We start from the raw sequence: 57327 nt of genomic DNA on the forward strand, positions 1-57327 counted from the left end.
TGGCAGCGCCATCGCCGAAATAGGTGACCGACAGATTGTCATTGCCACGATACTTGTTCGCAAAGGCAAGACCGGTGCCCAGCGGAACCTGAGCGCCGACGATACCGTGACCGCCGAAGAAGCCCTTTTCCTTGGAGAACATATGCATGGAGCCGCCCTTGCCCTTGGAGTAGCCTCCACGGCGTCCGGTCAGCTCGGCCATGACGCCGCGCGCTTCCATGCCCGTTGCCAGCATATGACCGTGATCGCGATAGGAAGTGATGATCTGGTCACCTTCCTTCAGCGCGGTCTGCATACCAACGACGACAGCTTCCTGTCCGATATAAAGATGGCAGAAGCCACCAATGAAGCCCATGCCATAAAGCTGGCCGGCTTTTTCTTCGAAACGCCGGATCATCAGCATCTCGCGATAGGCGTGCAGCTCCTGCTCCTTGGTGAAATTTATAGGCGCAGGTGCCTTGGGGGTAGTAACAGAAGACGTCTGCGTTTTGCCAGCAGGCGTCTTTTTAGCCCTCGGTGCCATATCTCGCTCCCTTAGATTGTCGTTATATTGTGACGTTATACGCGCATATTACAAGATACAATATGCACCCAGAGCATAGCTGCTATGCTGCCAAGCCCTTAAAAACATATCACAAAAAGACAATTAACCGGAATTCAGTTAATTCGACCTATCTTCCCGAGAGGTAATAATTGTCACTTCATCGGGATGGGAGAGATTAAGCGCCCTGCGCGCCTGCTCGTCAAGCATATCCTTTTCGATGGAACCATCACGCAAAAGCGCGACGCGCTTTTCGAGCGCGGAACGCTCGCCGCTGATTTTTTCGAGCTGCTTGGTGAGGTTCGCTTTTTGCTCTTCGAGCTGGATACGGGCGTATAGACCAAATTCGCCATGATAGGCGTGGAAGCCGAAATAGCTGAGAAACGCAGCCGTCAGAATAGGCAGAATAAAGCGCCCACGGATCGATTTACGTTTCTGCTTGGTCCACATTGCGGCTTCCTTCCCGGATGTTTTTGACGGCAGCGAATCTCAAGCTGTAGCCGCCAATCCGAATTCCACCATCAAGCATTATTTTGCTTAACAGAGCTTTACCGCAGCCATATGTCAGGGAAGGATTAACCCTATTTTTGTGAAACAGTTCAGATAATCAAAAGACGGTGACCTCTTGTGAGTAATTCACTCGCAGAGGGGGAAATCGGCAACCAGGATCAATTCTTGATTGCCGATCTGTTCATTATCGACCGTTCAGACGATCACACATCGAGAATCGTTGAGAACCCGCCCATGATCATCCGCTTGCCGTCAAAGGGCATCTCGCTGCCCATCGCCGCCATGCGCGGATCGCTCATCATTTTCTGATTGGCCGCATCGCGGGTGGCCTTGTCGGGATATTCGAACCAGGAGAAAACCACCTCCTCATCGTCGGTTGCCTGCACGGCTCGGCGGAAGTCGGTCACCTTGCCATCGGGCACATCGTCACCCCATGCCTCAACCATGCGCGTAACGCCAAACTCCTTGAACAGTTCGGCAGCAGTCGCGGCATGTTTGCGATAGATTTCCTTGTTCGCTTTTGGAACCGCAACGACGAAGCCTTCAATATAAGCCATTTTCTCTCTCCCTTTCGATTCCCCCCTTACGGCTCGGGTCAATACGGGATTGAGCCGCTCCATGTCCGCCATATTGCTCCCCATTCAGGGCCAGCGCATGGCAGAACAATAACATTGATATCAATATATATGGGCGGAGTCAAAAGCGGGGCTGGCCAAGATGGCGGTATGGTTCTCAAAGACAACGAAAAAGGCGGGCACAGAGCCCGCCTTTCATCAAAAGCCTTTGCGTTCCGATTATAGGAACTTCAGCGCGCTGCGGCCTGCATAGCGGGCCTGCTTGCCGAGTTCTTCTTCAATGCGGATAAGCTGGTTGTACTTCGCCGTACGGTCCGAACGGGCCAGCGAGCCGGTCTTGATCTGACCGCAATTCGTGGCAACTGCCAGATCGGCAATGGTCGAATCTTCGGTTTCGCCCGAACGGTGCGACATGACGGCGGTGTAACCGGCCTTGTGTGCGGTTTCGACGGCATCGAGCGTTTCCGACAGGGAACCGATCTGGTTGACCTTCACGAGGATCGAATTGGCGACGCCCATGCGGATGCCATCGCGCAGACGGGCCGAATTGGTGACGAACAGATCGTCGCCAACCAGCTGGCACTTGTTGCCAACGAGGTCGGTCAGGTACTTCCAGCCTTCCCAGTCGTCTTCGGCCATGCCGTCTTCAATGCTGACGATTGGATAATCAGCGACGAGCTTGGCCAGATACTTGGCCTGCGCCTTTGGATCACGGGTCTTGCGCTCGCCTTCATAGACGTAATTGCCGTCCTTGAAGAATTCGGTCGATGCGCAATCGAGGCCGATAGCGATATCTTCACCCGGCTTGAATCCGGCCTTTTCGATCGATTCCATCACGAAATCGAGGGCGGCCTGCGCGCTCTTGAGATTAGGAGCAAAACCGCCTTCATCACCGACATTGGTGTTGTGGCCAGCGTCCTTGAGGCGCTTCTTCAGCGTGTGGAAAACTTCCGAGCCATAACGCACGGCTTCACGGATTGACGATGCGCCAACCGGCAGAATCATGAATTCCTGAAAGTCGATTGGATTGTCGGCATGTGCGCCGCCATTGATGATGTTCATCATCGGCACGGGCAGAACATGCGCATTCGCGCCGCCGACATAGCGATAAAGCGGCAGGCCAGTTGCCTGAGCGGCAGCCTTGGCAACGGCCAGCGACACGCCGAGAATAGCATTGGCGCCAAGATTGCCCTTGTTGGCAGAGCCGTCGAGGTCAATCAGAGTCTGGTCGATGAGCAGCTGGCTTTCGGCATCGAGGCCTGCAATGGCGTCGAAAATCTTGCCATTCACCGCTTCAACGGCCTTTTCCACGCCCTTGCCGAGATAGCGGCTGCCGCCATCGCGAAGCTCAACGGCTTCATGGGCGCCGGTCGATGCGCCGGATGGAACAGCGGCACGGCCAAAAGAGCCATCTTCAAGCACTACGTCCACTTCGACGGTCGGGTTGCCGCGGCTGTCAAGAATTTCGCGGCCGACGATGTCGATAATTGCAGTCATAGGAGCCAGTCCTTCCCTATAGATCGCTCCGCTTATATGCAGAGCTGCTGAACAAATCCGATGTGGGCACATCCTTAGCGAAACAAAAGGCGGAGGAAAATCCCCCGCCTTTCACAATTCGCTCTGTGTTTTATAGACCCTTGGAAATCCTGTCGAACGCCACAAGCTTTTCCAGCAGTGCAGGCATCTTGTCGATCGGCACCATATTGGGTCCGTCCGACGGCGCATTGTCGGGGTCCTGATGGGTTTCAATGAAAAGACCGGCCACGCCGACAGCCACCGCTGCGCGCGCCAGTGTTTCCACAAATTCGCGCTGTCCGCCCGACGAACCGCCCTGCCCGCCCGGTTGCTGCACCGAATGGGTCGCGTCGAAAACCACCGGCGCGCCAAGGCCGGCCATGATCGGCAGCGCGCGCATATCCGAAACCAGCGTATTATAGCCGAAGGACACGCCGCGCTCGGTTGCAAGCACATTCGGGTTGCCGCTTTCGGTGATCTTGGCCAGAACATTCTTCATGTCCCAGGGTGCCAGAAACTGGCCCTTCTTGACATTGACCACCCGGCCAGTCTTCGCGGCGGCGATCAGCAGATCGGTCTGGCGGCAGAGGAAGGCCGGAATCTGAAGCACATCGACGACGGGTGCGACTGCGGCGCATTGTTCTTCGGTGTGGATATCGGTCAGAACCGGAAAGCCGAATTCCTTTTTCAGATCGGTAAAGACTTCCAGCGCCTTTTCGAGACCGATACCGCGCTCTGCCTTCAGCGACGTGCGATTGGCCTTGTCGAAACTCGACTTGTAGACCAGACCGATACCCAGCTTGTCGGTGATTTCCTTCAGGCGTCCCGCCATGTCGAAGGCATGGTCCCGCGTTTCCATCTGGCATGGGCCAGCGATCAGCGCGAAGCGCGCGCTGTTGGAGAAGGTAACATTACCGACTTTGACGGAGGAATTGGCGGTCGTCATTTACTCAACACCTTCAAATACGAACAACGTACCCTGGCCTTTAGCCGGAGAAACGATGATACGGCCATCTCTTTTCAGAAACGTGACACCGTTGCGGTCAAGAAGCTGCTCGATTGTCAAAAGCGAAGCAACCGTGAAAACCAGCCCTGCAAGCCGCAAGCCACGGCCATGAAGCTCTGGCAACCATCCAAAGCTTTGTTCAAACTGTTTGGAAGGAAGGATATCTATATCGGCATTGCCTGCGGTGATTTCCAGAGAACCACCGTTCTGCTTGCGCGCTGGCGCATGAAACACGCCTTGCAGCAATTCCGAAAATGCCGCCGGATTATCCTCGCAGATCAGGATTTTGCGCAATCCGCTGACGCCATTTTCATGCGCAATCAGATGCGAACGATCCGTCTTGGGATAAGCCAGACGCTGGCAGGTGAAGAAAAACGCATCGGGCGCGCGCAGATCCGCCGCAAAAGCAAGGCGGAAACTCGCAATTTCGCGCTTGCCTTCCTTGCTCACGAACGCACGTGAAAACTCGACCATGCGGCCACCGGCAACACCGCGCCGTTTGAACGCGGCGTGATCGGCGCGTGCATCGTCCGTTTTGAAGGCTATGCCTGAAAAGCCATCCTGCCCGTTACGGAAGCGGTAGGCCTGATCGCGGAGAATGAAACTGTTCGAGCGACGGGCGGCAGCCACATAAAGCGGCTCGCGGTCGACTGCCAGCATTTCCAAATAGGTGTCGTCAGCAAAAAAGCTGCACACATTGGCGGTGCCGAATGGATGCTGGGCATCGGGGGCTACGGTGAAGCCCAGAAGGGAAAGCCTCTTGCGCGCCTCATTCAGTTGAGCAACCGGCAGAACCAGATGGTCGACCGAACGAGCATTGCGCGCAAGATCATTATTCATTCATCAAACCAGACGGCTTTGTTCGATTGCCGCTTCGATGAACGAAGCGAAAAGCGGATGCGGTTCGAACGGACGCGACTTCAGTTCCGGATGGTACTGTACGCCGATGAACCATGGATGGTCAGGATATTCGACCGTTTCCGGCAGAACGCCATCCGGCGACATGCCTGCGAAATTCAGACCGGCTTCTTCGAGACGGTTCTTATAGTCGATATTGACTTCGTAACGATGGCGGTGACGCTCGGAAATATCGGTCGAACCGTAGATTTCCGCAATCTTCGAGCCCGGCGCAAGCGCCGCCTCGTAAGCACCGAGACGCATCGTGCCACCGAGATCGCCCGCTGCCGCGCGCTTCTCGAGCATGTTGCCCTTGAGCCATTCAGTCATCAGACCGACAACCGGTTCCTTGGTCGGGCCGAACTCGGTCGAAGACGCGTTTTCGATGCCAACCAGATTACGCGCTGCCTCGATGCAGGCCATCTGCATGCCAAAGCAAATGCCGAAATACGGAACCTTCCGCTCACGAGCGAACTTCGCCGCAAGAATCTTGCCCTCTGCGCCGCGCTCGCCAAAGCCGCCCGGCACCAGAATGCCGTGCACCTTTTCCAGATGCGGAGCCGGATCTTCGCTTTCGAAGACTTCCGCTTCAATCCAGTCGAGATTGACCTTAACCTTGTTGGCGAGACCACCGTGATAGAGCGCTTCGATCAGCGACTTATACGCGTCCTTCAGACCCGTATATTTGCCGACGATTGCGATGGTGACTTCGCCTTCCGGATTGTGCAGACGATGGGAAACTTCTTCCCAGCGATCCATGCGCGGTTTCGGAGCCGGGTCGATACCGAAAGCCGAAAGAACTTCCGAATCCAGGCCTTCCTTGTGATAGGCAATCGGCACATCGTAGATCGTTGCCACGTCGAGCGCCTGAATAACGGCGCTTTCACGCACGTTACAGAACAGCGACAGCTTGCGGCGTTCGGATTCCGGAATTTCGCGATCCGCACGCACCAGAAGAATATCCGGCGCAATACCGATGGAACGTAGTTCCTTGACCGAATGCTGCGTCGGCTTGGTCTTGAGCTCGCCCGCCGCGGGAATATACGGCATCAGCGTCAGATGGATGTAAACGGCTGCGCCGCGCGGCAATTCATTGCCAAGCTGACGGATCGCCTCAAGGAACGGCATGGCTTCAATGTCGCCAACAGTGCCGCCAATTTCGCACAGAACAAAATCGTAATCCTCGTTGCCTTCGAGAACAAAATTCTTGATCTCGTCGGTGACGTGCGGAATGACCTGAACCGTCGCGCCGAGATAGTCGCCGCGGCGTTCCTTTTCGATGATGTTACGGTAGATGCGACCGGTGGTGATATTGTCCTGCTTATTGGCAGGACGACCGGTGAACCGCTCGTAATGACCGAGATCGAGGTCAGTTTCGGCACCATCGTCAGTGACGAACACCTCACCATGCTGGTAAGGCGACATCGTGCCGGGATCGACGTTCAGATAAGGGTCGAGTTTACGGATACGCACGCGGTAACCGCGTGCCTGAAGGAGTGCAGCCAGTGCTGCAGCAGCTATGCCTTTTCCAAGGGAAGAAACCACGCCGCCAGTGATGAAAACATATCGCGCCATGGGCTTATCTCGTTAGACTTTCTTAATTGATTCCGCCACAAAAAAATGCGCTTCGGAGTGATTTTTCACCGAAGCGATGCGGTAATCGTTGTTGAACACAGACACGTCACCCCAAAACGGACCGTTTGGTGAGTGACACGCACCCCTGAAACCCTATTGCACGAATGCGAACGCTATACGTCTGAAGATGACGGAAGCATGATCTCCGGACGAATACATGGAACCGTCTTAACGGCCCCTGCCCGACTTTTCCATGCCGAAGCCCGCAATCCACAGCTTAGCTTCACGCATTCGTAAAATCGGCCAAAAGAAAAGCCGGGCCCGAAAGCCCGGCCATTTTCAGATCGTCATTTGTGATCAAAGAACGATGACTTCGGTGCCGAGACCGACGCGCTCGTAGAGATCCATCACATCTTCATTGATCATGCGGAAGCAGCCGTTCGAAGCGGAACTGCCGATGGTCCATGGCTGAACCGTACCGTGAATACGGATATAGGTGTCCTTGTTGCCCTGGAACAGATACATGGCGCGCGAACCGAGCGGGTTGCCCGGACCGCCATCCATGCCGTTCTTGAAGCGACCATAATGGCCGGGATCACGCTCGACCATTTCTTTGGTCGGGATCCAGCGTGGCCATTCGCGCTTGGCATTGACGGTCGCAGACCCCTTGAATTCCAGACCCTGCTTGCCCACTGCGATGCCATAGCGGCGCGCCGTGGTCGAGGTTTCAACCAGATAGAGGAAGCGCTGCTTCGGATCGATCACGATCGTGCCCGGCTTGTAGCCCGTAAAGGCAACTTCCTGCGCGCGGAACTTGGGATCGATATTGTACTTGTTGGCCTTCACACCGGCATTGCCGTTGGAAGCGCTCTTTTTCTTCTTCTTCGGCTTGTCCGGATTGGCCTTGGCGTCGCTCGAAAGCGCAACCTTTTGCACGTTAGCGGCAGCGGCTTCGTTCAGCTGCGCTTCAGCACTGACCGGCGATGCGGCAAAAGCCGGCGCGGAAACTCCAACGCAAAGGCTCGCAATGCCAGCCATAAGAATACGACGTGAAAACATGATCAGTTCCCGAAATCCAAGCACAAGCGGAAAATAGCTGCCGCAACTTTACGGCCAAGCTTTCGCTTTCCTTACTGTAAACGCAGGAACGACTCAATTCGTTGCAACAGTTGTGCAATGCGATTCGTGAAAGCCTATTGCCTGCTTGCAACACTTTGCAATTCGGTGGTTAACAAAAAGAAAACCGGCCCATTGGGCCGGTTTCACAATCACTTGAATGGAAAGCTCTTTTTACTGTGAGCTTGGAACCGGATTGGCCGGAGCTTCCGGCGTCGCCGGCGCCTGCGGTGCAGTCGTTCCGGTCGGAGCGGCGCCCGGTGCAGCAGGTGCGGTCCCATTCGTGTCGGTGCGCGAAGACTCGCCGCCGAGCTGATTGAGGATGCCACCACCAGCGCCGTTGCCGCCTGCCGGAGCCGTCTGACTGCCGGATGCTGCCGGGATACGGTTCAGAATATCGGTCGGGCGTTCGCCATAACGCGCCATGATGCCGAGAACCAGCGACGTCGCGAAAAAGCCGATAGCCAGAATGGCAGTCGTACGGGTGAGCGCATTGGCGGCACCCCGCGCCGTCATGAAGCCAGAACCGCCGCCAATGCCAAGGCCGCCGCCTTCAGAGCGCTGGATAAGCACAACGCCGACAAGCGCCAGCACGATCAACAAATGAATGACAATGAGTACGGTTTGCATGGGTAACGGTCTTTACGTCCCTGAACTAAAGCAGTTCCAGGACACATCACATGACCATGTCCAGACTGCACGATAGAATAGATGCGGCTCTTTACACGCTATTGCGTGATAATCCAAGCCCTGCCGCCCAAGTTAGAGCATGGCGAGGCAAGGCGCCGCTCAAAGGTTGCGATAGGTCTCGCATATGGCGAGGAAGTCTGTCGCCTTCAAGCTCGCACCACCAACAAGCGCACCATCGACATCGGCGATGCCGAGCAGTTCGGTGGAGTTGGACGGCTTGACCGAACCGCCATAGAGAAGACGCAGATGCGCGCCCTTGGCTCCAAAGCGCTCGGTCAGCTGCTCACGCATGAAGGCGTGCGCCGCGCGAACGTCCTGCACCGTCGGTGTCAGACCCGTTCCAATGGCCCAGACAGGCTCATAGGCGATGATGGTGTTTTCTGCATTCACACCATCCGGCAGGGAGCCCGCAAGCTGCGAGCCGATGACGTCCAGCGTGCGTTCTGCCTGACGCTCATCAGCCGTTTCACCCACGCAAACGATGGCAACAAGACCAGCGGCCCAGGCGGCTTCGGTCTTTGCCTTCACCGTATCGTTGGTTTCGTGGTGATCGGTGCGGCGCTCGGAATGGCCGATGATGACGTGGCTTGCGCCTGCTTCTTTCAGCATTTCAGCCGAAATATCGCCGGTATGCGCGCCGGAAGTCTTGAAATGGCTGTCCTGCCCGCCAAGGCCGACCGTCGTTTCGCCAGAGAGCGTTTCGGCAGCGCGTGAAAGCAGCGTGGCCGGTACGCAGATCACTGCATCCAATTTTCTACCGAAATCGGAGCTCAGACCGGCTGCAATCGCGCGCAGTTCGGTGAGAGATTCTCCCGTACCATTCATCTTCCAGTTGCCAGCGACCAACGGACGGATACCCGGAGTCATTGTGTTCTCCTCGCCTTTCAAGAGCATAATCCGACCGGAGTGAAACGAGGATCGATAAGATTATGCGTCGAACTGAACATTCAGAGCGTCGATCCGATTCATTCGGATCGACGCTCTAAACGGCAGGCGCCTCCTGCGAATAACGCATGACCGCGCCGAATTTTGCCACTGACTAAGCATATTCGTGTCGCAATGCAAATGTTCTTGGTTGCAGAGCCTCAATGAGACCTTGCATATGGGGCTTGCTTGGGGTTATCCCCTGAACGGATCAATTCAATGACTGGCTCAAATCAACCAAAGCCGAGCTTATTTCATAATCGAAGGGTTTCCCATGCTCGACAGCCTGCGCTCTGCCTCTCGCTCCTGGATCTCCAAGCTTCTACTTGGTGTGCTCGTCCTGAGCTTCGGCGTCTGGGGTATTGCGGATGTTTTCCGCGGTGGCATGACCGGCAATGCCGCGCTGACCGCGGGAGACTCCGAAGTCAGCGCGACTGACTACCGCTTCGCTTATGAACAGCAGGTGATGCGCCTGTCGCAGCAGTTCCGCCAGCGTCTGACGCGCGAACAGGCAAAATCGATCGGCGTTGAAAATCAGGTTCTGGCGCAGCTTGCAGCCGGTGTGGTTCTCGACGAAGGCGCGCGCAACATGCAGCTTGGTCTTTCGAAGGACGGCATTGCCCGCCTGACGGCGGAAGATCCGGCGTTCCAGGACGCCAGCGGTAACTTCAACCGCGCGCAGTTCGATGCGGTTTTGCGCCAGTCCGGCATTCGCGCGCAGGATTATCTTGATAATCGCGCCAAGGTTGCCCGTCGCCAGCAGATGGTCGAAGCGGCGACCGACGGCATCAAGATGCCCGACGTCATGCTGAAAGCTCTGGCGCTTTATCAGGGCGAAAGCCGCAGCGCGGACTACATCACCATTCCTGTGGAAAAAGCAGACGCGATCCCTGCCCCGTCGGATGAGGTCCTCAAGACCTATTTCGATGCGCAGAAGGATGAGTACAAGGCGCCCGAATACCGCAAGGTCACCTATGTCAAGCTGGAGCCAGCAGACATTGCAGACCCTTCTGCGGTGACGCAGGACGAAATCAACGAATATTACGAAAAGAACAAGTCGCGCTACGGCACTGTCGAACAGCGTACCATCGAACAGCTGAGCTTTGCCGACGAAGCTGCGGCCAACGCCGCGCAGGAAAAGATTGCCGCTGGCGCCAGCTTCCTCGACATAGGCAAGGAACAGGGCAAGACCGAAGACGATCTCAAACTCGGCACCTTCGAGAAAAGCGCTATTCCTGACCAGACCATCGCCGATGCAGCCTTTGCACTCGCTGAAAACGGCGTAAGCCCTGTCGTCAAGGGCGGTTTCGGCCCGGTCATTCTGCGCGTTACCAAGATCGACCCGGCGCATGTCAAGCCACTCTCGGAAGTCGAAGCCGAAATCCGCACGACGCTCGCCAACAACATTGCGGCGAGCAGCATCAGCGGCATTCATGATTCCTATGAGCAGCAGCGCTCCGATGGCGCATCGATGGCCGATGTCGCCAAGAGCCTGAGCCTCAAGACCGTCACCGTCGATGCGGTCGACGCCGAAGGCAACGACCCGTCCGGCAAGCCGGTTGAGCTTCCGAACGGACAGGCGCTTCTGGCCGCAGCTTTCCAGGCCGAACAGGGCTTTGACAATGACGCGCTGACCATGGGCAATGTCGGCTATCTCTGGTATCAGATCGATGGCGTCACCCCTGCCCGCGACCGCACCCTTGATGAAGTCAAGGACAAGGTTGTGGCGGCATGGAAGGGTGAGGAAGCCGTCAAGCGTCTCAATCAGCGTCTGGAAGACCTGAAGAAGCGCCTCGATGGCGGCGCGACGCTCGATGCGATTGCTTCGGAACTTGGCCTTGAAAAGCAGACCAAGCGCGGCATCACCCGCTCCACGAACGATGCCGATATCGGCTCGGCTGCGGCAGCGCAGATTTTCCGCGGCCCGGACGGCTTCACCGGCACGGCGGCAGCGCCTTCCGACGACGCGCAGATTCTCTTCAAGGTGACGGAAGTGACCGAGCCTGCAAGTGCTGGTCCGGACACCATTCCTGAACAGCAGCGCAACTATCTCGCAACCGCCCTTTCCGACGATGTGCTGGAACAGATGGTTGGCGAATTGCAGAAGCAGTATCCGGTGAAGATCAACCAGACTGTCATCAATAATGCTCTCGCATTCTAGGTTCTTCTGAGCAGCCGAACGCGAGAATTCACAGAAACAAACGGCAGAAAGACAATGGCTGATCTGAAACCATACATCGCGAAAGCGGCCTCCGGCGAACCACTGTCTCAGGAGGATTCCAAGGCCGCGTTCGATATCATGATGTCCGGTCAGGCAACGCCTTCGCAGATCGGCGGTTTTCTGATGGCTTTGCGCGTGCGTGGCGAAACCGTGCCGGAAATCGTCGGCGCGGTCGCTTCCATGCGGTCACGCATGCTGCCGGTCGTCGCCCCTTCAAACGCCATCGACATTGTCGGCACCGGCGGCGATCAGTCCGGTTCCTATAATGTTTCGTCCTGCTCGGCCTTTGTCGTGGCGGGCGCTGGCGTTCCCGTCGCCAAGCACGGCAACCGTGCCCTGTCGTCCCGCTCAGGCGCGGCAGACACGCTTGCAGCACTGGGCGTCAATATTGAAGCCGACGCGGAAACCATTGGCCGCAGTGCCCGGGAAGCCGGTCTCGGCTTCATGTTCGCGCCGATGCACCATTCCGCCATGCGCCATGTCGGCCCTTCCAGGGTCGAGCTTGGAACCCGCACGATCTTCAACATACTGGGTCCGCTCGCTAATCCGGCCAGCGTGAAGCGTCAGCTCCTGGGCGTTTTCGCGGCACAATGGGTTGAGCCTCTGGCGCATGTGCTGAATGAACTCGGCATGGAAGCCGTTTGGGTCGTCTATGGCGACGGTCTGGATGAGATGACCACCGCTGGCACGACCCAGGTCGCGGCGCTGGAAAACGGCACCGTCCGCACATTCGAGATTACGCCTGAAGACGTCGGTTTGCGCCGTTGCAAGCCGGAAGAACTGAAAGGCGGCGACGCTGCCGAGAATGCCAAGGCTCTGCTCGCCGTTCTGGAAGGCGCGAAGAACGCTTATCGCGACATTGTTCTGCTCAACTCGGCTGCCGCCCTCGTGATCGCGGGTACGGCCACGGATTTGAAGGATGGCATAGCACAGGCTGCCCATTCCATCGACAGCGGCGCGGCTTTGGCCGTTCTGCAAAAGGTAATCGCTGTCTCCAACGACAAGACAGTCTGACGAGAGGAAGCGCACCATGTCCACCGACATTCTCCGTAAGATCGAGTTCTACAAGCGCGAGGAAATCGCGGCTGCCAAGGCGCGTCATACGGTTGAAGACCTGAAGGCCCGCGCACAGGATCAGGCCGCACCACGCGGCTTTCTCAAGGCGCTCGAAGCCAAGCGCGCAGCCGATAAATTCGCCCTGATCGCGGAAATCAAGAAGGCTAGCCCTTCCAAAGGTTTGATCCGTCCGGATTTCGATCCGCCAGCATTGGCAAAGGCCTATGAAGATGGCGGCGCTGCCTGCCTTTCGGTTCTGACCGATACGCCGTCCTTTCAGGGCGCGCCGGAATTCCTGATGGCAGCGCGCGCCGCGTGCAACCTGCCTGCCCTGCGCAAGGATTTCCTGTTCGACACCTATCAGGTCTATGAGGCGCGCAGCTGGGGTGCGGATTGCATCCTGATCATTCTCGCGAGCGTCGATGACGATCTGGCCAGGGCGCTGGAAGAAACCGCCTTCGAACTCGGCATGGATGCGCTCATCGAAGTGCACGACGAAGCCGAAATGGAACGCGCGCTCAAGCTTTCCTCGCGCCTTCTGGGCGTCAACAATCGCAACCTGCGTACATTCGAAGTCAGCCTGACCGTTTCGGAACGGCTGTCGACAATGGCTCCTGCCGACCGCCTGCTGGTTGGCGAAAGCGGCATCTTCACCCATGACGATTGCCTGCGACTGGAAAAATCCGGCATCGGCACGTTCCTCATCGGCGAAAGCCTGATGCGCAAGGACGATGTGGCCGCCGCCACGCGCGAGCTTCTGACCGGCAAGGCGTAATGTCATGACCTCGGACGCGGCCAGGCTCACCCATCTCGACCAGACCGGCGCCGCCAATATGGTGGATGTCGGCTCCAAGGACGAGACCGAGCGTCAGGCCGTCGCCGAAGGCAGCGTGACCATGAAACCGGAAACGCTGGCGCTCATATTGGCGGGCGACGCAGCCAAGGGCGATGTGATCGGAACCGCGCGTCTTGCGGGCATCATGGCCGCGAAAAAGACCGCCGACCTCATTCCGCTTTGCCACCCGCTGATGTTGACCAAGGTGGCGGTGGATATTGTACCGGACCATGCACTGCCCGGCTTGCGCGTTCGCGCATTCGCAAAGCTCAAGGGCCGCACCGGCGTGGAAATGGAAGCTCTGACAGCCGTATCCGTAACGTGCCTGACGATCTATGACATGGCCAAGGCTGTCGATCGCCATATGGAAATCGGCAATATTCGTGTCGTTGAAAAAAGCGGTGGCAAGTCCGGCGACTGGAAAGCCTGAAACGTTCCGGCAAGTTTGAGTTCGAGAGGAAATACGATGTCCCTTCTCCCGGTCGAAGATGCTCTGGCGCGTATACTCTCCTCCGCAGAACCGCAGGGCCTCGAAACCGTTGCGTTGAACGAAGCGGGCGGGCGCGTTGTTGCCCGCGCCGTTGAGGCGCATTTCCTGCAACCGCCTTTCGACTGCTCAGCCATGGACGGCTATGCTTTGATTGCGCCAGCAGATACCACCTATCCGCTTCAACTGAAGGTTATCGGCGAATCCGCTGCTGGCAAGCGCTTCGACGGTTCACTCCTCCCCGGACAGGCTGTGCGTATTTTTACTGGCGCACCGATGCCGGAAGTTGCCGATACGATTGTCATCCAGGAACATACCGAGCGATCCGGCGATCAGCTAACCATACTCGAAGGCATAGCCACGGGGCGTCATATCCGCCGGGCTGGTCTCGATTTTGCGCCGGGCAAGACCGTTCTGTCCGTTGGTCGCGAACTGGACGCACCCGCTTTGTCACTGGCTGCGGCCAGCGGTAATCCAACGCTTGATGTGTTTCGCAAACCTCGCATTTCTATTTTGGCCACCGGCGACGAACTTGTGCCGCCGGGAGCCACGCCCGGCCCGGACCAGATTGTCGCTTCGAACAGTGTCGGCATTTCCGAAATCGTGCGCCGCGCCGGCGGCAAGCCTGAAGATATGGGAATCATTCCGGACGATCCGGCTCAGATCGAAGCGGCAATCACCTCCGCTCTCGACAGCGGCATTGATGTGCTGGTGACTATCGGCGGCGCCTCGGTCGGTGACCGCGATTACGTCCATGGCGCATTACGCAATTGCGGCGTGGAGCTGGATTTCTGGAAAATCGCCATGCGCCCCGGAAAGCCGCTGATGTATGGGCGCAAGACCGTCAATGGCAAAACCGTTCACGTGATCGGCCTGCCAGGCAATCCGGTTTCAAGCCTTGTTTGCAGCCTCGTCTTTCTCCGCCCGCTTATCGTGAAACTTGCAGGCACCGATTTGACGGCGGATATCCGCCCCGCGAAACTCGGTCAGGCGATGCCTGCCAATGACCATCGCCGCGATTTTGTGCGCGCAACGGTCGAATCACAAAGCGATGGAACACTGCTGGCGACACCGTTTCCAGTACAGGACTCGTCCATGCTGACAGCACTCGTCGGCTCCAACGCACTCCTTATTCGTGATGAAAATGCCCCGGCGGCCGATGCGGGCACACCGTGTCGTGTTCTGATGTTGCGCTGACAGGCGAGAAAAGCCACGCTTTCACAACCTCGAATGAACACGAAGTAACAAACGTAATTGTTTGAAAACAAACCGCTTCATCAAACCCCGAGCCCCGCCTCACACCCTTCCGTGAACAGAACCGCAACAAGGCGCGCGCCCGTTAATCATTTTAAAACCATTGCAGAACAAGACTGGAACATATAGTGTTCGTTCTGGTTTTGTTTTTCTCGATTCTTATCTGGCCGGAGGGTGTCGCGCATGTTGACCCGTAAGCAGCACGAGCTTCTGCTGTTCATTCATGACCGTCTGAAAGAAACGGGCATTCCGCCATCTTTTGACGAAATGAAGGAGGCGCTCGATCTTGCTTCCAAGTCGGGCATCCATCGGCTGATCACCGCTCTGGAGGAACGCGGTTTTATTCGCAGACTGCCGAACCGAGCGCGTGCCCTTGAGGTGCTGCGGCTACCGGATTCGATTGCACCGGGGCTGAACGCGCAGAAGAAATTCGCACCAAGCGTCATTGAAGGCAGTCTGGGCAAGGCGCCGTCGGTGCCCGCGCAGCCATTGCGCCCCGCCCCTGTGGCGATCAATGACGATGTTTCCACGACGGTGTCGGTGCCTGTCATGGGGCGCATTGCTGCCGGTGTGCCGATCTCCGCCATTCAGAACCAGACGCATTCGCTCAGCCTTCCGCCGGAAATGATCGGCGCAGGCGAACATTATGCGCTCGAGGTCAAAGGTGACTCGATGATCGATGCCGGAATTTTCGACGGCGACACGGTGATTATCAAGCGCGGTGACATGGCCAATCCGGGCGAGATTGTCGTGGCTCTGGTCGATGATGAAGAAGCGACCTTGAAGCGCTTCCGCCGTAAGGGTGCGTCGATTGCGCTTGAAGCGGCAAATCCCGCTTACGAAACGCGCATCTTCGGTCCCGACCGCGTGCGCGTACAGGGCAAGCTGGTAGGTCTGATCCGCCGGTATTGATCAGAGGTTGTCCGTTTTGGGCGATTTGGGTCGCAATGGTAGCTTTACCGGACTGCCGGATTAGCTGACCTCATAGCCGCCATGCGGTCATTCACATTTGCCCGGCTCCTGATTGTCATCAGCCGGGCAATTTGACACCAACACTGGCGCAGTCGGTTTCTTCCTATATTCCCAGTCTGGCAGTCCCCGCGCCGCACGAGAATAAAGCCGAAATAGATGCCACGGACGCCGTGGCTCATCAATGGCGAAGGCCAGCGTGTCGTCGTAACGCGGATCAGCAAATCTGTGCCGTTGAGGTGTTGTGCCACTCTCATCGGTCGCAGGATTGGAAAGTTCCACCAGGGAAGCACTGGCCGCAGTGCTCTTTTCGCCTAGTCTGATTTCAACCGTCCCGCGCAAGGCCAGATCACGCCGGTTGAGAACGAGCTTATTCGCGCGCGTGCATCCTGGCATTTCGCCAGCTACAGCCAGAATAATCACATCGCCAATGTCACAGGCGACATCCTGAACCATCGGATCAGCCGTATAGACAAGCACGCGCCCGTCGCGCAGCGTGATCGTGCACAATCCATCCTCGCAGATAAAGCCGTCCGTCGGGATTCCTCTGAGCCGGTCCTTTGCGTGTTGCGGTATCAGAAATTGCGGTGCGAGATAGGCAGTTTGCCAATTATCGACCGTAAACTTGGAGGGTCTGTCGCGGTTCACGGCAAAACGCCCGTCGGACAGTCGAACCCCGACCAGCTTTGCATCTTCCGAGATCACGACATCTGGAAACGGCTCGCGTACAAAGGCGATAAATCCTAATAAAACAAATGGTAAAGCGAGAATCTTGAATCTGGTTGTGAACAGGACCGCAATCACAAGCGCTGTGGTCCAGAAAGCAAGAGCCGCGAGCGGTATCGCGCCCGGATTGCCTTCCGGGGACCAGGACGCCACGAAACTGGCAATCTGGCGCACGATCCACACACCGGAACCGGCAATGGACAATGGTATCCAGTCGAGACCGAGCGGCATCAACACCAAACCGAAAACGGCAAAGGGCATGACCAGAACGGCAATCACCGGATCGGCCAGCACATTGCCAATCAGCCCCAACGGTGCGGTATTGTTGAAGTGGTAGGCAGCGAAAATACCGCTTGCAAGCCCAGCCAATAACGACGTTCCTGCAGCGGCAAAGACAAAATTCAACGCCTTGGCTGCCAATCCGCCGACTGGCGCTGCAACGCGCCTTTCCATATCCTGCAGCTTCTTGGCCTTGCGCGCGCTCCACCAGGCATAACCGGCGATCAGGGCAGCTGTCGCCGAATAGGACATTTGAAAACTAGGCCCCAATATTTCATGCGGTGAAATCGCGATGGTCACCATTCCGGCGATTGCCAGATTGCGCATGCTGATCGCAGCCCGGTCGAACAATAACGCGCTGAGCATCACGGCGATCATCACATAGCTGCGCTGTGCGGCCACATCCGCGCCAGACATGGCGAGATAGAACGTACAACTTAGCAGGGACAGGAATGCCGCGTATTTTTTGACCGGATGGCGCACACTGAACGCGGGAAAGAGCGCAAAACCAGACCGGAGGACAAACATGACGACCCCCGCCGCCAGTGCCATGTGCAGCCCCGATATGGAAAGAATATGCGCGAGACCCGCCTTGCGCAGATTTTCGTTGGTTTCCTCACTGATGCCGCCGCGCGTTCCAGCGATCAATGCGGCTGTGACATTGCCGTCCTCGCCGCCAATCACCTCCTCCACCCGCTCCGAAACGCGCACGCGCAGCAAGGCGACCCACTCACTGATCGCAGCGATCAGGTTTGTTTGCGGCGGGACATGCGCCGTCTTTGGGTTCCCCAGAAAGAAGCCGTTTGCACCAATACCGTTGAAATAGGCGTGAAAAGAAAAATCATAATTGCCGGGGCGGACCGGGCCTGACGGCACCCGCAGCCGCGCAAAACCGGTCAAGCCGCCGCCAATCGTTGTTTCAGCAGGTATATCGCGCGCATTGATACGGATACGTTCCGGTGCAAAGCGCAGTTTCGGGCGTTCTGTTGCCAGCAAATCAAGGGTAATACGCCAGCGGCCATTATCCTGCGCTTCCAGCGCAACGACACGGCCTGTTATGCGTGTTGAAACATCGGAACCGAGCATCGGCGTCGCCCTGCGTTCGGTTTCCCATTTTCCGCTGACAAGACCCATTTGGAAAGCCAGCGCCAGCGTCAGTATCTGCGCAACAAGGAAATGCTTCCGCGCGAGGAGCCGAATGACAGCCAGCCCGGTGAGAAGCGCCAGCACCGGCGTCCAATCCGGTTCAAATGACACGGTGAAATAGGCAATCGCGCCAAGGCCGCTGAAAATCGGAATCAGCAGAAAGAAAATCCCGCGCGCCGCTTCCAGACTGACAGCTTCTGCAAAGGCGGCGGGAGCCCTGCGCGCAAGACCTTTGACGGCGCTGCGGCCATCATCCGGCGTCGGGATTTGCGACGGATCGCGGTCGCGGCGTTCGGCAGGCGCAATTGCAGGGTCAGGCCACGGCTCGGGAAGATATGAACGCGTCAAGCCGTCGGGCAGGCTTTTGACAAGCGCCCGCTCATTTGCTTCCGCCATATCACCTATGCGCGTCATGCCCCCGCCTGACTGCAAAAAAGGTCTTTTTGTCGAAATACCCCAAAAGAACAATGTCGCAAGGAGCCGAAACAAACGCGAAGCCCTTGCGCACAATGCTGCCTATGCTACATGAACGCCAGTCGAAATCGAGAGGGTTTCGTTATAGAAATCCTCGTCCTCGCCCTTTGGCGGAGAGCATCAGAATTCAGTTTGCGCCCCCTACCCCGGCAATTGCCGCTGTCTTGACGGGCGCGCGATAAAGTGGAGCTACCATGTCGAAACCGGTCGTCACCCGTTTTGCCCCTTCGCCCACGGGTTATCTTCATATCGGCGGTGCCCGCACGGCCCTGTTCAACTGGCTCTATGCCAAGCATACCGGCGGCAAGATGCTGCTGCGTATCGAAGACACCGACCGTGAACGTTCCACCGATGCCGCCACCGCCGCCATTCTCGACGGCCTGACCTGGCTCGGCCTCGACTGGGAAGGTGACGCGATCTCGCAGTTCGAGCGCGCGCCGCGCCACCGCGAAGTCGCCGAGGAACTGGTTGCTCTCGGCAAAGCCTATTACTGCTACACGACGCCGGAAGAGCTGGAAGAAATGCGCGAAAAAGCGCGTGCCGAAGGCCGCCCGCCGCGTTATGATGGCCGCTGGCGTGACCGCGACCCGTCCGAAGCGCCTGCAGGTGTAAAGCCTGTCATTCGCATTAAGGCGCCGCAGGAAGGCGAAACGCTCGTGCGCGACGCCGTGCAGGGCGATATTCGCTTCCCCAACAAGGATCTCGATGATTTCATCATTCTGCGTTCCGATGGCACACCGACCTATATGCACGCGGTTGTCGTTGACGACCACGACATGGGCGTCACCCATATCATTCGCGGCGACGATCATTTGACCAACGCAGCCCGCCAGACTGTCATCTATGACGCCATGGGCTGGGACGTGCCGCAAATGTCGCATATTCCGCTGATCCACGGTGCGGACGGTGCAAAGCTTTCCAAGCGTCATGGCGCTCTTGGCGTCGATGCTTATCGCGCCATGGGCTATCTGCCCGCAGCATTGCGCAATTATCTCGTCCGTCTCGGCTGGAGCCACGGCGATGACGAAATCATGTCGACCGAACAGATGATCGAATGGTTCGACGTGAAGGACATCAACAAGGGCGCTGCCCGTTTCGACTTCCAGAAGCTCGAAGCGATCAACGGTCTTTATATGCGCGGCAGCGACGACAAGGCGCTGTTTGATGCCCTCGTTGCCGTTCTGCCGGAAATCGAAGGTGGTAAAGAGCTGGCCGCAGCGCTCGATGACAAGCGCAGCGCGCAGCTGCTCACGGCCATGTCCGGCCTGAAGGACCGCGCCAAGACGCTCGTTGAACTTGCCGACGGTGCAAAATTCATTTTCGCAGCGCGCCCGCTCGATCTCGATGAAAAGGCCGCCTCACTTCTCAATGAAGAAGGTCGCGCCGTTCTGAAATCGGTGCTGCCGGATCTGGAAGCTGCCGGCGAGTGGACCATTGAATCACTGGACGCTGTGGTTCGCGCCCATGCAGAAAAAACCGGACTGAAACTCGGCAAGATTGCGCAACCGTTGCGTGCCGCCCTTACCGGGCGCGCTACTTCACCGGGTGTGTTCGATGTGCTTTTCGTGCTGGGTCGCGACGAGTCCTTGGGCCGTATTCGCGATCAAATCGGTTAAGGTGCTATCATTCACGCTGACGTGACGAACGGCATATAAATAGTTCAAATTTCGCATTGCATCGCGGACGGTTTGGGATAGTTTGGCGGTCAAAATCGTAGCCGTAATGCGTTAAAAATCGGGCATCCCGCAGTCTTTCGGGGCCCGCCAAGAGATACGAGACAAGTTATAGCAGCGAATGCAATACTGCCGCCTGCGGCGGCAAAGTGGACATGAAAGGAAACATGATGTCAGCTAAGACAGCCAGCTTTACTCTCGACGGCAATACGTTCGATCTGCCTGTGCGACAAGGCACTGTCGGGCCGGACGTCGTCGACATCGGTCCACTTTACAAGAATTCGCATGCCTTTACCTACGATCCGGGTTTCACCTCCACCGCTTCCTGCGAATCCAAGATCACCTATATCGATGGCGACGAAGGCACCCTGCTCTATCGCGGCTATCCGATCGACCAGCTCGCCGAACATGGCGACTTCCTCGAAACCTGCTACCTGCTGCTTTACGGTGAACTGCCGACGGCAACCCAGAAGGCCGATTTCGATTATCGCGTGACCCGTCACACGATGATCCATGAACAGATGACGCGCTTCTTCACCGGCTTCCGCCGCGATGCGCATCCGATGGCCGTGATGGTCGGTTGTGTGGGCGCCATGTCCGCCTTCTACCACGACTCGACCGACATCACCGATCCGCATCAGCGCATGGTCGCTTCCATCCGCCTGATCGCTAAGGTGCCGACGCTCGCTGCAATGGCCTATAAGTACCATATCGGCCAGCCGTTCATGTATCCGAAGAACGACCTCGATTTCGCTTCGAACTTCCTGCACATGTGCTTTGGCGTTCCTTGCGAGGATTACAAGGTCAATCCGGTTCTGGCCCGCGCCATGGACCGCATCTTCATCCTGCATGCCGATCACGAACAGAATGCTTCGACCTCGACCGTGCGCCTTGCCGGTTCGTCGGGCGCCAACCCGTTCGCCTGCATCGCAGCTGGCGTTGCATGCCTCTGGGGCCCTGCCCATGGCGGCGCAAACGAAGCAGCGCTCAACATGCTGGCCGAAATCGGCTCGGTGGATCGCATTCCGGAATTCGTCGCCCGCGCCAAGGACAAGAACGATCCGTTCCGTCTGATGGGCTTCGGTCACCGCGTCTACAAGAACTACGATCCGCGCGCCAAGATCATGCAGAAGACCTGCCATGAAGTTCTGGGCGAACTGGGCATCAAGGACGATCCGTTGCTCGACGTTGCAATGGAACTGGAAAAGATCGCTCTGACGGATGAATACTTCATCGAGAAGAAGCTCTATCCGAATATCGACTTCTATTCCGGCATTACGCTGAAGGCTCTCGGCTTCCCGACCGAAATGTTCACGGTTCTCTTTGCACTCGCCCGCACCGTCGGCTGGGTCGCTCAGTGGAAGGAAATGATCGAAGACCCGCAGCAGAAGATCGGTCGCCCTCGTCAGCTCTACACGGGCGCAACGGAACGCGACTACGTGCCGGTTGCAAAGCGCAAATAAGCGCGGCAAACGCTGAAAACAAAACCCCGGCTGCCAATGGCAACCGGGGTTTCTTTTTGATCCAAATTTGAGTTGTTCAGCCCTTGGGGCCTTTTTCGATCGCGTCCAGCAGAACCCGCGCGCCGATTTCCCCAGAAGGCCGCTCCGTCGCCATGACCGAAGCGACCGCGTCGAAGCCATCCAGCTGCGCCTGACGCGCTGAACCGGGCCGCATGAGGCGCTCCAGATTGCGCGCCAGCATGCCCGGACGCACAAATTCATTGAAAAACTCCGGCACCACCGGTTCATCCGCAATGATATTCGGCAAAGCCGCACTCCAGATGGTGATCTTCGGCATCAGGAATTTGCGCGCGAACCAGTCTGCCTTGTAGGAAAGCACGCTCGGAATGCGCGACAGCGCCAGTTCCAGCGATACGGTGCCTGACGCGGCAAGTGCTGCATCGGCCCGCGCAAAGGCCTTCCACTTTTCCTCATCACCGACGACGATCAGCGGCTTCACCGCCCAGTCCCGCGAAAGATCGCGCACCATCGCTTCGATGCGCGGCAAAGTGGGCAGAATGACTTCGAGTTTCTCCACGCGCTGCGAAAGCTCTTCGACCGCTCTGCCGAAAGGCTCCATCAACATCTGGATTTCTGTGCGGCGAGAACCGGGCAGAAGCAACAGCGTATGTTTGCCGGCTTCCGATCGTTGCGGCTCCAGCGCAAGCTGCGCCGCGCGCGTCTCAATGATCGGCGCATAACTCGACAGGCGATGCCCGACATAGGTTGCCTGCGGTCCATTCAGCCGCTCAATCACATCGACCTCGAACGGCAAAACCGTCAGCACATGATCGATATAGGCGCGCATCGCACGTGCGCGCTGCGGACGCCACGCCCAGACACTGGGCGCGATATACTTGACGATTGGAATGGAGGGATCGGCGGCTCTGATCTTTTTTGCGACGCGATGCGTAAAATCCGGACTATCGATCAGCAGAACACAATCCGGCTTTTCCGCCACGATCTGCCGTGCAGTCTGCCGAATGCGCAACACCAGTCCCGGCAAGTTTTTGATGATGGCACCAAGCCCCATCAAAGCGATTTCATGCGGGTCGAAAAAGGTTTTCAGACCCCGCGCGGCCAGATGATCGCCACCGACACCGACCAGATCCACTAGCCTGTCGGTCTGAAGACGCAAGGCGTCAATTAGGTCAGCACCAAGAAGGTCGCCGGATTCTTCACCGGCCACGATTGCTATTTTCAATGGCCGGCTGGTGTTGCTCACCCTTAACTGTCCTTCTCGTGTCGACTGATCGTCTCTATGAAGAGGCCGCTATCATTTGCCGCCGCAATGGTGTCGCCGAAGCCTAGAATAAATGTGCGCCCGGCCTCAACTGCAATCCCGCCGAGCCCGGCGCGTTTGGCGTTCAGCACAGTGGAAATACCAATGGCAGGCAAATCCGCACGCTCATCCTGACGGGGTTTGGCCATTTTCACAAGGACCCCGCCGCGCTTGGGAATACGCCCCGTTTCCCGCAGTTCACGGACGCGCTCAATCATTAGATCGGTGCCCTCCGCGCCTTCCAGCGCCACCACCCGTCCGCCGACAGCAACAGCGCCTTGCCCAACATCGAGATCACCGAGCCGCAAAGCCGATTCCATAGCCAGCTTAATATTTCCCGCTTCACGCGCGTCCGGCGCAACCTTGGTAAGAATGCGAGCGGGCGACGGAGACAGAAGATCGGGCACGACTTCATGGGCACCAACCACCTTGAAGCCGAATGATTCCAGCAGGCCGATAAAGGCCCGCAGCAAAGCGTCGTCGCCTTGCCCAAGCGCGCGAAACACATGCGGCACAGCCCGCAACGTCGGCCAGTCGAGCTTGAGGTCACTGAGATGCGGCCTGCTGCGCACGCCTCCTGCCAGGACAACTCGCGAAACGCCAGCCGCTTTCATGGAGCGAACAAGCTTTGCAAATTCGACAACCGATACTTCCTGATGCTCATAATTATAGAGCACCCGGTCGGCTTCTTCACGCAAGGGAACGAGAAAGGGCGGTGTGCCAGCGTTTTGAAGCGCCTCAGCCACGGCAATGGGCAACAGGCCGTTGCCCGCAATAATACCGACACGCCCGCCATCGACGGACGGACGTGCCAAGTTTTCAGCTTTCGTCGCTGTCATGCCCGAGTCCACCATGAGCCGCATCGAGCGGTGGCGTGGTATAGGCGCGTTTCGTATCGGCACTGATAAAGGCGATCATATCGGCGACCGCCTGAGAATCCGGGAAAGCTGCGAGTACGTCGATGGTACGGTCGCGCACTGGCTTGGTACGGTCGAACAGCATACGCACGGCATGGCGCAGATTGTGGATTTCCTTGCGCTCCATGCCGGAACGCTTCATGCCGACGATGTTGAGCCCGCCCAGATGCGCGTGATTGCCGATGGCCATACCATAAGGGATGACATCGCCTACCACGGCGGCCATGCCGCCAATGAACGCGTGGTGGCCGACGCGCACGAACTGGTGCACAGCCGCACCGCCGCCCAAAATGGCGTGGTGTTCGATGGTCGTGTGACCGCCGATCATCACATTGTTCGAGAAAGTCACATGATCACCGATATCGCAATCATGCGCCACATGGGCATAAGCGAGGAAGGAGCAGTCGTCGCCGACCGAAGTATAGCCGCGCGCACTGTCGGAGCCACGGTGCATGGTGACGCCTTCGCGGATCATGCAATTCGCGCCGATCTTCAGCGTGGTCGGGCCGCCTTTATGCTTGTTGTTCTGCGGATCGCAGCCGAGAACGGCATGCGGATAGACCTTCGCGCCCGCGCCAAGCGTGGTCGCGTCTGTGATCACCACATGGCTCATCAGGACGGAATTGTCGCCGATGACAGCGCCCGATTGAATATGACAGAAGGGGCCTACAGACACACCCTGGCCCAGTTCCACACCCGGCTCGACAAGAGCGGTGGGGTGAATGATTGTTTCGTTCATTATAATGCTCACTGGCTTTCTTCACCGGCGTTGATCATCGCCGCGACTTCCGCTTCAGCAACTTTCACACCATCAACCTCAGCCACGCACTCATATTTGGAAATATTGGCGCGCTGTTTGGTTTTCTTGACATGCAGAAGCAGGCGATCGCCCGGAACAACCGGACGGCGGAACTTCGCATTGTCGATCGTCATAAAATAGACCACGCCCGGGCGACCGGTCTTGCGCTGCAGCAGCGAGATGGCACCAGCGGTCTGCGCCATGGCTTCGATAATCAGAACACCCGGCATGATCGGTTTTTCCGGGAAATGCCCGGTAAAATGCGGCTCATTGATCGTGACATTCTTTATGCCGGTTGCCGAACGATCGCCATCAATATCCACGATCCGGTCAATCAGCAGAAAGGGATATCGGTGCGGCAGCACTGCCAGAAGATCCTGAATATCCGCCGCTTCGAGTTTCGTCTGTTCCGTATCACTCATCTGAGGATTGCTCCTTTCTTGATTGCCCGATGCTGCGAATGTTCGCGATATCGCGGAACCATTGCTTGATAGGACGTGCGGGAAGACCTCCCCAACGTTCTCCATCGGGTATATCGTTCATAACACCGCTCGCAGCGGCAATCTGCACGCCCGAGCCGATAATCAGGTGATCCGCAAGACCGACGCGACCGCCAAGCATGGTCCCGTCGCCGATCACGCAACTTCCGGAAATACCGCAATGCGCGGCAATGAGACAAAAACGACCGATGCGCACATTATGCGCAATCTGGACGAGATTATCGATCTTGGAGCCCTCACCGATCACCGTGTCGCTCAGCGACCCGCGATCAACCGTCGTATTGGCCCCGATCTCCACATTGTCCTGAATAACGACCCGCCCGATCTGCGGAACTTTATCAAGTCCTGCAGCGCCGGGGACATAGCCGAAACCGTCCTGACCGATACGCACGCCGGGATGCAACAAAACACGATTGCCGATAAATGCGCACTGGATCGTCACACCGGGCCCGACATAGCTGTCGCGTCCAATCTGGCAATTCTCGCCGATCACCGCCGTTGCAGCAATCAACGTGCCCGAACCGATGGTGACGCCCTTGCCGATCACCGCGCCCGCTTCAACGGTCGCGCCATCTTCGACATGCGCTGAAGGGTGAATGAAGGCCTGCGGGGAAATGCCGGTTTCGCCAAGCCAGCTTTCCAGCTTGGCCGAGGTCGGAAACAGCATGCGCCCAACGGCGGAAAAATCGCGATGCGGATTGCGGGTAATCAGGGCTGCCATATGCGAAGGAACACTTGGAGCGATGTCCTCCTTGCAAAAAACGCCAGCGGCCTTGATACCGGCCAGCGCTTCGGCATTTTTCTTACCTTCTACGAAGATAAGCGAACCCTCTCCGGCATCCTTCATGGAAGCCAGACGCTCAACAGAACGCGGTGCAAGCTTCGGGTCACGAAGTCTTGCACCGGTGAAATCAGCAACATCGCCAATCGTGAGTTCACGAGAAGGCGAGAAAAAGACGGGATCTGCCATCAGTACACTTTCTCTCCCGGGGCGTAGCCGCCCCGGGGAAAGGCAAATCGGTTAGAACTTGGTCGAAACACCGAAGTTGAAGTTCTGAACCTTATCAGTATCAGCCTTCGCGACCGGGAATGCGTAGTCGAAGCGCAACGGACCGAACGGCGAAGCCCACATCAGGCTGAGACCGACCGAAGCGCGAAGCTTCTTGTCGTCGCCGAGAACCGGCTGATTACCCAACACGTCGTCACCGCCATAGAGCATGGCCGCATCAGCGAAGAATGCCCCACGGATACCGAGGCTTTCTGGTACGACAGGCATCGGGAACTGCACTTCAGCCGTACCGTTGATGTAGGTCGTGCCGCCCATCCAGTAACGCTGGCCGCTGGCAGAATCCTGGTAACGACCGATGCCGTTGAACTTGAAGCCGCGAATGATATCCGAATTGTTCTTGAACAAGTCGAAGATACGAACGCCGTCGTCGCCGAATTCGTGGATGTAACCACCACCGACACCCAGCATACCGACAATGTCGGCTTCCTGCGCCAGCGTCTTATAGTAGTTACCCTTGAAGGTCGTCTTCAGGAACTTCGCATCGCCACCGAGACCTGCAAATTCTTGCGTGAACTTGCCAAAGAGGCCTTCATGCGGATTCTTCATGTCATCGATGGTGTTATACGTCAGCGAATAACTGACCGACGAGCGAAGCCATGGGCTGTTTTCTGCAGCTTCCTGCAGAGCAGGCGCATAGTAATCAGCAATATTGTCGCGGAACAGGTCATACTTTTCCTGAACCAGGTTGTAAGCGAGACCGACCGAGAAGTTTTCCGTGACCGGAAGACCGAAGCGAATCGTACCGCCAGTCTGCTCGACGTCGTAGTCATCGTTCACGCGATAGCTGCGACGGAACACGTCGAAGCCAGCCGAAATGCGATAGCCAAGGAAATACGGTTCCGTGAAGGACAGGCCGTAATTGCGCATATCGTCCTGACCGGCACCGGCGCTGAGACGGATATACTGGCCGCGACCGAGGAAGTTACGCTCAGTGATTGCACCTTCGACAGACGCACCCGGCGTTTCGCCGCCGGTGGTGTAACCGCCACCGATGGAGAATTCACCCGTCGACTTTTCGACAACATCCACAACAAGAATCACCTGGTCCGGCTCGGAACCTGGAGCGGTCGAGATGTTGACGGTCTGGAAGAAGTCCAGAGCCTCAAGGCGACGCTTGGCGCGCTGCACCATGACCTGATTGAAGGCATCGCCTTCGTTCATGTCGAACTCACGGCGAATCACGTAATCGCGCGTCTTGTCGTTGCCGCGGATTTCGATGCGCTGAATGTAAGCGCGTGGACCCTGATCAACGCTATAGACAACCGAGATCGTGCGATTCTCGAAGTTGCGATCACCGCGTGGCTCAACCTTGGCGAAGGCATAACCGCTACCGGCAACACTTTCAGTCACAGCCAGAACGGAATCTTCAACTTCCTTGGCGCTATAGGCACGACCCGAACGGGTCTTTACGAGACCGGACAAAGCCTCGGTATTGACGCCATCAACGGTGCTTTCAACGCTCACATCGCCGAAGGTGTAACGCTGACCTTCATCGACAGTGATTGTGATCGTGTATTCATTGGTAGCCGGATCGAGAACCGCATTCGACGAAACAACGCGGAAATCGGCATAACCACGATTGTAATAGAAGCGACGCAGCGTTTCTTCATCAGCCTGCAAACGGCCTTCGTCATAAACGTCATTACGGGTCAACCACGACAGCGGGTTCGAACGCTTGGTGGAGATGACGTCGCGCAGACGGCGACCGCTATAGGCCTGATTGCCGACAAATTCGATATTTTCGATCTTGGTGCGCGAGCCTTCGTTGACTTCGTAGACAACGTTGACGCGACCCTGGCCGAGATCGACAGTGCGTGCATTCACGGTCGCATCGCTGCGCCCGATATGTGCATAGGCAGCCTTGATCGCCTCCTTGTCCGATTCCATCGTCGCCGCATCGTAAGGCGAACGCGGCTTCAGCTGCACGGCGCGCGTCAGGTCAGGATCCTTGATCTTCTTATTGCCCTGGAACAGGACGTTGTTGACCACGGAACGCTCACTGACGGTCACGACAAGCGTGCTGCCAGACTGGTTGATGCGAACATCGGAAAACAGGCCCATGCCGAAAAGACGCTTCACAGCGGCATCGATATCGGCGCTGGTGAAGGCTTTACCCGGACGAATATCGATGTTGTCGCGAATGGTCTGAGCATCAACGCGCGTATTACCGCGAACATCGATACGGCTCACAACGGCAGCTTCCGCGACATTCACGGATGCGAGCGAGAGCGCAGCAGTACCCGAAGCCACTAGAGCCACCGACATGGCGAGCGCGGACGCGGCGCCAAAGAATTTAGAACTTGCCGTCATAGGCTTTCCGAACCTTCGTTTCTGTCCCCGGGACGATTAACCCAGAAAAATGCGTACAGATACAACCGTATTAGCCGGTTTTTCCATACAAGCAAGCGTTGCGGTTAAATTCTGTTTACTTAGGCAACAAGCGTGGCATCCATGCCACGCGAATTGTGAGTTATGGTAAACAGATTGCTTAGCTTTTCTGGTCGTCGCTCCCAATGTTCACTTCTGTTTAACACCTTGCCCGGCCTCCGTCGGTCAAAGCGTCGCCTCACTGCAGTCAGCTTAACCGGACAAGCCGGTCTGGCCAATAATCCCCAAGATCGTCATCCCCCAAGATTTCAATTCCTAGGACCGCTGCCTGAGACAGTCGGCATTTGATCTAGCAGGCAAAGAGGTCGTTGAAAAGTACGAACCCCATAAATCCCATCACAAGAAGGAATCCGATGCGGTAGAAAATTTCCTGCGCCGCCGGTGAAACCGGGCTGCCCTTGACCGCTTCGACCGCGTAGAAAACCAGATGCCCGCCATCCAGCGGCGGCAGGGGAAACAGGTTCAAAAGCCCGATCCCGATGGAGAGCATAGCCGTCAATTGTATCAACCAGTCAAAGCCGGCGCTCGCCGCCTTGCTCGCCATATTGGCGATCTTGACCGGCCCGCCCAGCTGGCACTTGTCCTCACGGCCAAAAGCAAAACGTGTGAAAAACTCACCCGTCCGGCTGATGATGAAGCCGGTTTCCATCACCGCCTGCCCGACTGATTCGAGCGGACCATATTCAATACGGCGGAAATTGCCGACCGCTTCCGTGGTCTCGACACCGATGGCGCCAAGCTTCACCTTGTTGCCGAGCGGATCGGTTCTCTCGACGGTCGCGGGCGTCGCCTTGAGATCAACCATCTTGCCGCCGCGATCCACCGTGAAGTCGAGCGTATCGCCTGCACGGCCCGAAACGATGCGCTGTACATCGGCAAAAGTGGTGATCTTCTCGCCCTCAACGCTGATAAAGCGATCACCGGGTTCAAAACCGGCAGCCGCAGCCGGGCTGTTCGGCTGAACGCCCGCAATCAGGGGATCGGCGATCTGCCGCCCATAAAGCGCAAAGAAGACACTGAAAATCGCGATGGTCAGGATGATATTGAAAGCAGGACCGGCAAAAACCGTTGCCGCACGTTTCCAGACCGGCTGAGTGTGGAACGCGCGCTTGCGATCCTCCTCGCTCAGTGCATTGTTATCCACACCGACGGGCGAACTGGTTTCGCTTTCATCGCCAATGAACTTCACATAGCCGCCAAGCGGGATTGCAGAGAGCTTCCAGCGGGTTCCACGACGGTCGGTGAAGCCGAGAAGTTCGGGGCCGAAGCCAATTGAAAAGGCCTGCGCACCGATGCCGCACCATCGCGCCACCAGATAATGCCCCATCTCATGCACGAATACGACGATTGTGAGAACGAAAAGGAACGGTACGATTGTCCCGACAAGCAGGCTTTCACCGCCGAAGAAAAAGGCCAGAGCCTCCTGCAAATGACTACTCCTTACAAATCACCCAGTGATCGACAGCGGCCACAGCACGGCATCGACCCTCGTACTCTACGAATCGTCTGCCGCTTAGAAACTGAAAAAGATAGCAGATGGCACATCCGGCTCCGCAATCACGGCACCAAAGAGGTATAGAAGTGCAGCGGCGGCGACAAGCCCATCCACACGGTCCAGCACGCCACCATGCCCCGGCAGAAGACGGCCAGAATCCTTGGCGCCGAACTGGCGCTTTACCCAGGATTCCGCCAGATCGCCGATCTGCGAAACGATAGAGAGCAGAAGCGCCAGCAACGGCACGATCAGGCTACCCGGTGTCGCCACCAGCGAAGCGACCAGAATGCCGCCAGCGACCGCCGCCGCAGCACCGCCAATAGCGCCAGACCATGTCTTGTTGGGCGAAAAACGCGGCGCAAGCTTTGGCCCGCCCAAGGCGCGACCATTGAAATAGGCTGCGATGTCAGTGGACCAGACGACGGCGAACAGGAAAACGATGGCCGTAAAGCCGAAGGGCTCGTCACCGCGCAGGAGCGAAAGCGATATCGCCGAGAACCCGGCATAGAAAAGTCCGGCGGCAGGCCAGCCACGCCCGGTTTTCCACTGCGTGGCGAGAAGAATCAGCGTTCCCAGCAAAAGCGTGCCGATGGTCAGCAACGCGCTGCGGTCCAGAATAAGAAGGATGGCTGTCAGGACCAGCCAGAGCCAGCCGAAAACCCGCGAAAACGATGTTTGACGTGGAGCGCTCAGCGCCGTCCATTCGTAGAACATCGCCAGACCGATAGCGATAGCGAAAAGCGTGAAACCCAACCCGCCTACCCAGGTCAGCCACAAGGCCAATGCGCCGAGCACGATGGCGGTGAGAATACGGGTTTGCAGATTGGACATTGACACCTTTCGGCTTGCACTGCGTCAGAGCATGCGATGCGATGGAACAGAGCAATGGCGAGGCACGGCTGTGAAACGATCTGTCATGACGCGCCTATTGCCCAATTGCCCGGCTGCCCTCTTCGCATTCGACGAGACCGTCTTCAAGGCTGCTCCGCGCCTCCACACCACCAAAGCGGCGCTCACGCTGACGGAACACTTCATAGGCAGCATCGAGATCGGCCGGACGGAAATCAGGCCAGTGACCGGGCAGAAACAGAAATTCCGCATAGGCGGCCTGCCAAAGCAGAAAATTCGACAGACGCATCTCGCCACTGGTGCGGATGATGAGGTCCGGGTCGGGCATAGAAGCTGTATCGAGATTTGCCGAGAGCAGGTCGGCAGAAATCGACGATGGGTCGAGACGCCCGGCGGCGACATCGCGCGCCAGGCTCTTGACTGCACGGACGATCTCGTCGCGTGAACCGTAATTGAAGGCAATCACCAGATTGAGGCCGGTATTGCGGCGGGTCAGCACTTCTGCTTCGGTGAGCAACCCACGAATATCGTCGATCAGCCCTTCCCGCTCGCCGATGATGCTGACTTTCACATTGTTACGATGAAGATCGGCAAGATCGCGACGGATAAACAGTTTGAGCAGACCGAGCAGGTCATTGACCTCACCGCTCGGTCGCGACCAGTTTTCGGAAGAAAACGCAAAAAGCGTGAGAAAGCCAAGACCGCGATCACCCGCCGCCCGCACCGTTTCGCGCAGCGCTTCCACGCCAGCACGATGCCCGGCGCTACGCGGCAAGCCGCGCGCCTTCGCCCAACGGCCATTGCCATCCATAATAATGGCGATGTGGCGCGGATCGGACATTCCTGGCTCTCCTTTTACGAACGTCATACAGGTCCTAGACCTGCATGATTTCGCCTTCCTTGACAGCAACGACCTTGTCCATCTCGGCGATGGTGTCGTCGGTCAGCTTCTGCACCTTTTCGGACAGAACGCGACTGTCATCCTGACTGATGTCGCCGTCCTTCTCCAGCTTTTTCAGCGTATCCATACCGTCGCGACGCACATGGCGGGCGGCAATACGGCCCTGCTCCGCATATTGATGCGCAATCTTGACCAGTTCCTTGCGGCGCTGTTCGTTCAGTTCCGGCAGCGGAATACGCAGTGTCATGCCGTCGGTGATCGGGTTGAGGCCCAGACCGGAATCACGGATAGCGCGCTCGACGGCGCCAACCATGCTCTTGTCCCAAACGGAAACCGAAAGCATGCGCGATTCCGGAACCGTGATATTGGCGACCTGATTGATCGGCATCGTCGCGCCATAGGCTTCGATGGTGATCGGCTCAAGCAGGCTGGCGGAAGCGCGACCGGTACGAAGACCGTTCAGATCGTGCTTCAAAGAATTGACTGCGCCTTCCATGCGGCGTTTCAGGTCGTTGATGTCAAAAGCATCACTCATGCATATTCTCCTTCGATACGCAGCAAGACATGTGAACGATCAGTGTCGATCAATTATCGGAAACGATCGTGCAACGTCCCTTGCCTTGCAGAATTTCGGCCAAGCCGCCGTTTTCATGGATGGAATAGACTATTATCGGAATGTTGTTCTCGCGCGCAAGGGCAACAGCTGCCGTATCCATGACAGCCAGTCCGCGATCGAGAACTTCCTTGTGGGTGAGCGTGTCGAACCGGGTCGCGGTCGGGTCTTTCTTCGGATCAGCCGAATAGATGCCGTCCACCTGCGTGCCCTTCAACAGCGCATCCGCGCCGATTTCTGCGGCGCGCAACGCTGCCGCTGAATCGGTCGTGAAGAACGGATTGCCCGTACCGCCTGCAAAAATCACCACTTTGCCCTCGTCCATATAGGCCGTCGCCTGACGCTGCGAGAAACTCTCGCAGATTTCCGGCATTGCTATGGCGGAGAGAACAACGGCGTCGACGCCGATCTTGTGCAGCGAGGTGCGCAGCGCCAGCGAATTGATCACCGTCGCCAGCATACCCATATGGTCACCGGTCACGCGGTCGCCGCCCTTGGACGCCACCGCGACACCTCGGAAAATATTGCCGCCGCCGATCACCACGCCGACTTCGACGCCGAGCAGCCGGGCCTGTTTGATATCGTTGGCGATACGATCTGCAACGGAGACATCGATGCCGAAACCCTGACTGCCCATCAATGCCTCGCCCGAGGCTTTCAAAAGGACGCGCTTGTAGGCGGGCTTGCCGGACATGGAATGCTCTCCACTGATCGTAATAAAGTGATTGTGTTGCGTTCCGATACACGAAGGGCACCGCGTTGTCACGCGATGCCCTTCATAATCAAAAGCCTTTTCAGGCTAAAGCATGTTCTGAAAGCGCAAATACGCTGTCAGAGGAAGACCAGAGCCAATTAGCCCTTGGCTGCGGCAGCGACTTCAGCAGCGAAATCGCTTTCTTCCTTTTCGATGCCTTCACCAAGTGCGATACGGGCAAAGCCGGTGATTTTGGCCGGAGCGCCGATGGCCTTTTCAGCTTCCTTGAGGGCAGCTGCAACCGTCAGGTCAGGATTGATGACGAAAGCCTGCGAAAGAAGAACAACTTCTTCGTAGAACTTGCGCATACGGCCTTCGATCATCTTTTCGATGATGTTGTCCGGCTTGCCGGATTCGCGAGCCTGCTCAATGAAGATCGCCTTTTCGCGCTCGGCAGCAGCCGGGTCGAGTTCTTCAGCGGTCAGAGCGAGCGGGTTGATAGCGGCAACGTGCATGGCGACCTGACGGCCGAATGCGTTTGCAGCTTCTGCGTCACCTGCGGTTTCGATAGCAACCAGAACGCCGAGCTTGCCGAGACCGTCAGCAACGCCGTTGTGGATGTAGGTTGCAACTGCACCCTGCGGAACGGACAGAGCAGCCGAACGACGGAAACCAATGTTTTCGCCAATGGTTGCAACTGCGTCCTTCGCAGTTTCGGTAACGGTCTTGCCGTCGATGTTGGCGTTGGCCACAGCTTCAGCCGAACCGTCGGTGGTCAGGGCAGCCTGAGCGATCTTGCGGACCAGATCCTGGAAAGCGTCGTTGCGGGCAACGAAGTCGGTTTCGGAGTTGACTTCAACGACAACAGCCTTGTTGCCGGAAGATGCAACGCCAACCAGACCTTCAGCAGCCGTGCGGCCAGCCTTCTTGTCAGCCTTTGCAATGCCCTTGGCGCGCAGCCAATCGACAGCAGCTTCGATGTCGCCGTTGGTTTCTGCAAGAGCAGCCTTGCAGTCCATCATGCCAGCGCCGGTCAGTTCGCGGAGTTCTTTAACCTGAGATGCGGAAATGCTCATTGTGTCGCCTTTCACGAAAGCGAAGGCACACCGAATGGGTGTGCCAACTTTGAACCGGCGCCATTTTGACGAAGCGTGAATTTGCCCGAAAACCGTCAAACGTGCTTCGGAATCACGCGTCCGCGCCGGAATGAAACGAGATTATCCATCCGCCTCTATCAGAGATATGACGGATGGATGAAATCAAACGCTGATTAAGCGCCTTCAGCCGGAGCTTCGAGAGCTGGCTCAACCGGAGCTTCAGCCTGCGCACCGATGTCGATGCCCATTGCGCCCTGCTGGCGAGCAATACCGTCGAGAGCAGCGCGTGCAACCAGATCGCAATAGAGCGAGATAGCGCGTGCAGCGTCGTCGTTGCCCGGGATCGGGTAGTCGATCTGGTCCGGATCGCAGTTCGAATCGATCACGGCAACAACCGGAATGCCAAGACGCTTGGCTTCCTGGATAGCAATTGCTTCCTTGTTGGTGTCGATGATGAAGATCAGGTCAGGAACTGAACCCATGTCCTTGATACCGCCGAGTGCGCGGTCAAGCTTTTCACGCTCACGCTGAAGGTTCAGAAGTTCCTTCTTGGTGAAGCCCTGGCCTTCGCCAGCCAGAAGTTCGTCGAGCTTGCGCAGACGCTGGATCGAGTTGGAGATCGTCTTCCAGTTGGTCATCATGCCGCCGAGCCAGCGGGCGTTGACGTAGTACTGAGCCGAACGGTTTGCTGCATCGGCAATGATGTCCGAAGCCTGACGCTTCGTGCCGACGAACAGAACGCGACCGCCGCGAGCAACGGTGTCCGAAACGATCTTCAGCGCGTTGTGCAGCAGAGGAACGGTCTGAGACAGGTCCATGATGTGGATGTTGTTACGAGCGCCGTAGATGAAAGGCGCCATCTTCGGGTTCCAGCGGTGGGTCTGGTGGCCGAAGTGAACACCAGCTTCCAGAAGCTGGCGCATGCTGAAATCAGGCAATGCCATCTTTATTTTCCTTTTCCGGTTTAACCTCCACGGGCTGAGGCGATTGCTCGCCACCGGAGGTTCTTGCCGGATTTCTCCCGGCAAAAGCCCAATCCCGTGTGTGGAATAGGCGCGCTGTTAACCGATCGCACCATGAATTGCAAGTCTTGTGTTAAAACCATTCGCGTTAGAAATTCGCGAGCGCACTGATAGTGCGCTCGTCTAAAAGCTCGGTAAAGGCACTTCCGTGCATTCTACATGGTTTCTGGAAGAGCCGAAGAATGATGGGATGTTATCAGCCATTCCTTGCCGTTCCATGCATAAGTGAACGTATAACGCGCAGCCGTGTGAGTTCCGTCTTTGTAAGTAAATGTATAGGTGCCTGTATCTATCGCCTTGTTGCATCCGAGACGAATGGTGCGCGTATCGATATGCCCTACCGGCCCCTTCTTCAAGAAGCCTTCAAAATAATCGATACGCTCCCTATCGGTAAGGCGAGCCTGATTGGAAAGGGTAGGCAACAATACTGCGTCATGTGCATAATTTGCAGCCACCCGCTTGGCATCGCCTGTTTTGAGAGTTTCGTTCCAGCGATCGAATAACGCCTCCACTTGCTCTCGATCAATGGCTTCACAAGTTCGCGTTGCGTAACTGATGACGCGCCCACCCTTCGAAGCAAAAGCAAGCTCGGGAGAAAGGGCGAGCACCAACGACAATAAAACTAATAGTAATTTTTTCATAATAACACCAATATATTTGAATTCTGAAATGCTAAACAACTACCACAAAGGATATAGCACCCAAAAAACAAATTTGCGTTACCAATAAAATACTATTTGCAAGAAGATTTCATATTTTTATTATCAAATACATCCAGTTTTACCAATTTACCACGCATGGCGAAGTCACCATAGTCCATGGTGAGATCACGCGTGATGCCATTGCGGTAAAGTTTGAAGTTGATGCGATAGATCGGCAGACCGTCCTGCTTTTCCTTGTCATCGAAATAGGCAATCGTCACCGGCCAGACCGGGTCTTTGGAAAAAGGCCCCATGAATTTGGTTTCATCATCCGACGGGGTCTGCCCCTTGCCGACGACGACCGTGGTGGCGACCACGCGGTCAGCATCTTCCGAAGCATCGAAAAGCGACGTCTGATAGAACTTCTGCCCCTCTTCGGCCTTGCCGATCAGTTCTTCCATGTGCTGGGTTGGAAATTGCGTCCCGCGCAGATCAATCTTGTTTTCCTTCGGCTTCGACAGTTCCACCACCGTCTTGCCGCCTTCAAGTTTGGCATCGCCGCGCACTTCCTTGACAAGTTCCTTATCGACAAAGGTCTTGTTGACGAAGCGGAAGCTTTTGCCGTCGCTGCCTTCGAAGGTCGTCGTCTGCTGATCGGTGACGCGCTGCGGCTGCTCTTCCATGTCGATTCGGGTCACGAACCGGAAGTTCGTCGTATAGCCTTCGCAGGCCGAACCGTTGAACTCATAGACCATGCGCCCGGTCAGACCGCTGATGCCTGACTTTTCATCGGCGCGGTCCAGCGTCAAATCGTAAACGGCGCGATGCGGCACCAGCGTTACCGTCGAAGCCGCTTGGGCCACGCTCGCAAGTCCTGCCCACACACAGGCGGCGGTTCCACTTGCAGCAACAACCACTTTAAAACCCGGCTTCAAAAAACGCATACATGAATCTCCCGATGAGTTGACAAGCATGATAAAAAAACTCGTGGCGGAAGCGAGGCAAAAAACGCACCCTTCCCAAAAGCTTCACCGATTCTGCCTATAGGGTGACGGAGAAGTCCCTTTGCAAGCAAGGATTAATGCAATGACCGACACGATCGAAAGCCGCTTGAAAAACCTGGGTATATCCCTGCCCGTAGCCGCGGCACCGGCTGCAAACTATGTCCCCTTTGCTGAAACAGGCTCGCTTTTGCTCACTTCGGGCCAGCTGCCGCTGGAAAATGGCAAACTTGTGCACACTGGCCAGGTTGGCGACAAATTGACGGTTGCCCATGGCCAGGTTGCGGCGCGCGCCTGCGCCGTGAACATTCTGGCACAGGCCAAGGCTGCGCTCGGCGATCTGGAAAAAATCAAGCGCATCGTGAAGATCACCGTTTTTGTGTCCTCGACCGCTGATTTCGTTGAACAGCATCTCGTTGCCAATGGCGCGTCCGATCTGCTCGTCGCCGTTTTGGGCGATGCTGGCAAACATGCGCGTTCCGCCGTCGGCGTCGCCAGCCTGCCGCTCAACGCGCCGGTTGAAGTCGAAGCGATTATCGAGGTTGCATAATGTCCTCCATCGACTGGCTCGCAAAGCGCCCGGTGGCGCATCGCGGATTGCACGATCTGAACAAAACCCGCTGGGAAAACACGCTCGCTGCGTTTGAGGCAGCCGCCAAGGCGGGCTTTGCTATCGAGTGCGACGTGCATCTGACGAAAGACGGCGGCGTGGTCGTTTTCCATGATGACGACCTGCAACGTCTTGCCGGTCGCGAGGGTCGCATCAGCGACCTCACGCTCTCCGAAGCAACCGCGCTTAACGTCGGCGGCACTGCCGAGCGCGTCCCGACGCTTCGCCAGATGCTTGATCTGGTCGATGGACGAGTTCCGCTGGTGATCGAACTCAAGGGCATCGAAGGTCGCGATGACGGGCTGGTCGCAGCCGTTGCCCGCGAGCTTGGCGAATATAAGGGCGAAGCGGCCATCATGTCGTTCGATCATCACCTGATCCGCCGCTTTGCAAGCGACGCGCCTGGCATTCCGGGCGGGCTGACGGCGGAAGGCACCCGCACGCAGGATTTCGAAGCGCATTTCTCCATGCTCGCGCATGGCATTTCCTTCGTATCCTATAATGTGCATCATCTGCCGAACCCGTTCGTCACCTTCGTGCGGGAAAAGCTGCATATGCCGGTCATCAGCTGGACAGTGCGCGACCGGGAAATGCAGAAGCACAGCGAACTCAATGTCGAACAGATCACGTTCGAAGGGTTCGACCCTCGCTCACTGGTCGCCTGAGAGCAAAGGATTTGCGGTGAACGACGAAGATCCGCACAGTGAAGAAAGCTTCGTTCTTCGCATCGTTGAAAATATCAGCGAGTTTACGGAAGACGAATGGGGCAGTCTTGCCGGGGCCTCCCGGCAGGACGCGAACTATAATCCTTTCACGACCCGCGCTTTCCTGTCCGCGCTGGAGGAATCGGGTTCCGTTTCCCGAAAAGCAGGTTGGCTGCCGCGCCATCTGCGTCTTGAAAACAATCGTGGCGAATTGCTCGGCGTTGTACCGAACTATCTGAAAGGACACAGCCAGGGCGAATATGTGTTCGACCACGGTTGGGCCGATGCTTTCGAGCGGGCTGGCGGGCGTTACTACCCGAAATTTCAGGCGGCTATTCCCTTCACGCCCGCAACCGGGCCGCGCCTTCTCAACCATATTGCCTATGATGGCGAAGCCGTGCGGCTGGCACTGGCAGGCGGTTTGCGCGAGCTAACCGATCAGGCAGGCGTATCCTCGGCGCATGTGACATTTGCCCTGCCCGACGAAATAAATGCGCTGGAACGCGCGGGCTTTCTGCACCGGACGGACCAGCAGTTTCATTTTATAAACAACGGCTTTTCCAATTATGATGAATTTCTGAGTGAACTTGTTTCGCGCAAACGCAAGGCGCTCAAAAAGGAACGCCGCGAAGCGCTGTCCGATGGCATTGAAATCGTCTGGCTGACCGGCAGCGACCTGACGGAAGCGGTCTGGGACGATTTCTTTGCTTTCTATATGGATACGGGCAGCCGCAAATGGGGACGCCCCTATCTCAACCGCAAGTTCTATTCGCTGATCGGCCAGACCATGGCCCAGGATATTCTGCTGGTCATGGCAAAACGCGCCGGGCGCTATATTGCCGGCGCCATCAATTTCATCGGTGGGGACAGGCTGTTCGGCAGACACTGGGGCTGCATCGAGGATCACCCCTATCTGCATTTCGAGGTCTGTTACCATCAGGCTATCGACTTCGCCATCGAGCGCAAGCTGCGCGTGGTGGAGGCAGGCGCGCAGGGCGAACACAAACTTGCACGCGGTTATGTGCCGGTGACGACCCATTCCGCGCATTACATCGTCAATGAAAGTTTCCGAAATGCGGTGAGCGACTATCTCGTTCAGGAACGGCGCGAGGTCGAGCAAATTCACGAGGCGCTGGAGGAACACACACCCTACCGCCACGAAGCTGACCCCACGAAGCTTGCCTAACGCCTCTCTATGCGGTCAAATTTGGCAAAGTCCAGCATTGGAGAGAATCGCATGTCTGCCACCTATGACGACAACAACATCTTCGCGAAAATCCTGCGGGGTGAAATTCCGTCCACCCGCGTCTACGAAACCGACGATGTCGTCGCTTTCATGGATGTCATGCCGCAGGGCACCGGCCACACGCTGGTTGTGCCGAAGGCGCCGTCGCGCAATCTGCTCGACGCCAAGCCGGAAAAGCTGGCCGTCGTCATCGCCGCCGTGCAGAAAATCGCGCAGGCCGTGAAGAAGGCTTTCAATGCCGATGGCGTCACCGTGATGCAGTTCAACGAACCGGCTTCCGGCCAGACCGTCTATCATCTGCATTTCCACGTCATTCCGCGTTTTGAAGGCGTCGCTCTCAAGCCGCATACCGGCCAGATGGAAGACGCAGCCGTTCTTTCAGCAAATGCTGAAAAAATCCGCGCAGCGCTCTGATAAAACTCACTCTTAGAGCGTCAACAGACCGGCAATCAGCAGGAGTTCCGCAACCGCGATACCGACAAGCAAACGCTTGCCAGCCATCAGATAAGCGGCAAATCCTGCACCGGCAGCTCCCACCCGCAGCCAATTCGGCGAATCGGCAAGTGCGCCGTTCGGATAAAGAATAAGCTGGGCAATCACGCCTGCGACCAGCGCGGTTGCCACACAGCGCACCAGCACGAGAAACTCGGAATCCTCGCGCACTCGCCCGCCGACGATCACGCCCATGACGCGAAAAATATAGGTCGGCAGCGATCCCGCCAGAATGATGAAGACGAACGGCCACCACTGGCTGTCAAAACAGTCCCAGTTCATAGCGCCTTCTCCTTCGTCATGCTGCGCTTTCTGTGGAATCCAAAGGCGATCAGGCCACCCACAATGCCCGTGCAGAGCAGGTCATATCCCGGCATAAACTGGTGAAAGAGCGGAAACAGCAGCAAGCCGGACGCCATCGCGACCTGCCCTGCCCGTTCGCGGGCCGAGCGCCAGAGCGAGGTCAGAAAATACATTGGCGTCAGCAGGAAAAGGGCTGCGAACACAACCGGCGGAAAGGACGACGACAACGTATAGACAACGGCCACCACCAGCGCATTGGTTCCAACCAGAACCGAGCCGATCCCGGCAAAATAGCTGGTGCGCATGTCACGCGGAATATTGCGCAACTCCTCCATCGCCATGACCCAGGCCGTCACCGCCACGAAATGGCATAGCACCGCCAGCGTTAGATTGCGCGTTTTTGGCCCTTTGAGCTCGGGCAGAAGCGCCACCACCATCGGCATGAGGCGCACCGAGGACAGACCGACAGCGAGTGCGGCGGCAGGCAGTGTTGCGCCTGCACTGACGGCACCGATCAGCACGACCTTGGCGGGCAGTGCCCAGATGGTCAGCGTCATGAACACCGCCTGCCCGACCGAAATGCCGCTTTCAATCGCAAGCCCGGCAAAGCCGACAAACGAACTCATCAGCAAGATGGCCGGAATGCTGAAAATGCGGCTGCAACCACGTAGAAACCAGCGAAAATGCTGGCCGCTATGCGCTGGCGCAATGTCCTGATGTGGAGGCTTATCTGGAAGATGAGTCGCTGGCATGAAGCCACGTTAGAATAGAATTGAACGAGTATCGATAAGTTTAAACTTCAAACGAAAACGGCCCCTCCGAAGAGGGGCCGTCTGACCATGCTTTTATTTCTTGCGCGGCACTTTCGGCACCGACGATTTGGCACTTGAAGCTTTCGGCGCCGCTTTTGCAGCTGGCTTCGGAGCTGGTTCGTCCTTACCGGCCAGAACCTTTTCCTTTTCAGCCTTCTTCGGCGCGGCCTTCCGGCGCGGAGAAATCTTCTTCTCGGCCGGAATATCCTTCTTCGGCTTCACCGGCTGCTCGGCGACGGATTCCAGCGACAGATCGGTCTTGCCGTCTGCCTTGGTGATCACGTCGACGCGCACGGTGCCGCCATGCTTGAGCTTTCCGAACAGCACTTCATCGGCCAATGGCTTCTTGATGTGTTCCTGAATGACACGTCCAAGCGGACGCGCACCCATACGTTCATCATAGCCCTTGTCGGCCAGCCATGCGATTGCGCCTTCGGTCAGTTCAAAGGTTACACCGCGTTCGGCAAGCTGGGCTTCGAGTTGAAGAACGAACTTCTGCACAACCTGATGAATAACCGGAACCGGCAGAGGACCGAACGGAATGATCGCATCGAGACGGTTGCGGAACTCCGGCGTGAATAGCCGGTTGATCGCTTCCATATCGTCGCCTTCACGCCGCGTGGAGCCGAAGCCGATTGCCGCTCTGGCCATATCCGACGCACCGGCATTGGTGGTCATGATCAGGATCACATTGCGGAAATCGATCTTCTTGCCGTTATGGTCGGTCAGCGAGCCATGATCCATGACCTGCAACAAAATATTGTAAAGGTCCGGATGGGCCTTCTCGATTTCGTCGAGCAGCAGCACGCAATGCGGATGCTGGTCCACGCCATCGGTCAAAAGACCGCCCTGATCGAAGCCGACATAGCCAGGAGGCGCGCCGATAAGCCGCGAAACCGTATGGCGCTCCATATATTCCGACATGTCGAAACGCAGGAGTTCCACACCAAGCGAAGCGGCAAGCTGCTTGGCAACTTCCGTCTTGCCGACGCCGGTTGGGCCGGAGAACAGATAGGAGCCGATTGGCTTGTCCGGTTCACGCAGACCCGCACGGGCCAGCTTGATCGAGGCCGACAGCGCTTCGATAGCCAGATCCTGACCATAGACGACACGCTTCAGTTCCGCATCGAGATGCGACAGGACGAGTTCATCATCCTTCGAGACGGACTTCGGCGGGATACGGGCCATCGTCGCGATGGTCGCTTCGATTTCCTTCACGCCGATGGTCTTCTTGCGCTTGTTTTCCGGCAGCAGCATCTGGCTGGCGCCGGTTTCGTCGATCACGTCGATCGCCTTATCGGGCAGCTTGCGGTCCGAAATATAACGCGCGGACAGTTCCACCGCCGACTTGATGGCATCGACCGTATATTTGACCTTGTGGAAATCCTCGAAGTAAGGCTTCAGCCCCTTCATGATTTCAATCGCATCCGGGATTGACGGCTCATTGACGTCGATCTTCTGGAAACGACGCACAAGCGCGCGGTCCTTCTCGAAGAACTGACGATATTCCTTATAGGTCGTCGATCCAATGCACCGGATTGCGCCGGACGACAGTGCTGGCTTGAGCAGGTTCGATGCATCCATCGCACCGCCCGAAGTTGCACCGGCACCGATGACCGTGTGGATTTCGTCGATGAACAGAACCGCACCCGGAAACTCTTCGAGTTCCTTCACGACCTGCTTCAGACGCTCTTCAAAGTCACCGCGATAGCGCGTTCCCGCCAGAAGTGTGCCCATGTCGAGCGAGAAGATCGTCGCGTCGGCAAGCGCTTCAGGAACCTGTCCTTCCACAATGCGCTTCGCGAGACCTTCGGCAATGGCCGTCTTGCCGACACCGGGATCCCCCACATAAAGCGGGTTGTTCTTGGAGCGGCGGCACAGAACCTGAATCGTCCGGCTGATTTCGCTGTCGCGACCGATCAGCGGATCGATACGACCGGCTTTGGCTTTGTCATTGAGGTTGACGCAGTAAGCAGACAGGGCGTCCTGCTTCTTCTTCGGTCCCTCTTCCTGCTCCCCACCGGGGCGCTGCTCCTCGCTCGGGCTTTCGGCACCGCGCGGCGAACGGGTTTCGCCGCTTTGAGGACGCTTGGAAATGCCGTGTGAAATATAGTTCACGGCATCGTAACGGGTCATCTGCTGTTCCTGAAGGAAATAGGCAGCATGGCTTTCCCGTTCCGCAAAGATGGCGACGAGCACATTGGCGCCCGTAACTTCCTCGCGATTCGAAGATTGAACGTGAATGACAGCGCGCTGGATCACACGTTGGAAAGCGGCCGTCGGTTTGGAATCCTCGTCATAGCCGGTGACGAGATTGTCCAGTTCGCGGTCGATATAATCGGTAACGACGCGCTTGAGGTGCTCCAGATCGACGTTGCAGGCGCGCATCACTGCGCCGGCATCCTGATCGTCGATCAGGGCAAGCAAAAGATGTTCGAGCGTAGCATATTCGTGATGCCGCTCGTTTGCGATGGTCAGGGCTTGATGCAGTGCCCTTTCAAGGCTGGGAGAGAACGATGGCATAAGACCTCACTTTTTCTCCATCACGCATTGCAGCGGATGCTGATTCTGGCGGGCAAAATCCATGACCTGGCTCACTTTGGTCTCGGCGACTTCGTATGTAAATACTCCGCATTCACCGACACCGTGATTGTGAACATGCAGCATGATGCGCGTGGCATCATCAAGGCTTTTTTGGAAAAAACGCTGCAGGACATGTACGACGAACTCCATGGGGGTGTAGTCGTCGTTTAGAAGCAGGACACGGTAGAGGCTGGGCTTCTTGGTTTTGGGCTGCGTGCGCGTGACCACAACGGTGCCGTTTTCCGGCCCGTTCCCGCCATCGGTCTTGCTTTGCATGATTGTATTGAAATGCCTCATGAAACCTGTACCCAAATGCCCATCTGCCGACCCCGCCCTGCCTCAATATGTAGGTCTTTTCGTTCTGATTTTAAGCCCTTCAGTGGCACTTGCAACCGAGACTTATTACCAGCGAGCCCCTTGACACAACTAATATAGGTCAAGCCCCCGTTTGCTAAAGCTTTCTGCCAAAAGTGGCGTTTGTTTTTTGACGGAACGGGCATCGCGCAGCTGCGAAAAAACTTCATAAATGCGTGATCAAAGCTGCGACCAAGGCCGAGTGACCGCAAAAATTTTCAGAAAATTATGAACGACGCGCTTACCATAAACGGATTGGTAACGCTGATGACATTAGGGTGGTGGAATTAGATTGCTGTGTGCCTTTTGCGCCGCAGCTTAAAAATTCCGGAATACAGGTAGGGTCATCATCGTGCGTATGGCATTCAGTAAAGTCGCATATGCCCTGAAAAAAGCGGCGCAAGCTACACTTCTTCTCGCGACCGTTACGGGCTGTTCGACAGCATCCACCACGATACCGGCGATTGCCGCCAGCGACAGATATGCTGCGATCGTGGTCGATGCGAATACGGGCAAGACGCTTTTTGCTTCAAACGCCGACGCGCAGCGCTATCCCGCTTCGCTGACCAAGATGATGACGCTCTATATGCTCTTCGAAGCCATGCAGGCCGGACGGATCAGCAGGGATACGCCCATCCCCGTGTCGGCCTATGCCCGTTCGCGTCCACCGACAAAAATCGGCTTCCGCCCGGGCCAGACCATCCGCGCCGAAGATGCGGCGCTCGCCATGATCACCAAGTCCGCCAATGACGTTGCGGCGGCGGTCGGCGAATATATCGGCGGTTCGGAAGAGCGCTTTGCCCAGATGATGACCGCCAAGGCGCGCCGTCTCGGCATGCGCAACACCACGTTCCGCAACGCATCAGGCCTGCCGAACATGGCGCAGCATTCCACCGCGCGCGACATGGCTATCCTCGGCATGGCGCTTCGTCAGCATTTCCCGCGTGAATTCTCCTATTTCTCGCGCCGCAGCTTTGTTTATCGTGGTCAGACCATCAACGGTCACAACCGCCTGCTGGGCCGCATCGAAGGCGTCGACGGCATCAAGACCGGCTATACCAATGCTTCCGGCTACAACCTCGTTTCGTCGGTCAATCTCGATGGCCGCCGCATCGTTGCCGTGGTCATGGGCGGCAATACAGGCGCGAGCCGCGACGCCCATATGGCGCAGCTGATCAACAAATATCTCCCGCAGGCCAAGCGCGGTCGCAACACCGACGCTCTCATTGCCGCAACCAATAACGTTCCGCAGACTGTCGCCGCCGTCGATCTGCCGAAGGCGAGACAAGCGCCTGTGCCGGTTGCCCGTGTCGAATCGGTCAACGAAGTCATCAACAACGAATCCGGTGAAGGTGACGCGGAACAGCCGCAGGTGCTTGCACTGGCCGCTCCAACAGCCCGTCCGGCTGCGCTCGCAGCACAGGCCGCCATTCGCCCGACACCGAAGGCCAAAATACCATCCGGCACCCTGCAGGCTCAGGCCCAAGCGCAGGCACAGGATGTAGACCCGGTCACCACCGCGTCGGCCCCGTCTGCTGGCGGCTGGGCGATCCAGATCGGTTCTCTGCCGAGCGAAGGTCAGGCCCGCGACATGCTTGCCAAGGCGTCCTCGTCTGTCGGTGGCGCGCTGCGCAGCGCATCGCCCTACACGGAAACCTTCAACAAGGGTAACGCCACATTCTACCGCGCCCGCTTCGTCGGCTTCACCTCGAAGCAGGCTGCATGGGATGCTTGTGCTTCTCTCAAGAAGAAGAGCTTCGGCTGCTATGCCGTCGCCAACTGATCAATCGCGAGGGGATTTTTTTTCCCCTCGCAACAGCTTCAAACCCGAATTTTGTAAAGCGTAGAGGGTTTCGAGATGTCCAATATGAAAGACACATTCGTACCGCCGCTGAAGACCACCATTTGGTCTCATGAAGAAAACCGTGCGCCTTCGCTGGGCGGTCTGTTCTCGGTACAGACGCTCAAGCAGGCTGCATTGCGGATTGCCGATGTGCGTCGCGGCACGGGGTTTCAAACCCGCGATCTCGTTGGCCTGCTGGTCAGCCATGCCGCTCGTAACAAACGCATCGCCCAGCCACGTGCCCGGATGCGCATGACGTTGCCAGTCAATTCCAACACGATCACCGTTCGTGTGACGATTGAAAACTGAGCGCAATTAGCTGAATAAAATAAAGGCCCGCCGATTTTTGGTGGGCCTTTTTGATTCCGGGAAAATTGCTCAGAGCAGGCCGAGTGCTGCCAGCTCCTGACGCAGTTCCGCAGGGAGCGCTGCCCTGCCCGACTTTCCAGCCGCTTCATCACGCGGCACTTCGTTCTCGCTCAGATAGCGCCATCCCTGAAAAGCGCGGCGCGGCTGCCATTCCGTCGGAACGATCTTCGGTTCCAGCACGAAATGGCAACGGCTGATGCCCGCTTCATCCGTAAAGGGCCTCACATCAAGCAAACGCTGGCGGCACTGGATATTGCCCTTGATGACCCAGTAGAGCGAACCGCCCTCCAGAAGCTCGTCGATGCGTTTCGGCACCATCCGCGTCGTGTGGGTTTGTTCGGGCACAAGCCCCGCGCCCCGCTGTTCAGCGAGGCGGAAATCGATCCAGGCTGCGAGATCTTCGATACTATCGCAACCGACACAAAGCTTGACGAGATTGAGAGCCATGGAAGCGGTTTAACCAAGGGAGGCCGCCGCTTCAAGCGGGAAGAATCGCGTTCTCCTAAAGTTGAGAACTCAGCAGGCCACCACATTCACGGCAAGACCGCCCTGACTGGTTTCCTTGTAGCGTTCGCTCATATCGTGGCCAGTCTGACGCATGGTTTCGATACAGGCATCGAGCGGCACGAAATGTTTGCCATCGCCCTTCACGGCCAGCGATGCAGCTGTCACCGCCTTCACCGCACCCAGCGCATTGCGTTCGATGCAAGGCACCTGAACCAATCCGGCAACAGGGTCGCACGTCATGCCCAAATGATGCTCGAGCGCGATTTCAGCGGCATTTTCGATCTGCTCCGGCGAACCGCCGAGAACAGCGGCAAGCCCCGCTGCCGCCATTGCCGAAGCGGAACCCACCTCGCCTTGACAGCCAACCTCTGCTCCGGAAATCGACGCATTGTGCTTGATGACGCCACCAATGGCTGCCGACGTCAGCAGAAAATCGCGAATGCCCTTCTGGTCGGCATCATCGTGGAAATGCAGATAATAGCGTAGCACCGCAGGCACCACGCCCGCGGCGCCATTGGTCGGCGCGGTAACCACCCTGCCGCCCGAAGCGTTTTCTTCATTGACGGCCATGGCATAGACCGACAGCCAGTCATTGGCGAGCAACGGATTGCTGCGATTGTTGCGCCAGTCATCCTGAAGCTTGTCGTGAATGTGCCGTGCCCGACGACGAACGCCCAGCCCGCCGGGCATGATGCCCTCGCGGCTCAATCCGCGTTCGATGCAGCCGCGCATGGCGCCCCAGACGCGATCCAGCCCCGCGTCGAGTTCCTCACGCGACATATGCACTTCTTCATTGGCGCGCTTCATTTCGGCAATCGACAGCCCGCTATCATGGGCCATGACCAGCATTTCAGCGGCATTGCGGAAAGGATAAGGCACATCGGCCTTGTCATCCGGCTTCGCACCGCTGCGCTGGACGCGGCTCAATTCTTCCTCTGTGACGACGAAACCGCCGCCAATGGAAAAATAAGCACGACGCAACAAAAGATTGTCGTCGCGATCATAAGCGGAAAACGCCATGCCGTTGGCGTGGCCGGGAAGCGGCGTCTTGCGGTCGAGAACAAGATCGACCGCCGGATCAAACTGATAGGCGGGATGGCCTTCCGGCTGCACTTTCTTGGCCGCCAGAACCTTCTCAACTTCCGAATCCATGATATCGGGATCGATCGTGTCGGGCAGAAAACCGCAAAGGCCAAGGATCACCGCGCGGTCCGTCGCATGACCGACGCCGGTATAAGCCAGCGAGCCATGCAGGCTCGCCTTCAGGCGAACGATTTTGGAATGCGCAGGCCGTGGCCAGTTGCCGCTGATGATCTCATTGAGAAACATCCGCGCAGCCGTCATGGGACCCATCGTATGGGAGCTGGAAGGCCCAATACCAATCTTGAAGAGATCGAAAACCGACAGAAACATTCCACACCTTCTGCAGCTTCGACTGAACGGAGCTGACCAAGCTTTGACCTAACGCCCGTCCTATCCAGACGGTTGTATACGCGAGCGAATACAACACGCGTTGCGGTACATTCATATCAGATAGTGTAAGAAAGGAATAACGCAAACGGATTGCCGAAATGCGGCATCAATTTTCCGGAATGCGTAGCTCTGTTTCTGCGCTGCTGCGGGATCGTTCAGACCCCAGCGCCTGATCGATCAAACAGAGAAGAGGTAGGCCATGAGAATAATAGCGGCGAGCCCAATGACTGCCCAGAGCGTAACGCCCCAGCAGGATTTTTGAACTGTTTCGTCCATGGAACTTTTCATAACCCTATTGTGTATCGGTCTGACAAACAGTGGTTTTGATCACGTCACTGTTACCGCTCATATAGCCCCGTGAAGTGCGAAATGCAACGGCGAAAAGCGGCTGAAATGCGGCAACCTGTCAAAACTGCAAGCGCCGCACTTTAAAAATCCATTCCGTATCAAAAGCTTACAAAATTTTTTCATTAACAAAAGCTTTACAGTGGCGGCGAAAATGCGGCATCAGGGTTGCGGGAGGAACATATCTGTCTTGCCGGTGATCCGGTAAGCCGCAAGTCCCACCCACTCGCGCATGGCGACGCTGAAGCGCGAAAGGGCATCGTTGGGCGACTCCAGATAGATGGAGAATTCTTCGTTCAATCGCGTCTTGTAATCGACTGGCCAGGCGATCACGTCGAAACCCGCCTTGCGAAAACAGCCGACCGAACGCGGCATGTGATAGGCGGAGGTCACCAACAGCCACTTTTCTCCCGCTTTGGGCTGAGCCAGTTCCTTCGAGAAAACCGCATTTTCAACCGTATTGCGCGACTTGTTCTCGTAGATATAGCGGTCTCCGGAAAAGCCGAGATCGTCCAGAAGCGCGCGCGTTGTGTCGGCTTCGCTGGTGGATTGCTCGAAAAAAGCACCCTCGCCGCCGGAAACGATAATCTTCGCATTGGGATAGAGCCGCGCTAGCCGCATCGTCTCGACAAGGCGGTCAGCCGCGCTGTTCAATTCAAAACCGGGCCGTCCCGCATTAATGTCGCCATTCATGTAGCCGCCCAGAACGACAATGCCATCGACCTGATCCGGCAAAGCAGCCCTCGGAAAGCGGTCTTCCAGTGGGGCCAGAAACAGAGCGCCGAGTGTCGTGAAAGCACTGACAAACAGAATGAGTGCGGCCAGCCCCAATGCAGAAAGGCCGGTTTTGCGAAAACCGGCCCATATGGTCACAATACCTAGCAAAACGAACAGGAAAATGATCGTAAGCGGCTGAAAGAACAGCCAGAAAAGCTTTGAAAAACTGTAGAACACTCTGAAACCCCAAGCGAACCGATCCACACGGGGCCGAATCCCACGCATCTCGATACTATAGCCTTGGATCAGCCTGTGTTAGAGATTTGCGAGGAATCGAAACCGGAAAGCATCATGCAGAACACCGCTGAAACGGAACTGTCACCCGCTGCCTCGCGTCCTCGTCTCGGACGCATCGATATTGCGCGCGGAATCGCGCTGATCGCCATGGCGATCTATCACTTTGGCTGGGATCTGGAGTTTTTCGGCTATATGGCCCCGGCAACGACGGCACAAGGCGGCTGGAAACTGTTCGCGCGCTGCATTGCTTCCAGCTTCCTGTTTCTCGTTGGGTTCAGCCTGGTTCTGGCCCATGGTCGCGGCTTACGCTGGCGTTCAATGGGCATACGTCTTGTCCAGATCGTCGTTGCGGCTGCGGCCATCACCGGCGTCACCTATTTGATGTCACCGGAAAGCTTCATCTTTTTCGGCATCCTGCATCAAATTGCGCTCGCAAGCGTTCTGGGCCTGCTTTTCTTGCGACTGCCATGGATCGTGACCCTTTGCGCGGCCATCCTGGTCATTGCTGCGCCCCATTTTGCCAGAGCCGATATTTTCAACCATCCGGCACTGGCTTTCCTCGGTCTTTCGACCGTCACAATACGGTCCAACGACTTTGTGCCGCTATTTCCATGGTTTGGCGCTGTTCTGTTGGGAATTGCCGCGTCGCGCATCGCCGAGCGCTACAATTTGCTTCCGCTGCTTTCCGGAGGCATCAAGCCCCGCTTTCTGCAAAAGCCGCTCACTTTTATCGGCAGGCACAGCCTTGCCTTCTACCTCATTCACCAGCCGGTACTTATTTCTCTGGTGTATGTCTTCGCGCAAATCGCGCCGCCTGCGCGACCAGCGCCAAGAGAAGCCTTCACGCAGTCCTGCGTGGCCGCCTGTTCGCAAACCGGCAGCGAAGCGCTTTGCAAGGCGTTCTGCGGCTGTGTCGTGACCGAGCTTGACAAGGCGCAACTGTTCGATGACGTCTTTACCGGCAAGGCTGATCAACAGAACAACAGTACGGTGCGGGAAATCGCGAATATGTGTTCGCCTGTTCCCGATACACAACCGGAATAGATGGCGTCAGGTGCTGACGCCAAGCTCCGCCAACCGCTCAATGCAAGCTTCTTCGATCTGATCCAGTTCGCCGACGGTTTCATCGATATCGCGGCGCTTCTGGCGCAGATCGTCACGTTTTTCTTCGACGCGCTTCATCAAAAGCTTGAGCTGACCGGTCTCGCCGGGCGGCTCGCGATACATCTGGATGATCTCGTGAATCTCGGCGATGGAAAAGCCCAGTCGCTTGCCGCGCAGAATCTGCTTAAGAAGGTGGCGGTCCGACGGGCGGAACAAGCGGGTCCGGCCACGCCGCACAGGCGCGATCAGTCCTTCATCCTCGTAAAAACGCAAGGTACGGGTTGATATCCCGAATTCCCGCGTCAGTTCCGTAATCGTATAATATTCGCGCACCACGGCATTGCACCTCACCTTGAGTGATTGAATGTTGTGCAACCGCATTTACGTAAAAGTCAATATCAATCCGTCACATCCTAAAATATTGACACTCTTTTAGGAGCCGCAAACTTGGGCTTATAACAGTCGAATAACACGGAAAATGTACGATACGTTATCGGAAAAGCGCATTAAAACAGCGATATAGAGTTATTAGCGGCTGCGCTCTCTTGCCATGATATTGCCGATCGTGCGTTATAGCCCATCCTGAAACCAGCATGACGGCAATTTATGCGGCGCTCGATAAAATACACATTGGCAGGCCTTATCGTCATCGCAATCGGCGGTGCGCTTCCATTTGCAATCGAGCCACTCGTGGTCAAGCTCGGCGAAGGATCGATTCGCCAACTCGCGCGCGACGGCAAGTTTTGCAAAACGGACACCTGCGAAGACGGCGTTGAATATGTGACCGCTTTTCTGGAAACCAATTACGGCCTCTCGCCGCACGATGTTAAATGGTGTATGGGCGTCGATGTCATCTCGCATTACGAATTGCCGTTCGGCAATAATCTGAAAAAATCCGTCACAGACCGTATGTATGCGCGATGCGGAGATCCCCGGCAGGACGAAGCTGAGGGCGATCACAGCGAAGAATAGAGCCGAACAGAGGACATACTTCCATGAAGCGTTTTTTACGCATTTTTGCGTGGCTGGTCCTCGCCTCCATTCTCATCGTCACAGTCGGCCCGATCAGCCTGCGCCCGATCAGCGGCGAACCTGCGGATGTGGAGCGCTTCGGCGCGTTCTTTCTGGTGGGCACGCTGTTTGCCCTCGCTTATCCCCGCCACTGGCTATCTGTTTTGCTGCTGACAGTCGGCTGCGCGGGTGCATTCGAGTTGTTGCAGCGTCTTGCGCCCGGACGTCACGGGGAAATGGCGGATTTTCTTTTCAAGGCCGTGGGTGCTGTCTGTGGAACGACCGCGGGCTATCTTTTGAGCAGACTGCCCATCTTTCGGCAGTCCTAAATCAAATCAGGCCACCGACATCAGGCTCAGCCTGTCGCGGGCGGTCTGTCGCATGAATTCCTGATGGATTGAACGCAGCAACGCGAAGAGATCGTCGTTTGCAGCCAGTTGTCTGCTTTTGCCAGTGGTTTCAAGCATCAGAGCGGAGACTTCGACCGGGCCGAACTTGCTGCGTCCGTTGGCAACAGCGCGCCATGCCTCGATGGCCGCAATCAATGCGGCGTGGGTAGCATCACTCAATCCGGCGGATCGCAGCAAAGCGACGATTGCCGCCGGGCGTCCGTGCGAAATGATCGAGCAAATGCGTTCTTCATCGAGATCGGACAGCGACGCCATCAGGGCCGCGAACAGATCAATGCGACCGCCCGCGACAACACGGATGATGAAAGCGGTCGTCACCTCCCCGCGCAGTCGCAGATGTTCGACGACTGCGGGCAATTCCTGCTGCGTGCAAGCTTCGGCTATGTCGATGGAAGCCCGCACGAACGCATCGCCGACGAGCTTCGCGGCGCGTCTCTCGCCAAGGAGACGATTGACCAGCGGCATTTGGCGCAGGGCGTCGCCGACCTTCACCACAAGCAAATGACGGCAATCGGCAGGCAGTTGCGGATGCGCCAACAGTGCCTCACGCACTTGTGGCTCATGTCCACAACGCTCTGCAATCCGGCGGAATGACAGCGGCGCAATCCGCGCGCAACTGTTGCGGAGAAGTTCGGCCACCGATTCGAATGAGCCGACTTCTGCAATGGCAGCGGCCAATGCGATGGAAACATGCGGACGGGCCGCGACCAGCAACTGGATCAACGGCGCGCCGAAGGAAACGCGGTCGATAAGGTCCGCCTCGCTCAACAGCGGCGAGCGCGCGATGATATAGCCAGCCACTTCCGGCTGATCGGCTGCAAGCGCCGTAACGATATGCAAGGGAGAATGCGCGCTGGTGGACAAAACATCGGCCATGGCAATGCGCACTTTGGGCGACGGATCGTCGAGCATCAGTGTCAGGCTTGCTTCAGCGAAGGCACGAGATTGCTGCGGTTCCTGCTGGTCAATGCAGCATTGCGCAAGCGCTGCGGCTTTGACGATACGGGCCGAAACCGGTTCGGTTCGGCTGATTGGCGCACCATTTTCGATATACATTCTGGCCCCGCTCCAGACAGTTCTTTGTATTCAAAATTGGTAAATTAAAATGGTTTACGATCCGTTTACCATAAGCTCCACCCGGCTCTGAAATCGAATGGAACCGAACGGCGTTCCGCACGTTTTCCTTGCATCAATCAACGGAGACGACAAATGGCCGAAGACAAGACCACCAACGATATCCAGCAGGCTTTGGAAAAGCAGATCGCCGATATGCGCGGTGAGCTGAAACGTCTTTCCCGCTCGCTTGCCTCCCAGTCTGGAGAATTCCGGGAGCGTGCGGAAGACGCAATGGATGACGTATCGGGTCGGCTGCGGCACACGGCACAGGCTGTGCGCGATCGCGGACAAGTGGTGGCGGAGACGATACGTGAAAATCCCGGAACGGCCACCACGCTGTTCGGGACCGCCGGCATTCTCGGCATTCTGATCGGCGTTGCCATCGGATGCGCGATTTCGGATCGCCGCTAGAGTACATCCTGAAACGTCTGGTACGGTTTTCGGGATTTGCTTTGTAGCAAGCCGATTGAAGCCGGTTTAAGGAAGGCCCGCGCCGCCCCCTCGCGCGGGCCTTCCTGTATCTATTTCCCTTTACGCCTGCTCAGCTGCCTGATAGTGCAGCTGCATCGGCAATTTTGCCACCGGTCGCAGCCTACCCGGTCAAAACAAGGACAAGAGCCAAGCAGCAATGCTTGTGCTGCGCGCAAAAGCGCGAAACTGGCTGCGCCGTAACTTGACGAAAGGCGCTTAAATGTCAGAAAATACAATATATTCCGGCCTTACCCAACTGGGATCGACCACCGGCGTCCCCACCTCGCCGGAAGAAGCCGTTCTCGAAAAGGTCGCCAATCCGCAGCATGGCACGCGCTATTGCGTGCGCTTTACGGCACCGGAATTCACCTCGCTCTGCCCCATGACCGGGCAGCCGGATTTCGCGCATCTGGTGATTGACTATGTTCCGGACCGCTGGCTGGTGGAAAGCAAATCGCTCAAGCTTTTCCTGTTTTCATTCCGCAATCACGGCGCTTTCCATGAAGATTGCACTGTGACTATCGGCAAGCGTCTGGTCGATTTGCTGCAACCGGAATGGCTGCGCATCGGCGGTTACTGGTATCCGCGTGGAGGCATCCCGATCGACGTTTTTTACCAGACCGGTGCAGCGCCGCAGGATGTCTGGATTCCTGAACAGGACGTGCCGAATTATCGCGGAAGAGGATGATGGAGGCCTCGCCCTGGGTTTGAACCAAGGACAGGGGAGTTTGCAGGCTCCCTGCGTTGCATTCCGCCACGAGGCCATTGCCGATCGTTCCTAGATCGCAGAACTTGCTGACCGGTTAATGGCCTCAACTGAACCACAAGTATCGGGCAAGAATGTGAAACTTTGCGAACACACGGCAAATCCAGCGGCTCTATTGTCCTGCCTTCACCCCGTCCCTATTATCTGTTCAACCGACAGCGCCTGTCCATTTTCGGGAAAAACATCATGAAACGACCCGGTATATTTGTCTCGCTCGCCCTGTTATCCGGCATCATCCTCACAGGCTGCGGTGGCGCGGGAAAGGCTGCCATGGATACGGGCAAGAGTTTTGACCGATTCGGCTGTATGTCCCGCAACTTCAAGGGAGAGCCACCCTGCCCGCAGCCGGATCAGGCTCCACCCAAGACCCAATAGGTGTTGAGCCTGAAACGATAAAGGGAGGCCCCAGATGGCTATCGAACCGCAAGATGTGCTCAAATTCTGGTTTTCGCCCAAGATGCGTGAAAACTGGTTCACGAAAAGCGACGATATCGACAATGAGATTCGCGAGAAATTCGCTGTCGCCTATGCCGATGCACGCGCCGGCAAGCTGGAATCGTGGAAGCAACAGCCGGAAAGCGCGCTGGCCTTAACGATCCTGTTCGATCAGTTCCCGCGCAATATGTTCCGCGGTTCGCCGCGTTCCTTCGAGAGCGACGGCCTGGCACTGGATGTGGCCATGCAGGCGCTCGACCATGATTTTGACCGGCAGCTTTCCGCCGATGAGCGGCAGTTCTTCTACCTGCCCTTCATGCACAGCGAAAATCTGGATCACCAGCGCCGCTGCGTCGAGCTTTATGAAAGGCTCGGCGACCAATATTCGCTCGGCTTTGCCCGCGACCACCACAACATCATCGAGCAGTTCGGCCGTTTCCCGCATCGCAACAAGGTGCTGGGCCGCGCAACCACGGAAGACGAAGCCGACTTCCTCAAGGAACATGCAGGTTTCTGACTACATCAACCTGTAAGGCAGGATGCCACGGCGGTCGTGATCGACCGCCAGCCTGCTTTTGAGCGGCGGCACGGCACGCTGCACACATTCCGCACGGTCGCAAATCCGGCATGAAACGCCAATGGGATCGAAGGCTGACCGCGCCGTGATATCGAGACCATCCGCATAGACGAAATCATGGGCGTAGCCCACTTCACAGCCAAGGGCGATTGCATAGCGCCGCTGCGGGGCGTTGAAACCACCCTCGCTTTTCGTCAGTTCCGTGGCCACACAGAGATAGCGGGCACCGTCAGGCGTTTCTGCCAACTGACGGATAATCCTTCCTGGCATTTCGAAAGCCTGATGCACATTCCAGAGCGGACAGGCGGCGCCATAACGCGCAAATTGCAGCTTGGCGGCACTGTGTCGCTTGGTGATATTGCCTGCCCGGTCGATACGCGCGAAAAAAACCGGGATGCCGCGCTGGCCCGAACGCTGCAAAGTGCTGAGACGATGCGCAACCTGTTCCAGACTGGCCCCGAACCGCGAAGCCAAAAGTTCAAGATCATGGCGCAGTTCTTTCGCCGCCGACAGAAAAGTCTGGTACGGCATGACCAGCGCGCCGGCAAAATAATTGCGCAGGCCGATCTTGCAAATCTCGACTGCTTCGACCGACCTGAAATCGGCACGCCGCGCAATAGCGCTCACAATATCTTCCATTTCAAGTTCGGCGATTTGAAATGCGATCTGGAAATGGCGCGTCGAAGCACGCGAATAGGGATTGAGATAGAGAACCCGTGCTTGCGCATCGAAGCGACGCAGAACCGCCTCGTCTGAACCGGACCTTGCCAGCCGCACGCGGTGGCGGTCTTCCATATATTGCGGCAGGGCGACACCGATATCCCGACCGGGAATATCCAGCTGCTCGGCAAGCTTTTCTGCTGCAACATCAATCTCATGCACATAATTGTCGATAAAATGAAAGAAGTCGCGGACTTCCTCATAAGGCGCAGGCTCGGCTATCGAAGGCGCGCGCCCCAGCTGGTTATCGAGACTGGCAAGCTGCTCGCTGTTGCGCCGATAAGCCTGATGGCAGGCGATCAGGGCATGCGCCAGTCCCGGCGCATTCTGGGTGATGAGTTTCAGCTCTTGAAGGTTCGGCTTGTAATTATCGAATACAGGATCGGCCAGCGCCTCGGAAACCGCCGATAACAACCGATCATCATCGCCAAGCGAGATCGCGCCAATATCGATCTGGTAATTCTCGGCCAGCGCCAACAGGACGGCTGCCGAAACTGGGCGCTGGTTGTTCTCGATCTGGTTCAGATAACTCGTTGAAATACCGAGACGTTCAGCAAAGGCCGACTGCGTGGCCTTATGCTGCTCGCGGATTTGACGTATCTTCCTGCCGACATAGAGTTTTTTAGGTGCCATTTTCGCAATTTCGCATTTTGCTATTTGCAAATTTATAACTTACACAATCGCACCTTTTCAAGCTTTTCTACACGGCTCACAAGCGCTTTAAGCATTTTAGAAAACGCATCTAAAAATGCCTATCATTTCAGTTTCATAACCGACTTTCGAAGGCCGCAATAATGCAGGAACTCCTAGAACAGCTCGAAGC

At 57.0% G+C, this 57327-nt stretch carries 58 protein-coding genes (2 of these 58 cut by a window edge); 22 read left to right on the forward strand and 36 right to left on the reverse strand.

What is annotated here, in order from left to right; all coding sequences use genetic code 11:
• The 10 genes from pdhA to tpiA form a co-directional block, all read right to left on the reverse strand.
• Positions 1-523: the 5' portion of a pyruvate dehydrogenase (acetyl-transferring) E1 component subunit alpha gene (pdhA, locus tag FIC94_RS12025; protein ID WP_121536240.1), read on the reverse strand. The gene continues 518 nt to the left of window position 1, outside the view; only the first 523 of its 1041 coding nucleotides appear in the window; it begins with the start codon at positions 521-523; its stop codon lies off the left edge, out of view.
• A 138-nt stretch (positions 524-661) separates the two neighbouring features.
• A complete protein-coding gene (locus FIC94_RS12030) occupies positions 662-991 on the reverse strand; it encodes an FtsB family cell division protein (RefSeq protein WP_121536242.1) in 330 nt (109 codons plus the stop codon).
• Positions 992-1254: 263 nt separating this feature from the next.
• Entirely contained in the window at positions 1255-1608 is a 354-nt protein-coding gene (locus FIC94_RS12035) for a DUF1428 domain-containing protein (RefSeq protein WP_078340401.1), read from the reverse strand.
• 237 nt (positions 1609-1845) lie between these two features.
• Positions 1846-3123, reverse strand: a complete 1278-nt coding sequence (gene eno, locus FIC94_RS12040; protein ID WP_109369149.1) for a phosphopyruvate hydratase — start codon at positions 3121-3123, stop codon at positions 1846-1848.
• A 130-nt stretch (positions 3124-3253) separates the two neighbouring features.
• Positions 3254-4087 (reverse strand): 3-deoxy-8-phosphooctulonate synthase, encoded by an 834-nt coding sequence (gene kdsA, locus FIC94_RS12045; protein WP_140025033.1) that lies wholly within the window; start codon positions 4085-4087, stop codon positions 3254-3256.
• Positions 4088-4987 (reverse strand): VOC family protein, encoded by a 900-nt coding sequence (locus FIC94_RS12050; RefSeq protein WP_140025034.1) that lies wholly within the window; start codon positions 4985-4987, stop codon positions 4088-4090.
• A 3-nt stretch (positions 4988-4990) separates the two neighbouring features.
• Positions 4991-6619, reverse strand: a complete 1629-nt coding sequence (gene pyrG, locus FIC94_RS12055; RefSeq protein ID WP_109369152.1) for a CTP synthase — start codon at positions 6617-6619, stop codon at positions 4991-4993.
• A gap of 357 nt (positions 6620-6976) precedes the next feature.
• Entirely contained in the window at positions 6977-7678 is a 702-nt protein-coding gene (locus FIC94_RS12060) for a L,D-transpeptidase (protein WP_109369153.1), read from the reverse strand.
• A 231-nt stretch (positions 7679-7909) separates the two neighbouring features.
• Positions 7910-8365: a preprotein translocase subunit SecG gene (gene secG, locus FIC94_RS12065; RefSeq protein WP_109369154.1), complete on the reverse strand. Its 456-nt coding sequence runs from the start codon at positions 8363-8365 to the stop codon at positions 7910-7912.
• A 159-nt stretch (positions 8366-8524) separates the two neighbouring features.
• Complete coding sequence (gene tpiA, locus FIC94_RS12070; RefSeq protein ID WP_140025035.1) at positions 8525-9292, reverse strand: triose-phosphate isomerase; 768 nt, start codon at positions 9290-9292, stop codon at positions 8525-8527.
• Positions 9293-9623: 331 nt separating this feature from the next.
• Between tpiA and FIC94_RS12075 the strand changes: the two genes are divergently transcribed.
• The 6 genes from FIC94_RS12075 (at position 9624) to lexA (ending at position 16114) form a co-directional block, all read left to right on the forward strand.
• Positions 9624-11510, forward strand: a complete 1887-nt coding sequence (locus tag FIC94_RS12075) for a peptidyl-prolyl cis-trans isomerase (protein ID WP_140025036.1) — start codon at positions 9624-9626, stop codon at positions 11508-11510.
• A 54-nt stretch (positions 11511-11564) separates the two neighbouring features.
• On the forward strand, positions 11565-12584 hold the full coding sequence (trpD, locus tag FIC94_RS12080; RefSeq protein ID WP_109369157.1) for an anthranilate phosphoribosyltransferase: 1020 nt from the start codon (positions 11565-11567) through the stop codon (positions 12582-12584).
• A gap of 16 nt (positions 12585-12600) precedes the next feature.
• Positions 12601-13401, forward strand: coding sequence for an indole-3-glycerol phosphate synthase TrpC (gene trpC, locus FIC94_RS12085; protein ID WP_140025037.1), 801 nt, complete (start codon positions 12601-12603; stop codon positions 13399-13401).
• Positions 13402-13405: 4 nt separating this feature from the next.
• Complete coding sequence (gene moaC, locus FIC94_RS12090; RefSeq protein WP_140025038.1) at positions 13406-13891, forward strand: cyclic pyranopterin monophosphate synthase MoaC; 486 nt, start codon at positions 13406-13408, stop codon at positions 13889-13891.
• Positions 13892-13927: 36 nt separating this feature from the next.
• Positions 13928-15145, forward strand: a complete 1218-nt coding sequence (locus FIC94_RS12095) for a molybdopterin molybdotransferase MoeA (protein ID WP_140025039.1) — start codon at positions 13928-13930, stop codon at positions 15143-15145.
• Positions 15146-15385: 240 nt separating this feature from the next.
• Positions 15386-16114 (forward strand): transcriptional repressor LexA, encoded by a 729-nt coding sequence (gene lexA, locus FIC94_RS12100; protein WP_140025040.1) that lies wholly within the window; start codon positions 15386-15388, stop codon positions 16112-16114.
• 87 nt (positions 16115-16201) lie between these two features.
• On the opposite strand, the gene FIC94_RS12105 is transcribed toward lexA, so the two are convergent.
• Positions 16202-18736 (reverse strand): ComEC/Rec2 family competence protein, encoded by a 2535-nt coding sequence (locus FIC94_RS12105; RefSeq protein WP_140025041.1) that lies wholly within the window; start codon positions 18734-18736, stop codon positions 16202-16204.
• Between the two features lie 254 nt (positions 18737-18990).
• Between FIC94_RS12105 and gltX the strand changes: the two genes are divergently transcribed.
• Together gltX and gltA are read left to right on the forward strand one after the other, a co-directional pair.
• The gene (gene gltX, locus FIC94_RS12110; protein WP_140025042.1) at positions 18991-20412 is read left to right on the forward strand and encodes a glutamate--tRNA ligase; all 1422 of its coding nucleotides are present in this window, start codon (positions 18991-18993) and stop codon (positions 20410-20412) included.
• Positions 20413-20639: 227 nt separating this feature from the next.
• Positions 20640-21932 carry a citrate synthase gene (gene gltA, locus FIC94_RS12115; RefSeq protein ID WP_078340455.1) on the forward strand — a complete coding sequence of 431 codons (1293 nt, stop codon included), beginning with the start codon at positions 20640-20642 and terminating at the stop codon, positions 21930-21932.
• Positions 21933-22008: 76 nt separating this feature from the next.
• Here gltA and lpxB read toward each other — a convergent pair whose 3' ends face one another.
• From lpxB to eipB, 15 genes are all read right to left on the reverse strand, one after another.
• Positions 22009-23196: a lipid-A-disaccharide synthase gene (gene lpxB / locus FIC94_RS12120; RefSeq protein WP_140025043.1), complete on the reverse strand. Its 1188-nt coding sequence runs from the start codon at positions 23194-23196 to the stop codon at positions 22009-22011.
• Positions 23197-23198: 2 nt separating this feature from the next.
• A complete protein-coding gene (locus FIC94_RS12125; RefSeq protein ID WP_140025044.1) occupies positions 23199-24092 on the reverse strand; it encodes an LpxI family protein in 894 nt (297 codons plus the stop codon).
• Positions 24073-24909 (reverse strand): acyl-ACP--UDP-N-acetylglucosamine O-acyltransferase, encoded by an 837-nt coding sequence (gene lpxA / locus FIC94_RS12130; protein ID WP_109369164.1) that lies wholly within the window; start codon positions 24907-24909, stop codon positions 24073-24075. Before lpxA ends, FIC94_RS12125 begins: the two co-directional genes overlap by 20 nt.
• 8 nt (positions 24910-24917) lie before the next feature.
• The gene (gene fabZ / locus FIC94_RS12135; protein WP_109369165.1) at positions 24918-25391 is read right to left on the reverse strand and encodes a 3-hydroxyacyl-ACP dehydratase FabZ; all 474 of its coding nucleotides are present in this window, start codon (positions 25389-25391) and stop codon (positions 24918-24920) included.
• The gene (lpxD, locus tag FIC94_RS12140; protein ID WP_140025045.1) at positions 25384-26439 is read right to left on the reverse strand and encodes a UDP-3-O-(3-hydroxymyristoyl)glucosamine N-acyltransferase; all 1056 of its coding nucleotides are present in this window, start codon (positions 26437-26439) and stop codon (positions 25384-25386) included. The genes fabZ and lpxD overlap by 8 nt, the downstream gene beginning before the upstream one ends.
• Before the next feature lie 51 nt (positions 26440-26490).
• Positions 26491-28848: an outer membrane protein assembly factor BamA gene (gene bamA / locus FIC94_RS12145; protein ID WP_235892001.1), complete on the reverse strand. Its 2358-nt coding sequence runs from the start codon at positions 28846-28848 to the stop codon at positions 26491-26493.
• A gap of 367 nt (positions 28849-29215) precedes the next feature.
• A complete protein-coding gene (rseP, locus tag FIC94_RS12150; protein ID WP_140025046.1) occupies positions 29216-30355 on the reverse strand; it encodes an RIP metalloprotease RseP in 1140 nt (379 codons plus the stop codon).
• An 84-nt stretch (positions 30356-30439) separates the two neighbouring features.
• A complete protein-coding gene (locus tag FIC94_RS12155; RefSeq protein WP_109369168.1) occupies positions 30440-31252 on the reverse strand; it encodes a phosphatidate cytidylyltransferase in 813 nt (270 codons plus the stop codon).
• A gap of 94 nt (positions 31253-31346) precedes the next feature.
• Positions 31347-32111 carry an isoprenyl transferase gene (locus FIC94_RS12160; RefSeq protein ID WP_140025047.1) on the reverse strand — a complete coding sequence of 255 codons (765 nt, stop codon included), beginning with the start codon at positions 32109-32111 and terminating at the stop codon, positions 31347-31349.
• A 34-nt stretch (positions 32112-32145) separates the two neighbouring features.
• A complete protein-coding gene (frr, locus tag FIC94_RS12165; protein ID WP_078340836.1) occupies positions 32146-32706 on the reverse strand; it encodes a ribosome recycling factor in 561 nt (186 codons plus the stop codon).
• A 49-nt stretch (positions 32707-32755) separates the two neighbouring features.
• Positions 32756-33478, reverse strand: a complete 723-nt coding sequence (gene pyrH, locus FIC94_RS12170) for a UMP kinase (RefSeq protein ID WP_109369170.1) — start codon at positions 33476-33478, stop codon at positions 32756-32758.
• A gap of 158 nt (positions 33479-33636) precedes the next feature.
• Positions 33637-34554: a translation elongation factor Ts gene (tsf, locus tag FIC94_RS12175; protein ID WP_109369171.1), complete on the reverse strand. Its 918-nt coding sequence runs from the start codon at positions 34552-34554 to the stop codon at positions 33637-33639.
• Between the two features lie 194 nt (positions 34555-34748).
• Complete coding sequence (rpsB, locus tag FIC94_RS12180; protein WP_109369172.1) at positions 34749-35519, reverse strand: 30S ribosomal protein S2; 771 nt, start codon at positions 35517-35519, stop codon at positions 34749-34751.
• A gap of 233 nt (positions 35520-35752) precedes the next feature.
• On the reverse strand, positions 35753-36241 hold the full coding sequence (locus FIC94_RS12185; protein WP_371830910.1) for an SgcJ/EcaC family oxidoreductase: 489 nt from the start codon (positions 36239-36241) through the stop codon (positions 35753-35755).
• A gap of 89 nt (positions 36242-36330) precedes the next feature.
• Entirely contained in the window at positions 36331-37182 is an 852-nt protein-coding gene (gene eipB / locus FIC94_RS12190) for a cell envelope integrity protein EipB (RefSeq protein WP_140025049.1), read from the reverse strand.
• 142 nt (positions 37183-37324) lie between these two features.
• Between eipB and FIC94_RS12195 the strand changes: the two genes are divergently transcribed.
• The 4 genes from FIC94_RS12195 to FIC94_RS12210 are packed head-to-tail and all read left to right on the forward strand — an operon-like array spanning position 37325 to position 40213.
• Positions 37325-37789: a RidA family protein gene (locus tag FIC94_RS12195; RefSeq protein ID WP_109369174.1), complete on the forward strand. Its 465-nt coding sequence runs from the start codon at positions 37325-37327 to the stop codon at positions 37787-37789.
• Complete coding sequence (locus FIC94_RS12200) at positions 37789-38514, forward strand: glycerophosphodiester phosphodiesterase (RefSeq protein WP_109369175.1); 726 nt, start codon at positions 37789-37791, stop codon at positions 38512-38514. Before FIC94_RS12195 ends, FIC94_RS12200 begins: the two co-directional genes overlap by 1 nt.
• 16 nt (positions 38515-38530) lie before the next feature.
• Positions 38531-39739: a GNAT family N-acetyltransferase gene (locus FIC94_RS12205; RefSeq protein ID WP_140025050.1), complete on the forward strand. Its 1209-nt coding sequence runs from the start codon at positions 38531-38533 to the stop codon at positions 39737-39739.
• A 51-nt stretch (positions 39740-39790) separates the two neighbouring features.
• On the forward strand, positions 39791-40213 hold the full coding sequence (locus FIC94_RS12210) for an HIT family protein (RefSeq protein WP_109369177.1): 423 nt from the start codon (positions 39791-39793) through the stop codon (positions 40211-40213).
• Between the two features lie 12 nt (positions 40214-40225).
• Here FIC94_RS12210 and FIC94_RS12215 read toward each other — a convergent pair whose 3' ends face one another.
• The 4 genes from FIC94_RS12215 to clpS form a co-directional block, all read right to left on the reverse strand.
• Complete coding sequence (locus FIC94_RS12215; protein WP_140025051.1) at positions 40226-40573, reverse strand: AzlD domain-containing protein; 348 nt, start codon at positions 40571-40573, stop codon at positions 40226-40228.
• Entirely contained in the window at positions 40570-41220 is a 651-nt protein-coding gene (locus FIC94_RS12220; RefSeq protein WP_140025085.1) for an AzlC family ABC transporter permease, read from the reverse strand. The genes FIC94_RS12215 and FIC94_RS12220 overlap by 4 nt, the downstream gene beginning before the upstream one ends.
• A 219-nt stretch (positions 41221-41439) precedes the next feature.
• Entirely contained in the window at positions 41440-43929 is a 2490-nt protein-coding gene (clpA, locus tag FIC94_RS12225) for an ATP-dependent Clp protease ATP-binding subunit ClpA (protein ID WP_124916003.1), read from the reverse strand.
• A 6-nt stretch (positions 43930-43935) separates the two neighbouring features.
• Positions 43936-44286, reverse strand: coding sequence for an ATP-dependent Clp protease adapter ClpS (clpS, locus tag FIC94_RS12230; RefSeq protein WP_140025052.1), 351 nt, complete (start codon positions 44284-44286; stop codon positions 43936-43938).
• 409 nt (positions 44287-44695) lie between these two features.
• On the opposite strand from clpS, the gene FIC94_RS12235 reads away from it, so the two are divergent.
• Both FIC94_RS12235 and FIC94_RS12240 read left to right on the forward strand, forming a co-directional pair.
• Positions 44696-46126 carry a D-alanyl-D-alanine carboxypeptidase gene (locus FIC94_RS12235; RefSeq protein WP_140025053.1) on the forward strand — a complete coding sequence of 477 codons (1431 nt, stop codon included), beginning with the start codon at positions 44696-44698 and terminating at the stop codon, positions 46124-46126.
• Between the two features lie 75 nt (positions 46127-46201).
• Positions 46202-46495: a hypothetical protein gene (locus tag FIC94_RS12240; protein ID WP_140025054.1), complete on the forward strand. Its 294-nt coding sequence runs from the start codon at positions 46202-46204 to the stop codon at positions 46493-46495.
• A 69-nt stretch (positions 46496-46564) separates the two neighbouring features.
• Here the strand turns inward: FIC94_RS12240 and FIC94_RS12245 are convergent, their stop codons facing one another.
• The 3 genes from FIC94_RS12245 to FIC94_RS12255 form a co-directional block, all read right to left on the reverse strand.
• Positions 46565-47002: a DUF1489 family protein gene (locus FIC94_RS12245; protein ID WP_140025055.1), complete on the reverse strand. Its 438-nt coding sequence runs from the start codon at positions 47000-47002 to the stop codon at positions 46565-46567.
• Positions 47003-47071: 69 nt separating this feature from the next.
• Positions 47072-48475, reverse strand: coding sequence for an L-serine ammonia-lyase (locus FIC94_RS12250; protein ID WP_140025056.1), 1404 nt, complete (start codon positions 48473-48475; stop codon positions 47072-47074).
• 567 nt (positions 48476-49042) lie between these two features.
• Complete coding sequence (locus tag FIC94_RS12255) at positions 49043-49834, reverse strand: YdcF family protein (RefSeq protein WP_140025057.1); 792 nt, start codon at positions 49832-49834, stop codon at positions 49043-49045.
• A gap of 114 nt (positions 49835-49948) precedes the next feature.
• On the opposite strand from FIC94_RS12255, the gene FIC94_RS12260 reads away from it, so the two are divergent.
• On the forward strand, positions 49949-50938 hold the full coding sequence (locus FIC94_RS12260) for a heparan-alpha-glucosaminide N-acetyltransferase (protein ID WP_140025058.1): 990 nt from the start codon (positions 49949-49951) through the stop codon (positions 50936-50938).
• Between the two features lie 6 nt (positions 50939-50944).
• Here FIC94_RS12260 and FIC94_RS12265 read toward each other — a convergent pair whose 3' ends face one another.
• A complete protein-coding gene (locus FIC94_RS12265; RefSeq protein WP_078340841.1) occupies positions 50945-51331 on the reverse strand; it encodes a MerR family transcriptional regulator in 387 nt (128 codons plus the stop codon).
• A gap of 273 nt (positions 51332-51604) precedes the next feature.
• Here FIC94_RS12265 and FIC94_RS12270 point away from each other — a divergent pair, with 273 nt between their 5' ends.
• Both FIC94_RS12270 and FIC94_RS12275 read left to right on the forward strand, forming a co-directional pair.
• Positions 51605-51970, forward strand: a complete 366-nt coding sequence (locus FIC94_RS12270; protein WP_109369187.1) for a hypothetical protein — start codon at positions 51605-51607, stop codon at positions 51968-51970.
• A gap of 23 nt (positions 51971-51993) precedes the next feature.
• A complete protein-coding gene (locus tag FIC94_RS12275; protein WP_121536260.1) occupies positions 51994-52338 on the forward strand; it encodes a VanZ family protein in 345 nt (114 codons plus the stop codon).
• Between the two features lie 6 nt (positions 52339-52344).
• Here FIC94_RS12275 and FIC94_RS12280 read toward each other — a convergent pair whose 3' ends face one another.
• Entirely contained in the window at positions 52345-53475 is a 1131-nt protein-coding gene (locus tag FIC94_RS12280; protein ID WP_140025059.1) for a DUF2336 domain-containing protein, read from the reverse strand.
• Positions 53476-53628: 153 nt separating this feature from the next.
• Here FIC94_RS12280 and FIC94_RS12285 point away from each other — a divergent pair, with 153 nt between their 5' ends.
• From FIC94_RS12285 to FIC94_RS12300, 4 genes are all read left to right on the forward strand, one after another.
• Positions 53629-53946 (forward strand): ElaB/YgaM/YqjD family protein, encoded by a 318-nt coding sequence (locus FIC94_RS12285; protein ID WP_109369190.1) that lies wholly within the window; start codon positions 53629-53631, stop codon positions 53944-53946.
• 280 nt (positions 53947-54226) lie between these two features.
• Entirely contained in the window at positions 54227-54694 is a 468-nt protein-coding gene (gene queF, locus FIC94_RS12290) for a preQ(1) synthase (RefSeq protein WP_140025060.1), read from the forward strand.
• Between the two features lie 264 nt (positions 54695-54958).
• Positions 54959-55147, forward strand: coding sequence for a hypothetical protein (locus FIC94_RS12295; protein WP_140025061.1), 189 nt, complete (start codon positions 54959-54961; stop codon positions 55145-55147).
• Between the two features lie 34 nt (positions 55148-55181).
• On the forward strand, positions 55182-55724 hold the full coding sequence (locus FIC94_RS12300; protein WP_140025062.1) for a DUF924 family protein: 543 nt from the start codon (positions 55182-55184) through the stop codon (positions 55722-55724).
• Here FIC94_RS12300 and FIC94_RS12305 read toward each other — a convergent pair whose 3' ends face one another.
• On the reverse strand, positions 55725-57137 hold the full coding sequence (locus tag FIC94_RS12305) for a helix-turn-helix domain-containing protein (RefSeq protein ID WP_140025063.1): 1413 nt from the start codon (positions 57135-57137) through the stop codon (positions 55725-55727).
• A 161-nt stretch (positions 57138-57298) separates the two neighbouring features.
• Between FIC94_RS12305 and FIC94_RS12310 the strand changes: the two genes are divergently transcribed.
• Positions 57299-57327, forward strand: partial view of an acyl-CoA carboxylase subunit beta gene (locus tag FIC94_RS12310; protein ID WP_109369195.1) — the start only. 1504 nt of this gene lie beyond the right edge of the window; 29 of the gene's 1533 nt are visible here — the first part of the coding sequence; its start codon is at positions 57299-57301; its stop codon lies beyond the right edge, outside the window.

It is taken from the genome of Ochrobactrum teleogrylli (genome assembly GCF_006376685.1).
In the GTDB taxonomy this organism is placed as follows: Bacteria; Pseudomonadota; Alphaproteobacteria; order Rhizobiales; family Rhizobiaceae; genus Brucella; species Brucella teleogrylli.

Bases quoted from the DNA above. Each gene is read 5' to 3' on its own strand.
- FIC94_RS12250 (WP_140025056.1), bottom strand. From the start codon at position 48,475: ATGTTTCTGTCGGTTTTCGATCTCTTCAAGATTGGTATTGGGCCTTCC.
- FIC94_RS12275 (WP_121536260.1), top strand. From the start codon at position 51,994: ATGAAGCGTTTTTTACGCATTTTTGCGTGGCTGGTCCTCGCCTCCATT.
- FIC94_RS12095 (WP_140025039.1), top strand. From the start codon at position 13,928: ATGTCCCTTCTCCCGGTCGAAGATGCTCTGGCGCGTATACTCTCCTCC.
- tpiA (WP_140025035.1), bottom strand. From the start codon at position 9,292: ATGACTCCGGGTATCCGTCCGTTGGTCGCTGGCAACTGGAAGATGAAT.
- clpS (WP_140025052.1), bottom strand. From the start codon at position 44,286: ATGAGGCATTTCAATACAATCATGCAAAGCAAGACCGATGGCGGGAAC.
- clpA (WP_124916003.1), bottom strand. From the start codon at position 43,929: ATGCCATCGTTCTCTCCCAGCCTTGAAAGGGCACTGCATCAAGCCCTG.
- frr (WP_078340836.1), bottom strand. From the start codon at position 32,706: ATGAGTGATGCTTTTGACATCAACGACCTGAAACGCCGCATGGAAGGC.
- FIC94_RS12295 (WP_140025061.1), top strand. From the start codon at position 54,959: ATGAAACGACCCGGTATATTTGTCTCGCTCGCCCTGTTATCCGGCATC.
- FIC94_RS12305 (WP_140025063.1), bottom strand. From the start codon at position 57,137: ATGGCACCTAAAAAACTCTATGTCGGCAGGAAGATACGTCAAATCCGC.
- gltA (WP_078340455.1), top strand. From the start codon at position 20,640: ATGTCAGCTAAGACAGCCAGCTTTACTCTCGACGGCAATACGTTCGAT.
- FIC94_RS12155 (WP_109369168.1), bottom strand. From the start codon at position 31,252: ATGTCCAATCTGCAAACCCGTATTCTCACCGCCATCGTGCTCGGCGCA.
- pyrG (WP_109369152.1), bottom strand. From the start codon at position 6,619: ATGGCGCGATATGTTTTCATCACTGGCGGCGTGGTTTCTTCCCTTGGA.
- FIC94_RS12280 (WP_140025059.1), bottom strand. From the start codon at position 53,475: ATGTATATCGAAAATGGTGCGCCAATCAGCCGAACCGAACCGGTTTCG.
- FIC94_RS12245 (WP_140025055.1), bottom strand. From the start codon at position 47,002: ATGGCTCTCAATCTCGTCAAGCTTTGTGTCGGTTGCGATAGTATCGAA.
- FIC94_RS12260 (WP_140025058.1), top strand. From the start codon at position 49,949: ATGCAGAACACCGCTGAAACGGAACTGTCACCCGCTGCCTCGCGTCCT.
- lpxA (WP_109369164.1), bottom strand. From the start codon at position 24,909: ATGAACGAAACAATCATTCACCCCACCGCTCTTGTCGAGCCGGGTGTG.
- fabZ (WP_109369165.1), bottom strand. From the start codon at position 25,391: ATGAGTGATACGGAACAGACGAAACTCGAAGCGGCGGATATTCAGGAT.
- FIC94_RS12240 (WP_140025054.1), top strand. From the start codon at position 46,202: ATGTCCAATATGAAAGACACATTCGTACCGCCGCTGAAGACCACCATT.
- FIC94_RS12050 (WP_140025034.1), bottom strand. From the start codon at position 4,987: ATGAATAATGATCTTGCGCGCAATGCTCGTTCGGTCGACCATCTGGTT.
- trpC (WP_140025037.1), top strand. From the start codon at position 12,601: ATGTCCACCGACATTCTCCGTAAGATCGAGTTCTACAAGCGCGAGGAA.
- FIC94_RS12270 (WP_109369187.1), top strand. From the start codon at position 51,605: ATGCGGCGCTCGATAAAATACACATTGGCAGGCCTTATCGTCATCGCA.
- FIC94_RS12220 (WP_140025085.1), bottom strand. From the start codon at position 41,220: ATGAGTTCGTTTGTCGGCTTTGCCGGGCTTGCGATTGAAAGCGGCATT.
- FIC94_RS12035 (WP_078340401.1), bottom strand. From the start codon at position 1,608: ATGGCTTATATTGAAGGCTTCGTCGTTGCGGTTCCAAAAGCGAACAAG.
- bamA (WP_235892001.1), bottom strand. From the start codon at position 28,848: ATGACGGCAAGTTCTAAATTCTTTGGCGCCGCGTCCGCGCTCGCCATG.
- eno (WP_109369149.1), bottom strand. From the start codon at position 3,123: ATGACTGCAATTATCGACATCGTCGGCCGCGAAATTCTTGACAGCCGC.
- FIC94_RS12285 (WP_109369190.1), top strand. From the start codon at position 53,629: ATGGCCGAAGACAAGACCACCAACGATATCCAGCAGGCTTTGGAAAAG.
- pyrH (WP_109369170.1), bottom strand. From the start codon at position 33,478: ATGTCCGGCAAGCCCGCCTACAAGCGCGTCCTTTTGAAAGCCTCGGGC.
- FIC94_RS12215 (WP_140025051.1), bottom strand. From the start codon at position 40,573: ATGAACTGGGACTGTTTTGACAGCCAGTGGTGGCCGTTCGTCTTCATC.
- gltX (WP_140025042.1), top strand. From the start codon at position 18,991: ATGTCGAAACCGGTCGTCACCCGTTTTGCCCCTTCGCCCACGGGTTAT.
- FIC94_RS12125 (WP_140025044.1), bottom strand. From the start codon at position 24,092: ATGACAGCGACGAAAGCTGAAAACTTGGCACGTCCGTCCGTCGATGGC.
- FIC94_RS12030 (WP_121536242.1), bottom strand. From the start codon at position 991: ATGTGGACCAAGCAGAAACGTAAATCGATCCGTGGGCGCTTTATTCTG.
- lexA (WP_140025040.1), top strand. From the start codon at position 15,386: ATGTTGACCCGTAAGCAGCACGAGCTTCTGCTGTTCATTCATGACCGT.
- FIC94_RS12210 (WP_109369177.1), top strand. From the start codon at position 39,791: ATGTCTGCCACCTATGACGACAACAACATCTTCGCGAAAATCCTGCGG.
- FIC94_RS12060 (WP_109369153.1), bottom strand. From the start codon at position 7,678: ATGTTTTCACGTCGTATTCTTATGGCTGGCATTGCGAGCCTTTGCGTT.
- trpD (WP_109369157.1), top strand. From the start codon at position 11,565: ATGGCTGATCTGAAACCATACATCGCGAAAGCGGCCTCCGGCGAACCA.
- moaC (WP_140025038.1), top strand. From the start codon at position 13,406: ATGACCTCGGACGCGGCCAGGCTCACCCATCTCGACCAGACCGGCGCC.
- FIC94_RS12300 (WP_140025062.1), top strand. From the start codon at position 55,182: ATGGCTATCGAACCGCAAGATGTGCTCAAATTCTGGTTTTCGCCCAAG.
- eipB (WP_140025049.1), bottom strand. From the start codon at position 37,182: ATGCGTTTTTTGAAGCCGGGTTTTAAAGTGGTTGTTGCTGCAAGTGGA.
- rpsB (WP_109369172.1), bottom strand. From the start codon at position 35,519: ATGGCATTGCCTGATTTCAGCATGCGCCAGCTTCTGGAAGCTGGTGTT.
- queF (WP_140025060.1), top strand. From the start codon at position 54,227: ATGTCAGAAAATACAATATATTCCGGCCTTACCCAACTGGGATCGACC.
- FIC94_RS12195 (WP_109369174.1), top strand. From the start codon at position 37,325: ATGACCGACACGATCGAAAGCCGCTTGAAAAACCTGGGTATATCCCTG.
- lpxD (WP_140025045.1), bottom strand. From the start codon at position 26,439: ATGGCAGATCCCGTCTTTTTCTCGCCTTCTCGTGAACTCACGATTGGC.
- FIC94_RS12160 (WP_140025047.1), bottom strand. From the start codon at position 32,111: ATGTCCGATCCGCGCCACATCGCCATTATTATGGATGGCAATGGCCGT.
- FIC94_RS12105 (WP_140025041.1), bottom strand. From the start codon at position 18,736: ATGACGCGCATAGGTGATATGGCGGAAGCAAATGAGCGGGCGCTTGTC.
- secG (WP_109369154.1), bottom strand. From the start codon at position 8,365: ATGCAAACCGTACTCATTGTCATTCATTTGTTGATCGTGCTGGCGCTT.
- tsf (WP_109369171.1), bottom strand. From the start codon at position 34,554: ATGAGCATTTCCGCATCTCAGGTTAAAGAACTCCGCGAACTGACCGGC.
- FIC94_RS12200 (WP_109369175.1), top strand. From the start codon at position 37,789: ATGTCCTCCATCGACTGGCTCGCAAAGCGCCCGGTGGCGCATCGCGGA.
- FIC94_RS12075 (WP_140025036.1), top strand. From the start codon at position 9,624: ATGCTCGACAGCCTGCGCTCTGCCTCTCGCTCCTGGATCTCCAAGCTT.
- kdsA (WP_140025033.1), bottom strand. From the start codon at position 4,087: ATGACGACCGCCAATTCCTCCGTCAAAGTCGGTAATGTTACCTTCTCC.